Origin of the sequence: Neopararhizobium haloflavum (assembly GCF_002750855.1) — a bacterium.
Lineage (GTDB): Bacteria > Pseudomonadota > Alphaproteobacteria > Rhizobiales > Rhizobiaceae > Georhizobium > Georhizobium haloflavum.
Genome location: NZ_NWUC01000006.1, coordinates 1 through 56797 on the forward strand (window position 1 = coordinate 1; position 56797 = coordinate 56797).

The window sequence follows — 56797 nt, forward strand, 5'->3', positions numbered from 1 at the left end:
CATCGACAACCCGTTCGGCACGAGGTCGTCACCCATGTCTTAGGTACATTCTGTTACCCATGTCTCCGGGTCGTACCTGCATCTGAATGGCGGAGAGGGGGGGATTCGAACCCCCGATACGGTTGCCCGTATGCCGCATTTCGAGTGCGGTGCATTCAACCACTCTGCCACCTCTCCAGGCGCCATATGCACGGTGGTCACGTGCGGGCGCTGTCATAGCGAGCAGCGGCGCCGGGCACAAGGCCATCACGCTCGAATTTTCGTGATCGTGCTTGACTTCGGACCGGCCTTCCCGTATCCGCCACTGGTCTTCGGAATGGCCAAGTCCGTCCGGAGCACATGCGCATTGCCGACTGCCGGTTCAATTGCGCATTCTCGCCGGTCCGGCCTGTCGATGCAGCGCGATTTATGCCTCGCGGCGGTTCGGACCATGACCGACTGACAAAAAGACGGCTCCACGGCCAGCCTGGTCTGGAAGCCGGAACGAACATCGAAAGGCAAAAAATGTTCGCAGTCATCAAGACGGGCGGTAAGCAGTACCGCGTCGCAGCCGACGAGACGCTGACGGTCGAGAAGACCGCCGGTGAAGTCGGCGACATCATCGAATTCGCTGAAGTGCTGATGGTCGGCGAAGGCGCCGATGCCAAGATCGGCGCACCCTTCGTCGAGGGCGCGATGGTCACCGCAGAGGTCGTCGAGCACGGCCGCGCCCGCAAGGTCATCGCCTTCAAGAAGCGTCGTCGCCAGAACTCCAAGCGCATGCGCGGCCATCGCCAGCACCAGACGCTGGTCCGCATCTCGGAGATCCTGACGGACGGCAAGAAGCCTTCCAAGAAGGCTGCCGCCAAGACGGATGCCCCCGCAAAGCCGGCTAAGGCCGAAGCGCCGAAGGCGGAGGCCAAGACCGAACAGAGCGAGGCTCCTGCCACCCTGTTCAAGGCGCCGAAAGGCAAGGCCGACGACCTGACCGCGATCAAGGGCATCGGCCCGAAAGCCGCAGAGCAGCTGGGCGAACAGGGCATCACCACCTTCGCTCAGATCGCCAAGCTTACCGACAAGGACATCGCCAAGATCGACGAAGTCATGCCGTTCAGCGCTGCCCAGATCGAGGACTGGCGCGAACAGGCTAAGGCTCTCGCGAAGTAATCTCGGCGAAACAAGGATTTAAGGAGAACACCATGGCACACAAGAAAGCTGGCGGTTCCTCGCGCAACGGTCGTGATTCCGAATCCAAGCGCCTTGGCGTGAAGAAGTTCGGCGGACAGAGCGTCGTCTCGGGCAACATCCTCGTGCGCCAACGCGGCACGAAGTGGCATCCGGGCTCGGGCGTCGGGCTGGGCAAGGACCACACCATTTTTGCGATTACCGACGGCCATGTTTCGTTCCGCACGAAAGCCAATGGTCGTACCTACGTGTCCGTGATGCCAATCGCGGACGCAGCGGAGTAGCCGGCACCGCTCAAAAAATCAGCCGGCGTCTCATCGACCCGGCTGACTTTCAAGGTCCAGGCCACGTTCAAAGGGGAAGATGGGGCAATCCCATCTTCCCTTTTTCCTTTCGAACGGAGGACTGACCCATGTTGCTGGACTTGGAAGACGAATGTCGGAGCGATTCCTCGCCCGACGAAAGACGGCCGGACTGTCCGGTCTTGCTGACCGAGAGGCTGGTCTTGCGCCGGCCCCATCTCGACGACGCGGACGCCCTTGCCAATCTCGCCAACAATCTGCGCGTGGCCTCGATGGTTTCGCGTATGCCGCACCCTTATACGCACGCGGACGCCGAAGATTTCATTCGACGTGCCAAGACGGGCGGGATCGGCAAATGCGTCTACGCGGTGACCATCGCAGAAACCGGGGAATTCGTCGGTTGCGCCGGCATTGAACCACATGCGGACGAGGAAACGGTCGAGCTTGGCTACTGGATCGGGGAAGCGTTCTGGAACCGCGGCTATGCCACCGAAGCGGCCCACGCGGTGATCGACATGATCTTTCGTACGCGGGATGTCACCGCGATCGAGGCCCGATGCCGGGTCACCAACCCCGCCTCTCGGCGAGTGATCCAGAAGTCGGGTTTTCAGCATCAGGGCAACGGCATGGTTCCGTCCATGGCGCTGGGCGGTGCGCTGCCGGTGGAATGGTACCGCCTCGATCGCAAGACATGGCTGTCGCTGAGGAGCTGGGCTGCCATCAAGGAGCGGGGACGATGAAGGAGCACATGCAGAACGCCATGATCGTCACGCCCCGCCTCGTGCTGCGTGCGCCGGCCATGGACGACGCCGGCGCCATCGCCGCCGCATTGGGCGAGTTCGAGGTCGCACGCATGCTGGCGCGCGTGCCACAGCCTTACGATCTCACCGATGCACGCCAATGGCTGACATCGATCGCCGAGCAGCAGTCGGCTCCCTTCGAGCGCCATTTCGCGGTGACGCTCGAAGGAAGACTGGTCGGAATGATCGGACTGGAGAAGCGATCAGATCGACCTGAAATCGGTTACTGGCTGGAGAAGTCGTGCTGGGGCCGCGGCGTCATGAGCGAGGCGGTGGGCGCCGCTGTCACCTGGTTTTTCGACACAACGCCATTCGACACGCTGTTCGCTGGCGTCTTTGCCGACAATCCCGCATCTTTCAAGCTGCAGGAAAAACTCGGCTTTCAGGTGACCGGACGCTCCGACGTCTTCTCCGTCGGGCGCAACGCAATGGTTGCCCACATCGAGACCGCCCTGACGCGCGAAGCCTTCCGCCAGGCCGTGCCGCAGGCCGCGTGATCCGCAATCGTCGCCATCCAAGCCGCCCGGCACGGTACCAAAGGACCGTGCCGGGTTAGTGACGCCATGGGAACATCGCTCACGCGCCGCTGTTTCGTTGCTGTCAATCATCAAGGAGACGCAGCGATGAAAACGATTATGACGATCGCGGCCGCCGCCGCCTTCACCGTGCTATCCACCGGTTCGTCCTTGGCGCAATGTGCCGACGACCAATCCGCCGGCATCTCCAAGGACGGCACCACCGCGCCGCTGGAGGACGGTGTCGACAACTCCGCGACGACCGGCTCGACCAGCGGCGACGGCGTCACAAAGGACGGAAGCAGCGCGCCGCTCGAGACGGATGAGGACATTGCCATGTCCGACGACGACGTCCAGGCCCAGCAACAGGGTGAAGACACCGACATGGCTGAAGCTGATGCCATGGAAGAGGATTGCGTCGAGCCAAGCTGACGTCTGTTCGTTGTAATTCGCGCCAACGGCGCCATTCCGGTCGGCGGACTCCTTTGCCCGTCGACGATAATCTTTGACGCCGTAGGCTCCCGGCGATATCAGGGCGCACGGATGATTGCGATCGTCCGTGCGATGAACCGCGAGCGAACTGGCGCACCGATGAAATTTCTCGACCAGGCGAAAGTCTACATCCGCTCCGGCGAAGGCGGGGCCGGCAGCGTCTCCTTCCGGCGCGAAAAATATATCGAGTTCGGCGGGCCGGACGGCGGCGACGGCGGCCGCGGCGGCGACGTGTGGGTCGAAGCCGTCGAGGGCCTCAATACGCTGATCGACTACCGCTATCAGCAGCACTTCAAGGGCGAGACCGGCGGACACGGCATGGGCCGCAATCGCTCGGGCGCCAAAGGAAGCGACGCAACGCTCAAGGTACCCGTCGGAACGCAGATATTCGAAGAGGACAACGAGACGCTGATCTGCGACATGACTGTGGAAGGTCAGCGTTTTCGTCTTGCCGGCGGCGGCAACGGCGGTTTTGGCAACGCCCATTTCAAATCTTCCACGAACCAGGCTCCACGCCATGCCAATCCGGGTCTCGAAGGGGTGGAAAAGACGATCTGGCTACGCTTGAAGCTGATCGCCGACGCCGGTCTGCTGGGTCTGCCCAATGCGGGCAAGTCCACGTTCCTCGCCGCCGTCACGCGGGCCCGTCCGAAGATTGCCAACTATCCTTTCACCACTCTGCACCCCAATCTTGGCGTTGCGACCATCGATGGACGCGAATTCGTGATCGCCGACATCCCGGGATTGATCGAAGGCGCTCACGAAGGCACCGGCATTGGCGACCGCTTCCTCGGCCATGTCGAGCGCAACCGCGTGCTTCTCCACCTCGTCTCCGGCCAGGAGGAAGATGTCGCCAAAGCCTATCGCACCGTGATCGGTGAACTTGACGCCTATGGTCACGGCATCCGGGAGAAGCCGGAGATACTGGCGCTTTCGCAGATCGATACGCTTGACGACGAGGAGCGCGCCGAAAAATCCGCGGCTCTCGCAGCGGCGGCGGGACGCGAGCCCTATCTCATTTCGGCTGCGACCGGCGAAGGCATGACCCCGGTTCTGAGGGCGCTACGCGACGTCATCGTCGAAGCGACCGGCCAGCCGGCTGACAGCCGCGACTGAGGCCCCACCTCATGGAGTTGGAACGCAAACCTGTCGGCGCCTATCGACGGATTGTCGTCAAGATCGGCTCGGCGCTGCTCGTCGACCGGGCCAGCGGCCTCAGGCACGATTGGTTGACGGCGCTGTCCGAAGATATCGCCGCGCTCAGGGCAGCAGGCGCCGATGTTCTTGTCGTCTCCTCCGGCGCGATCGCGCTGGGGCGCTCGGTGCTCGATATGCCGAGCGGCCTTTTGAAGCTCGAAGGAAGCCAGGCGGCAGCGGCAGTGGGTCAGATCGCCCTTGCCCGTGCCTGGTCTTCTGCGCTGGCTGCCCACGACATCATTGCCGGCCAGGTCCTGCTGACGCTGGGCGACACCGAGGATCGGCGCCGCTATCTCAACGCCCGCGCCACCGTCTCCGAACTGCTCAAGCTCGGTGCCATTCCGATCGTCAACGAGAACGATACGGTGGCAACGACCGAGATCCGATACGGCGACAACGATCGACTTGCCGCGCGCGTCGCGACGATGATCGGCGCCGATCTTCTGATCCTGTTATCCGACATCGACGGTCTCTACTCCGCTTCGCCGAGTGTCGATCCCGAAGCGCGCCATATTCCCGTGGTCACAGCGATCACGCCGGAGATCGAAGCGATGGCCGGCGGCGCCGCCTCGGAACTTTCGCGCGGGGGCATGCGCACCAAGATCGATGCCGGCAGGATCGCAACCAACGCCGGATGCGCCATGATCATCGCTTCCGGCAAGGACGCCCACGCCCTTGCGCAAATCGACCGTGGCGCGCGGACAAGCTGGTTCGCACCCAACCCGACGCCGGTGACGGCACGCAAGACGTGGATTGCCGGACAACTGACACCGATGGGCACGCTGACCATCGACCGCGGAGCCGAACGCGCGCTGCGCATGGGCAAGAGCCTTCTGCCGGCCGGGGTTCGCGCCCTTACGGGAGATTTTGCCCGCGGCGATACGGTGGCCATTTGCACCGAGGAAGGCAACGAGATCGCCCGCGGGCTCGTTGCATATGACGCCGAGGAAGCAAACCGCATCGCCGGTTGCAAGACGGCCGAAATCGAAACGATCCTCGGCTATTCCGGTCGCGCCGCGATGGTTCATCGCGACGACCTGGTGTTGACAGCAGGGGCGCGACAGCCGATTGCATGAAGCGCAATTCGCGGAGCAAGACGATGCTGCACCAGGTTCAGACGAACGACAATGGCCTTGAGGGTCTGATGACTGCGCTCGGCACGCAGGCCCGGACGGCAAGCCGCCCGCTTGCGATCGCCTCCACTGACCAGAAGAACCGCGCGCTTGGCGCGATGGCCGATGCTCTCATCGCCGACATGGATGAAATCCTGGCCGCGAACACGGCCGATCTGGCCAAAGCCCGCGACAACGATCTTTCCCATTCCTTCATCGATCGGCTGGAGTTGGACGCCGACCGCGTTCACGCCATGGCCGAGGGCATCCGCGCCATCGCAGCGCTGGACGATCCTGTCGGCGCGGTCATCGCTGCATGGGAGCGGCCGAACGGTCTTGAGATCGAGCGGGTGCGCACTCCGCTCGGCGTTGTCGGCGTCATCTACGAAAGCCGGCCCAACGTGACTGCCGATGCTGGCGCTCTCTGCCTCAAGGCGGGCAACGCGGTGATCCTGCGCGGCGGCTCCGACAGCTTGAATTCTTCGCGCGCCATTCACGCCTGTCTCGTTCGCGGATTGAAGGCCGCGGGCCTTCCCGAACACGCGATTCAACTGGTGCCGACCGCAGATCGCGCCGCGGTGGGGTCCATGCTGGCGGGCCTTGCCGGCGCTATCGACGTGATCATCCCGCGCGGCGGCAAGAGCCTCGTTGCCCGCGTCCAGAACGAGGCACGGGTGCCGGTCTTCGCTCATCTCGAAGGGCTATGCCACCTTTACGTCGATGCGTCGGCCGATATCGAGATGGCAAAGACAATCGCGGTCAATGCCAAGATGCGTCGAACCGGAATCTGTGGCGCCGCCGAAACCCTTCTGGTCGATGGTGCGGCGGCAGCGACACATCTCATGCCGATCCTGACGGCACTGACGGAGGCCGGGTGCGAGATTCGGGCCTCGGCGGCGGTGCTGAAGGTTTTTCCAGGTTTCAAGCCCGCCAGCGACGAGGATTGGTCGACGGAATATCTCGACGCGGTCATTTCGGTTGCCCTGGTGGATGGCGTGGCCGGGGCGCTGGCTCATATCCAGCGTTACTCCTCGCATCACACGGAAGCTGTCATCGCCGAAGACCCCGCGGTGGTCGAACGGTTTTTCAACGAAGTTGATTCAGCAATCCTGTTGCACAACGCTTCGACCCAGTTCGCCGACGGCGGCGAGTTCGGCATGGGCGCCGAAATCGGCATCGCCACCGGCAAGATGCACGCCCGCGGTCCGATCGGCGTGGAACAGCTGACATCATTCAAGTATCGCGTGCGCGGTACCGGGCAGACCAGACCCTGACCGTGACGGTCGACAAGGCGATGCTTGCGCCTCGGCATGCGCACATGCCGCATGTCGAGGCCGGCATGCGTGTCGGGTTGTTCGGCGGGTCGTTCAATCCGCCGCATGCCGGTCATTCGCTCGTCGCTGAAATCGCCCTGCGCCGCCTGCATCTGCAGCAGATTTGGTGGATTGTCACACCGGGCAATCCGCTGAAATCACGGGGGGAACTGGCCAGTCTTCCTGAGCGCATCTCCGCAAGCGAAGCGCTCGTCACTGACCCGCGCATCAAGGTGACAGCCTTCGAGGCGACCCATGGCCTTCGCTACACGGCCGAGACGCTCGCGCTCGTCAAGGCGCGCAATCGCGACGTTCATTTCGTATGGGTCATGGGCGCCGACAATCTGGCGAACTTCCATCACTGGCAAAACTGGCAAATGATCGCACGCACGTTCCCCATTGCCGTCATAGATCGGCCCGGCGCAACGCTGTCCTACCTTTCTGCCAAGATGACCAAGACCTTCGCCCACGCGCGGATCGATGAAGAGGATGCATCCCGGCTGGCCCTGATGAAGCCTCCAGCATGGACCTTTATCCACGGTCCGCGCTCGTCCTTGTCGTCGACAGCCTTGCGCGCCGCGCCCGTCCCTATCCCGAAGAGGTAGCAACGGCCCAAAAAATACGCTGGTGACGGCAACTTCTTGTGTCTTGAAACCTTTAACGCGGCGAGACTATCATTACATCTGCTTCGACACCGATGTCGTCGAAAGCAACGACGCTGGTTCTTGATTGTTGGAAAGGGAAACGGTTCTGAGAACAGCACACGCGAAGGGAAATGCCGTCGGCACTTTTTCCTCAGCCACGGGAAGCGGCACTGATGCTGCCGACCGTGCGCTTCACCTGATCCTCGAATGCCTCGAGGACTCCAAGGCCGAAGATATCGTCACCATAGACATTGCCGGAAAGTCGGCGCTTGGCGACCACATGGTGGTGGTTTCCGGGCGATCGAACCGACATGTCTCGGCGATATGCGATCAGCTCATCCGTCAGATCAAAGATGCCGGTCTCGGCACGGCTCGTGTCGAAGGGCTGGCGACGGGCGATTGGGTGCTGATCGACACCGGCGATGTCATCGTGCACGTCTTCCGTCCCGAAATCCGCGAATTCTACAATCTGGAAAAGATGTGGATGACGCCGGAGCTCGGTGAAGAAACGCTGCACTGAGAAACGAGACGGCGGACGATCGGCCTGAAGGCCGGCTTGGCGCTTGCCCGCTGGTCGGCCGGATAGAGATGGTATGAGGATTACGCTGATCGCCGTCGGCAAGCTGAAGGCCGGCCCCGAGCGCGACCTTGCGGCGCGCTACATTGACCGGCTAGCGAAGTCGGGTCCCCCGCTCGGCTTTGAATTCCGGCGCGTCGTCGAATTGCCGGAGAGCCGCGCATCGTCATCACAGGCGCGAAAGGCGGACGAGGCAGACGCCATCCTGAAGGCGGTCCCGTCCGACGGAGCGCTCCTCGCCCTCGACGAGCGCGGTGAGACGCCTGACTCTGAACGCTTCGCCGACGATCTGGCAGCGATGCGTGATGGCGCGAAGCGCGATCTCGCCATCGTCATTGGCGGTGCCGACGGGCTGGATGACACGGTGCGGCAACGCGCCGACCGGGTCATTTCTTTCGGCCGCCTGACATGGCCGCACCAGATCGTGCGCATCCTTTTGGCCGAACAGCTTTATCGTGCGATCACGATCCTGTCCGGCCACCCCTATCACCGCAGTTGAACGACGACCCTCAGTGCGTGAAGTGAAGGGCCGCGACGTTGTCGGCGATCTTCGAGAACACCTTGGTCAGGTAGGACACATCGTTGACGACATAGTACTTGTCGGCATCGGTTGCGCAGCCGCTGTAAAGGTTGCGATTGTCGGCACTGTCGTCAGCCTTGAGCAGGATGGTGTAGATGTCCACCCGCCGATCCTTGAGGTAGGTGCAATTGGCCTTCATCCAAGCATTCACGTTGTTCCTCGCGCCGCCCGCATCCGTCTTCTGCATGCGGCCCGATGCGAGATATCCGTAGCTGCCATAGTCGGAACCGTTGGGCGTCTTCTTCGCACCGAAAATCTCGTTGACGCCGTCGGTGAGAAGGATGACCACCTTCTTGGTCGTCTGGCTGTCGAAGGCATCCCCGCCCTGATACGGTGATTCCGGCGAGAGCACGCGCGTGCCCCAGGCCAGGCCTTCGGCGGAATTAGTGCCGGAACCGTTCCAATGCCTCATGTCGGCCACGGCCTTGTGCAGCAGCGTGAAATCGTCGGTCAGCGGCACCACGGGGGTGGGGCAGGCCCGGTTCGGGCCGTTGGTCAACTGGCCGCTCTGGCCGATCCTGCTCGTATCGGCATTCTTGTATTTCGCCACGGACCGCTGCACGGGTCCATGCGCGTCCGGAAAATCGGCCTTTGTCTTTCCCGATTTGTCGTCGAGATAGTTGTTGTTCAACGAATTGCCGTCGTCGCCGCGCGTCAATGACTTGCGAGCGGGGTCGGAGGTTCGACTCTGGTCGAAATCCGGTTCGTCGGGGGCGAAATAGGGTACGAACAGCGTGTTTGGCTTCAGGTAGTCTGGTGCAGCGTCGACCGCAATGTCGCTTGGGCGCGCCTCGACACATCCCTTCCATTCCACCTTCAGCTGCTGATACAGCGCCAGATGATTGATCTTGCCGGACGCCGTCAGCAAGGCGCGGCTATCGCGCTTGCTATTGCTGTTGTCCGTGACAGGCACTCCCTCAGTTCCGAAATTCGCGCCATGAAAACGCGCCCGCGCCTCCTCGTCGATCCAAGACCAATCGAATTCGGCACCGCGAATGTTCACGGCCGTCACGTAGGGCACAAGGCCCATGCGGATGTTGCGCTGCGGGTTGTCCTCGGCGACCGTTTCGAGGATCCCGACCATCTCCTCGGCCGCCTCACGCAGAGCCTTGATCTTTTCTCCCGCCATCGAGCCCGTGTTGTCGAGCACCATGACCACTTCCAGCGCGTCGGTGGACTCGTATGCGCTTGCGCTGACCGATACGCGCCCCGACTGGCCGAAGGCATGCATGATCGTCAACGGAACGTCTGCCGACGCCTCGGCCTCGGTCGCAATGTAGTTCGCGCCAATATCGGCCTTGAAATCCGACTGGATATTCAGCAGGAAAGGGTCGCCGGAAGCCGACGCTGTCAGATAATCCGTGAAGAACAGCTCGCGCGACTCCGGAGCCTCCTGCAGCTTGGACGCCGCCATCAGCGAGGCATCGACGCTATTCTGCAGCGAGTTCTTCGCCGCCGACAGCCGCGATACGTCGAGCGCAACGCCCGCGCTCAACAGCACAACTGGAAGCGAAAGCGCGAAGAGAGCGGAAAAATTACCGTCTCTGGAATGGAAAAGCCCCCGCATATCTGCAACTCCCACAGGATAACATGCAGCAATGCTAGGCAAATCACCTTAAGACATGCTTTTCATAATGCGTAAAGTGGCGGACAGCCGGCATTCGGGCGCTGATTCATTGCATCTGGTTAACGGAGAGTGCGCGCATCGCCTCAAACTCGACATCGTTCACGGCTTAAGGTGCTTCGAGTGATCAAGGACATGGAAGACGTTTTGCGGCGGGCAGAGGCAACACGATCATATGCAGCGGCAGGGTGGCCCCCCGTGCGCTTGGCTTTGATGGCCCTCCTGCTGTTGTCAAGCGCCTCTGCCGTGCTGCATGCCCAGGAACCGTCCGCCGAAAAGGCCGCCAGGACCGATGCGTTGGCGGACCAGCGCGAACGCACAGCGTCGGAACTGGACGCGCTGACGGGCAAGATTGACGTGTCCAATGAGCGGTTGGCTGAACTTCAGGCGGAAGTGGATGGCCTGCGCAAGGATGAAGAGACGATCCGCGAAAATCTGATCGCCGCTGCCGAAGCGCAACAGACATTCACCCAGAGGATCGGCGAGATCGAGGATCGATACGCTGCCTTGCGCGCCGACGAAGCCGCCATCACTGCATCGCTGAGCGAGCGCCGCGGCGTTCTCTCCGAAGTTCTGGCGGCCCTGCAGCGCATGGGCCGCAATCCGCCGCCCGCCCTGCTTGTCAGTGCCAATGACGCGCTTGCCTCGGTGCGCAGTGCCATCCTGCTCGGCGCTGTCGTGCCGGAGATGCGGGCGGAAACCGAGATGCTCGTATCCGATCTTCAAAAGCTTGTCTCGATCCGCGACTCGATCGACGAGGAACGTGTCGCACTGCTCGATTTGCGCGAAGAGCAAGTGGAGGAAGAGCAACGCCTTGCCCTGCTCCTCGACGAAAAGCGCGCCCTGCAATCCAAGCGTGAAGAACAGCTGGAAGTGGAGCGCGAATCGGTCGCCAGGCTTGCCGAAAGGGCGATCGGTCTTCAGGATCTCATTGCTTCGCTGGAGACCGAGATCGAATCCGTGCGCGAGGCCGCCGAAGCGGCGGCGGAAGCAACACGTTTGCGTGAACGCCAGACTGAGGAGCAGATGGAGCGCGCGCGCGCCAGGGCGCGTGACGGCACGCTGGACATGGATCGGTTCGCTCCGGCCGTGCCGTTCGACGCGCTGCACGGGAGCCTAGAACTTCCAGTCACCGGCCAGATCGCGCGGCATTTCGGCGATGACGACGGCACGGGCCACCGCCTGCAGGGCGTCACGGTCGCCAGCCGGTCGGGTGCGGTGGTGCAGGCGCCGGCCGATGCCTGGGTGGTTTATTCCGGCCCGTTTCGAACCTATGGACAACTCTTGATCCTGAATGCCGGTGATGAATATCATATCGTGATGGCAGGTATGGACCGGATCGACGTGTCGCCGGGGCAATTCGTCGTCGCCGGTGAACCAGTCGCGGCGATGGGTGAAACGAGGTTGGCCGGCGCCGCCGCCTTGGCTCTGGCTTCGACGCAGCCGACGCTTTACATTGAGTTCAGAAAAGATAGCCAGCCGGTCGATCCGGCGCCCTGGTGGGCTCTTGAGACTTCGGGAAGGGTAAGCAATGATTCGTAAGATTTCACTCCTGTTCGCCGGAGCCCTCATGGGCGCCACAGCGCTCAGCACCGCCCAGCAATTCGGCACGTCCGCCGAAGCGGCAAACTCCGAGACCTATGAGCAACTGTCGATTTTCGGGGACGTATTCGAGCGCGTGCGCGCCCAGTATGTGACGCCGCCGGAAGAAAAGGAACTCATCGAGAGCGCCATCAATGGCATGCTCACCTCGCTCGATCCGCATTCCAGCTACCTGAACGCTGAAGACGCCAACGACATGCGCACCCAAACGCGGGGCGAATTCGGCGGCCTCGGCATCGAAGTCACGATGGAGGATGAACTCGTCAAGGTCATTACTCCGATCGAAGATACACCCGCCGCCCGCGCCGGCGTTCTTGCGGGCGACTTGATCTCCGAAATCGACGGGGAGTCGCTGCGTGGACTGACGCTTTCCGATGCCGTGGACCTGATGCGCGGTCCGGTGGACACGGAAGTGGAACTGACCGTGATCCGCGAAGGCGCCGACGCGCCGATGAAGATCAAGGTCACCCGAGACATCATCACCGTTCGGGCCGTGCGGCACAGCATAGAGGACGACGTTGGTTACCTGCGCGTGATTTCCTTCACCGAGAAGACCTACGACGACCTTGCCGCGGCAATCGAGGAGATCAAGGCTGAGGTGCCGGAGGATGAGCTCAAGGGCTATGTCCTCGACATGCGCCTCAATCCGGGCGGCCTGCTCGACCAGGCCATCAGCGTCACCGACGCTTTCCTGGATCGCGGCGAGATCGTGTCGACCCGCGGCCGCAACGAGGAGGAAAGCCGTCGCTTCAATTCGCGAGCAGGTGACCTGACAGGCAACAAGCCGCTGGTCGTCCTCGTCAATGGCGGCTCGGCTTCCGCATCTGAGATCGTCGCCGGCGCACTGCAGGACCACAAGCGCGCCACCGTGGTTGGCACGCGCTCCTTCGGCAAGGGCTCGGTCCAGACAATCATCCCGCTCGGCGAAAATGGCGCACTGCGGCTGACGACCGCGCTTTACTACACCCCTTCCGGCAAATCGATCCAGGGCACCGGCATTTCGCCGGACATCACCGTGGAGCAGCCGTTGCCGGAGGAGATGCGTGGGCGCGTCGAGGCGGCAGGCGAGTCTGAGTTGCGCGGCCACATCCAGGGTGAGAGCGAGACCGACGAAGGTTCGGGTTCGATCGCCTATGTGCCGCCGGAAAAGGAAGACGACATCCAGCTCAACTATGCGCTGGATCTGCTGCGCGGCGACAAGTCGGACCCGTCCTTCCCGCCCAATCCGGATCAGGCTGCCGTTAGCGACTGATCGGCAGACACCGGAAAGAGCATCAACCGCGCCGAGACATTGTCCGGCGCGGTTTTTCTTGCCGAATCACCCCGTGTCATGAGAGCGGTTCTATGTGGGCAGCGATCTCGACAGGCCATTGGGGCAAGACAGGAAAGCACCGCGCAGCCGGCCTCCCCGGCTCGGCGGGCGATCTGCTATAGGTTTGCTTGCCATCGTCGGTATCGTCGCCTTGGCCAGCCTTGCCGCGTTCCAGAGCGACGATCTCCGCCAGACAGCCGCCGTAACCGAACCTGACGTTCCAGCTGACCCGTTGCCCGCAGCCTATGAGCCTGCCGATGCCCATCAGGACGTGACGACTGGTGTCACGCCCCGCCCGTCAGGACGTTCGGGCGCCGATGTCACCACTGAAATGACGGGAGATGGCGAGTCCGTAACCATATTCCGGCCGGGCGCACGACAGGACGACGGCCCACAGATCCTCGACGGCGGAACCGTTGGCCAGGATCTGAGGTTCGCCCACCTGCCCGAACCCGTATTGTTGGAGGAAACCGCGCAAGGCGCACTGCCGCGGCGCAGCGACACAGATCGGCCGATCGACGCCTATGCCCGCAGCTGGTCGGGCGCGCGTGGCACGCGGATCGCGATCGTGGTCGGTGGCCTCGGCCTCAGTCAGACTGGCACACAATACGCGATCGAGACACTCCCGGAGGAGGTCACGCTCGGATTCGCCGCTGGGGGCAACAGTCTCCAGCGTTGGATGCAGGCCGCACGGCGCGGGGGGCACGAGATTGTGCTGCAGGTGCCCTTCGAACCGTTCAACGACCTGGCGGGAGCCGCGGCGGGAGAGACCCTGACGATCGCCGCCGGAGAAGAAGCCAACCTGGCCAGCCTGCACGCCGCCATGGCGCAACTGACCAACTACACCGGCATCATGAATCACCTCGGCGGCAAATTCCTTGCAGACGCCGGCGCGATCGAACCCATCATGCGCGATCTCGCTGACCGTGGGCTGCTGTTTCTCGACGATGGCACATCGGCCCAATCGAAGGCCGAACTGGTCGCGGGCGCTGTCGGCACGCCGTTCGCGGCGGCAGAACTGGTTATCGACATCAATCGCGATCGCGGCAGCATGCTGGAGCGCCTTGATGCCTTGGAGCGCGTTGCCGTGCGCAATGGGCAGGCGATCGGCGTTGCGTCCGCTTTCGATGAGAGCGTCGACACCATTGCTGCCTGGATCGAAGACGCCCGCAGCCGCAACATAGAAATCGTCGGCGTCGCCGCACTCGCCGACGATCCCGAACGTCAGCGATGAAGAGCGAGATCGAGCCTTGGCAGAATTGAAACCGGACGATCTTCCCTACCGGCGCTGCGTCGGTGTCATGGTGATCAATGCTGCCGGCCTGGTGTGGATGGGTCGACGGTTGCCCCTTGCCGATTCCGAGTATGATGGCTCGCCCAAACTATGGCAGATGCCGCAAGGCGGGATCGACGAAGGCGAAGAGCCATTGCCCGCAGCGCTGCGCGAACTATACGAAGAAACCGGCATGCGGTCGGTCTCGCTGATCGCCGAAGCACCGCGCTGGATCAAATACGATCTGCCGCGCGAACTCCTGGGCATTGGCCTCAAGGGTCGGTTTCGCGGGCAGACACAAAAGTGGTTTGCATTCCGCTTTGAGGGCCCGGATCAGGAAATCGCCATTGCCCCGCCGCCCGGCGGGCACGAGCAGGAATTCGATGCGTGGGCGTGGACACCGGTCGACCGATTGACGGATATGATCGTGCCGTTCAAACGCCAGGTCTATGAAGAGGTGGTCAGCGTCTTCCGCCCCTACGTCCATCCGGCGTAAAGGCGCATCAACGATGCTGTGATCGCGCGAACTCTGGTCGATCAGGCCGGAAGGATGGCACCCTGCAGCGTCGTCAGCTGGTTGAGATACTCGTCCAGCTTCATGACCTCTTCGTCGCCTGAAGCCTTCTCCCGATCGGCACGTGCCGCTTCGACGCGTCGCGCAAACTCGTCGCGGTCGAGGTCATTGACCGCGAAGGCAGCCTCGGCAAGCAGCGTGCAGCCCGTGGGCAGAATGTCGGCAAAACCGCCGAATACGACGAAGTCCTGCTTTTCGCCGGTCGACAGTTCGACTGATACGATGCCGGGACGAAGGGTCGTCATCACAGGCGCATGCTGCGGCAGGACCGTCATTTCGCCTTCAGAACCGGGAATGACGACGGAAACTGCCTCGGCGGAAACCAGCAGGCGCTCCGGCGATACGAGTTCAAAGTTGAAGGTGTCAGCCATGTCGGGTCACTCTGTCGGCGATACGGGGGAATGCCGGCGATCGGCCGGAACAGCCGATCGCCTTTGATTGCGAAGGATCAGGCGGCTTCCGCGGCCAGCTTCTCAGCCTTGGCGACTGCCATGTCGATCCCGCCTACCATGTAGAAGGCCGCTTCCGGCAGATGGTCGTATTCGCCTTCGACCAGCCCCTTGAAGCTCTTGATCGTATCTTCGAGATCGACGAGCTGCCCCGGCGCACCGGTGAAGACCTCGGCGACGAAGAACGGCTGCGACAGGAAGCGCTCGATCTTGCGGGCACGTGCCACCGTCGTCTTGTCTTCTTCCGAGAGCTCATCCATCCCGAGAATGGCGATGATGTCCTGAAGCGACTTGTAACGCTGCAACGTTTCCTGCACGCGACGGGCGACCTGATAGTGCTCTTCGCCGAGGATCATCGGATCGAGCATGCGCGACGTGGAGTCGAGCGGGTCGACGGCCGGATAAATGCCCTTCTCCGAAATCGAACGCGACAGAACGGTGGTCGCATCGAGGTGGGCGAAGGTCGAGGCAGGTGCAGGGTCGGTGAGGTCGTCGGCCGGGACGTAGACGGCCTGCACGGAGGTGACCGAACCCTTGGTCGTCGTGGTGATGCGCTCCTGCATGGCGCCCATGTCGGTGCCGAGCGTCGGCTGGTAACCCACGGCCGAAGGGATACGTCCAAGAAGCGCCGACACTTCCGAACCGGCCTGGGTGAACCGGAAGATGTTGTCGACGAAGAAGAGAACGTCCTGACCTTCGTCACGGAAATGTTCGGCAATCGTCAGACCGGTCAGTGCGACGCGAGCGCGCGCACCGGGCGGCTCGTTCATCTGGCCGAACACGAGCGCGCACTTGGAGCCCTCGGTGTTGCCGTCATTTTCCTTCGGGTCCTTGTTCACGCCCGACTCGATCATCTCGTGATAGAGATCGTTGCCCTCGCGGGTCCGCTCGCCCACGCCGGCGAAGACCGAGTAGCCGCCATGCGCCTTCGCGATGTTGTTGATCAGTTCCTGAATGAGAACCGTCTTGCCAACGCCCGCGCCGCCGAAGAGACCGATCTTGCCGCCACGCGCGTAAGGCGCGAGCAGGTCGATGACCTTGATGCCGGTGACGAGGATTTCGGCCTCGGTGGACTGTTCGGTGAAGTCTGGTGCGTCCTGGTGGATCGCGCGCCGCGTCGTCGTCGGCACCGGTCCGGCTTCATCGATCGGCTCGCCGATGACGTTGATGATGCGTCCGAGCGTGCCGTCGCCGACCGGAACAGCGATCGGTGCACCGGTGTCTGTCACGGTCTGGCCACGAACGAGACCTTCGGTTCCGTCCATGGCGATCGTGCGAACGCTGTTTTCGCCGAGGTGCTGCGCAACCTCGAGAACGAGACGATTGCCGAGATTGTCGGTTTCAAGCGCGTTCAGAATTTCCGGCAGATGATCCTCGAAGGTCACGTCGACGACGGCGCCGATGACCTGCGTGATCTTGCCCTTAGCGCCCGTCGGCTTGTTCGATGCAACGCTGGTGCCGGAAGCGGCAGGCGCGGCGCGCTTTGCCGGCGCCTTCGTCGCTGCGGCCGGAGCGGCATCCTTTGCCGCAGCCGATGCCTTGGTGGTCGCGGCGGCCTTTGCCGGGGTCTTCTTCGCGGCCGGCTTTTCAGCTGCCGGCGTCTTGGGGGTCGCTGCCTTAGCCATTGTTTTCGTAACCTCTGTTCAAGAGCCTCAGAGCGCTTCCGCGCCCGAAATGATTTCGATCAGTTCCTTGGTGATCTGCGCCTGACGCTGGCGGTTGTAGGAGAGCGTCAGCTTGTCGATCATCTCGCCGGCGTTCCGGGTCGCATTGTCCATGGCGGACATGCGCGCACCCTGTTCCGACGCAGCGTTCTCGAGCAAGGCGCGGAAAATCTGCACCGCGATGTTTCGCGGAATGAGATCGGACAGAATGCTTCCCGCGTCGGGCTCGTACTCGTAAATCGCACCGCCGAGCTTGTCGTCGCCGACGGCATCGTCCGTCTTGGCAGGCGCGCTGGCCGGAATGAGCTGCTGTGCGGTCGGGATCTGCGAGATCACCGACTTGAACTCCGAGTAAAACAGCGTGCAGACGTCGAATTCGCCCTTGTTGAAGAGCTCGATCACCTGACGGGCGATGGCATCTGCATCACCGAAGCCGACCGACTTCACCTCGCGCAGGTCGACACGGTCGATGATCCGGTCGCGATGGTCGCGGCGCAGGATATCGAAGCCCTTCTTGCCGACACACAGGATTTTAACCTGCTTGCCCTCGGCGAGCAGCTTGCGCGTATGTTCGCGTGCCAGCCGCACGATCTGCGAGTTGAAGCCACCGCACAGGCCGCGTTCCGCCGTGCACACGACGAGGAGATGAACATCGGACTTGCCGGTGCCCGTCATCAGACGCGGTGAATCGTCGCCCTCGCCGACGGCATCGGCGATGTTGGCGAGAACCTGACCCATGCGTTGCGAATAGGGCCGCGCTGCTTCCGCAGCCTCCTGCGCGCGACGCAGCTTCGCCGCGGCGACCATCTGCATCGCCTTGGTGATCTTCTGCGTCGCCTTGACGGAGGAGATCCGGTTTCTCAGATCCTTAAGTGAAGGCATCCGTTATCCGTCCGTTCTTGTGATGCGTGGCCTCAGGCGAAGCTCTTGGCGAACTTGTCGATCTCTTTCTTGAGATCGCCTTCGATCGTGTCGTTCAAAGCCTTTTCCTTGCGGATGGCATCGAGAACGCCCTTGCCGTCGTTGCGCATATGCGACAACAGCCCGCGCTCGAACTTGCCGACGTCGGAGACAGCCAGCTTGTCGAGATAGCCCTTCACGCCCGCATAGATCACCACGACCTGCTCTTCCGTCTTCAGCGGCGAGAACTGCGGCTGCTTCAAGAGCTCGGTCAGGCGCGCCCCACGGTTGAGGAGCCGCTGCGTTGAAGCGTCGAGGTCCGAACCGAACTGCGCGAAGGCGGCCATCTCACGATACTGGGCGAGTTCGCCCTTGATCGAGCCGGCAACCTGCTTCATCGCCTTGATCTGAGCCGACGAGCCGACGCGCGACACCGACAGACCGACGTTCACAGCCGGACGGATGCCCTGATAGAACAGATCCGTTTCCAGGAAGATCTGGCCGTCGGTGATCGAGATCACGTTGGTCGGGATGTAAGCCGACACGTCGTTGGCCTGCGTCTCGATGACGGGAAGAGCGGTCAGCGAGCCGGCGCCCTGGTCGTCATTGAGCTTGGCCGCGCGCTCGAGAAGGCGCGAGTGCAGGTAAAAGACGTCGCCGGGATAAGCTTCACGGCCCGGAGGACGACGCAGGAGCAGCGACATCTGACGATAGGCCACGGCCTGCTTGGAAAGATCGTCATATCCGATCACGGCATGCATGCCGTTGTCGCGGAAAAACTCACCCATCGTGCAGCCGGTGAACGGCGCAAGGTACTGCATCGGCGCCGGATCCGACGCCGTCGCAGCGACGACGATCGAATACTGAAGAGCGCCGCGCTCTTCCAGAACCTTGACGAACTGCGCAACGGTAGAGCGCTTCTGGCCGACGGCGACGTAGACGCAGTAGAGCTTCTGGCTTTCGTCGTCGCCTTCGTTGAGCGGCTTCTGGTTGAGGAAGGTATCCAGAAGGATGGCGGTCTTGCCGGTCTGACGGTCGCCGATGACGAGCTCGCGCTGTCCGCGGCCGACCGGAATGAGGGCATCGATGGCCTTGAGGCCGGTCGACATCGGCTCATGCACCGACTTGCGCGGAATGATGCCCGGCGCCTTGACGTCGACGCGCTTGCGCTCGTCGCCCTGAATTGGCCCCTTGCCGTCGATTGGATTGCCGAGCGCGTCGACGACGCGACCCAGCAGACCCTTGCCGACAGGCACATCGACGATCGCGCCAGTCCGCTTGACCGTGTCGCCTTCCTTGATGTCCCGGTCAGAGCCGAAGATCACGACGCCGACATTATCGGCCTCAAGGTTCAGCGCCATGCCGCGAATGCCGCCAGGAAACTCGACCATCTCACCGGCCTGAACGTTGTCGAGGCCGTAGACGCGAGCGATGCCGTCGCCAACAGACAGAACCTGTCCGACTTCGGAAACTTCGGCTTCCTTGCCGAAATTCTTGATTTGATCTTTCAGAATTGCGGAAATTTCCGCGGCGCGGATATCCATCAGCCGACCTCTTTCAGTGCAAGCTTAAGCGAGGAGAGTTTCGTTCTTAGAGACGTATCGATCTGGCGGGAGCCGACCTTGACGATCAGGCCGCCGAGAATTGAGGGATCAACCGTGACGTTGAGGGCAACGTCCTTGCCGGTAACATCCTTGAGCGCCGCCCTGAGATCGGTTTCCTGGGCAGCGGTGAGCGCATGCGCCGTCGTAACCTCGGCAGCAACCTCGCCCCGATGCGCGGCAGCGATTTCACGGTAGGAGCGGACAATTCCCGGTAGCGCAAACAGACGCCTGTTGCGCGCAACCACCTTGAGAAAATTGCCGGTGAGACCCTTGAGCCCCGCCTTGTCGACGATCGCCGTCATGGCACGCGACTGCTCGTCAGCGGAAAAAATCGGGCTGACGACGAGGCGCCTCAGGTCCGCGCTTTCATTGATAAGGGCTTCGAACTGATCCAACTCGGCACCGACAGCATCAATGGAGTTGGCATCCTTCGCCAGTTCGAACAGCGAGGAGGCATAACGTCGTGCAACACCGGAAATCATAGGGGATGTGTCTGCCACGGGCACCCAAATCTCTCAATCGAACCCAAGCCCGCCGACGGTTGAAACCGCACCAACCTCAACGCCTTGAATTTGTTGCTGTAATTATCAGGACTGCGCGCTGAAAAACACGCCTGCTCCAGAATTCGGGTGTCGTCTAACATAGGAACACCGCCACCGCAACATGCCAGAACCCCTGCTTTGGGCGCAATTCTGTCGCATCCGTGGCACCGCGGCCGCAAGGATCACCTGCAAAGGTGAACGACTCTAGAAAAGGCCAAGGGCATAGCCGGTCGGCAACACGGCGAGGACAAGCGCGAGGACAAGAGCAACGAGCGAGCCACCGCCGGCGCGGCCATGACGCGCCATTGCGACGATCTGAACCAGCACGCTAACGCCCCAGCCGGCACCGAGAGCGAGATAGATCAGCGGTTGCGCCATAAGGACGGCGATGACCCCGAAACCGATCTGCAAGCCGGCGGCCTGCGCCCTGGCGACCAGCGACGTCGGGAAATGCGTGAACAAGAGTGCAATAGCCTGCCACAGGCCGAAGAGGATCGTCGCCACCGCCGCCGCGAAGGCAAGCCATTCTGGCTGGGAACTCGGAAGATAGAACTCGATCATGAATGTCGGAACGCTCGCTGCTCGCAGATTCGCCGCAGCCCCATGGGTAGCCGACTGGGCGGCTCAGCAAAAGCCATGCAATCAAAGGAAGCTTTGTGGATTGATGTCCACCTGAACGCGCACAGAACCGCGCTCTTTTGGACCGTTGGCGATCAGGGCGCGCAGATATGCCTGGATATCCGCGCGGCGACCACCCTGGATCAATAGGCGAAAGCGGTGGCGCCCGCGAATGAGGGCAAGGGGCGCTTCAGCCGGGCCAAGGATCACGATCCCGCCGCCGGATGGTGCCGCCTGTCGCAAACCACGGGCATGGCCCTCGGCCTCTGCACGCGTATTGGCCGATACGATGATCGCGGCAAGTTGTCCGAAGGGCGGAAGGAGTGCCCGCTCTCGCTCTGCGATCTCACGCTCATAAAATGCTTCGGCATCGCCGGAGACGATCGCCTGCATCACCGGATGGGCCGGCTGATAGGTTTGAATGAGGCCATGGCTCTTGCGTCCGGTCCGCCCTGCACGTCCCGTCACCTGTGACAGAAGCTGAAACGTGCGCTCGGCCGCCCTCGGATCGCTGTTCGAAAGACCGATATCGGCGTCCACGATTCCCACAAGCGTCATCAAGGGGAAATTGTGCCCCTTAGCTACAAGCTGCGTACCGATGACGATATCGACGTCGCCCTTGGCGATCGCTTCCAGTTCCAGCCGCAGCCGTTTGACGCCGCCCAGCATGTCCGACGACAGAACGATCGTCCGTGCGTCTGGAAAATGGCCGACGACCTCCTCGGCAATTCGCTCGACCCCGGGGCCGCACGCCGCGAGATGGTCGAGCGTCCCACATTCCGGGCAGGCCTCGGGCGTGCGCTCGGCATGACCGCAATGGTGACATTGAATCTGGCCGCGAAACCGGTGTTCGACGAGCCAGCTCGAGCAGTCCGGACACTGGAAACGGTGGCCGCAGACGCGGCACAGGGTCAAAGGCGCATAGCCGCGACGATTGAGAAAGAGGAGCGACTGTTCTCCACGCTCCAGCGTCTTGCCCATCGCCTCGATCAGCGGTGGCGAAAGAAACCCACCCCGCGACGGCGGTGTTCGCCGCATGTCGATCAGCGAGAGGTCCGGCAGCGCAGCTTGCGCATATCGGCTGGTCAGCGCCAGTCGGCCGTATCGGCCCTGGTCGGCATTGACCCGACTTTCGACAGAAGGCGTCGCCGAGGCGAGCACGACAGGGAAATCGCCCAGCCGCGCGCGCACGATGGCCATGTCTCGCGCCTGGTAGAAGACACGATCCTCCTGCTTGTAGGCGGGATCGTGTTCCTCGTCGACGACAATGAGACCAAGAGATCGGAACGGCAGGAACAGCGCTGACCGCGCGCCGACGACGATGCGAACCTGACCGTCGACGACCCCGCGCCATACCTTCTCGCGCATGCGCGGCGCCAGATCGGAGTGCCATTGCGCGGGCTTGGCCCCGAACCGCTCTTCAAAACGATCGAGAAATGCCGGGGTCAGGGCGATCTCGGGAAGGAGCACCAGCACTTGGCGCCCCTTTGCAACGGCGGCTGCGATCGCCTCGAAATACACTTCGGTCTTGCCTGAGCCCGTGACGCCGTCGAGAAGACTGACCGTGAACGTGCTGGCGCGAACCCTGTCTGAAAGCGCGTCACCGGCATCTTGCTGATCCGCGCTGAGTTCGGTCTGTCCGAAGCTGGCGTCCGGCTCGGCCACGAGAGGCGCAGGCGGCAGGAGCACAGGCTCGAACGCGCCAGCCTTGACCAGTCCATCCACCACCGACACCGAAGCGCCGCTGGCATGCGCGAGCCCCGAGCGCGACCAGGCCTCGGCCTCGCCTGCGACAGCCAGAACCCGGCGACGCGCCTCCGTCATGCGTTCCGGCACAACACCCGTCGGCTTCAGCCCCGCGATCGGGGGTTCGGGTTCGAGCGCTGCGGGTGCGCGCAGCGCCATCCGCGCCACCTGCCCAGGCGGCGACAACGTGTAGCTGGCGACCCAATCGATGAAACGACGCATCTCAGGCTGAAGCGGCGGACAATCGAAGACTTGGTTGATCGGACGGAGCTTCTTGGCGTCAATGCCGTCCACCGGACCATCCCAGACGACCCCCAGCACCTGACGTGGCCCAAGCGGCACCTGCACGATCGAGCCGGGCTCGACATCGAGGCCTTCCGGCACCACATAGGAGTAGGGTCCGGGCGTCGGCAACGGCACGAGCACCGGCGCGACCCGGCGGGTTGCGGCCGGGAAAAGCGCGCCTTGCGAATCTGTCGGAAAGCGGTCCGTCATCGGGCGTGACCTTGCCCCCTGATTGGGCTAAAGGGAACCCGCAACCGCCGCCTGGAACGAGAAACGCCGCATACCAACGGAAGAGACCCTCTGATGAAATTCTTTGTCGATACGGCCGACGTCGCCGAAATCCGTGAACTCAACGACAATGGCCTCCTGGACGGCGTTACGACCAACCCGTCGCTGATCATGAAGTCGGGACGTGATTACCGCGAGGTCACCAAGGAAATCTGCGATATCGTCGATGGCCCTGTGTCCGCCGAAGTCACGGCCACGGACTTTGATGGCATGATGAAGGAAGCTGCGTCGCTGTCGGAAATTGCCGACAATATCTGCATCAAGGTACCGCTGACTTTGGATGGCCTCAAGGCCTGCAAGGCGCTGACCGACGACGGCCGCCTCGTCAACGTTACGCTCTGCTTCTCGGCAAATCAGGCATTGCTTGCTGCAAAGGCCGGCGCCACCTTCATTTCGCCTTTCATCGGCCGGCTCGACGACATCCATCTCGACGGCATGGACCTGATCCGCGAGATCCGCCAGATTTACGACAATTACGGATTCGAGACCGAGATTCTGGCCGCTTCGGTGCGCACGGCCAACCACGTCAAGGAAGCCGCCCTGATCGGCGCTGACGTCGTCACCGTGCCACCTGCGACCCTCAAGTCGCTCGTCAAGCATCCGCTGACCGACAAGGGGCTTGAGGCCTTTCTCGCCGATTGGGCGAAGACTGGTCAGCAGATCGGCTGAGTAGCGTCAAATCGGGAGCGATGGCGGCATCACTGGTCGCCATCGCCCTTCACGGCATCGCATCCTGATTTTCGCTGAGTGTCGACCATGGATTTCGCCTCGCGCATGGCGCCTTGCGGGGCATCGACACTGACGCTCACCTCGATCAGGCGCCAGGCGTTCTCGCCCAGTATGGCCTCTGCCTCCTCTTGCCCCATCGTGTCGCGATCCGCCGCCGTGACCGCCGCGCGCATATAGCGACCCGTCTCACGCACACGAACATCGATGCCTGGGTGGCCGCCGCCAAGCCCAGCAGCGATTCGCTCGGCATCCCTGGAGATATCGGTGCTGTCGACCGCTCGCGGGGCCCCATCGAGCAATTCCGCGATTGCGACCCTGCTGTTGCGCCAACCGTCCTTGACGATGGAGAGCGAGATCACGCCAGCTGCCAGCGAATCCGCCCACCAATAGCCGAACGCGATGCCTGCGATGCCGAGGATACCCGCAAGGCCCGTATGCCAGTCTGCGGCGTTCATGTCCGCGTCGGTGTGCAGGATCTTGTCGTTGATCCGGCGCGCCAGGGGGCGCTTCATCCGTCCAAGGATTACGGGTGCGATGACGGAATAGGCGAGCGTCGGGATCATCAACCAGCCGAGCCAGATGCGCTCGCCGAATATCGCAACTGTGCCGATCGTGGGATGCTCCTGCGTCACGAGCGCCGAGCACGCCTCGAAAAGCAGAAAGGCGCCCATGGCCAGCAGCGCGCAGGCCGCGCCGAAAAAGGCCAGCGATCCGACCCGATGGAATCCGTATGGAAAGTGCCGAGTTGGCGGACGCCGCTCGATCTTCGCGGCAAGGATGAACAGAAGCGGCGGAACGAGGCTGAGGCAATCCTCGATCCAGGCCGTCTTCATCGCCTGGCTGGAGCCTGTCACGAGATACATGGCCCCGATTATCGTAGCCAGCCAGAAAAGCGTCCAATACTCCAGTCGCGTCGCCCGCCTTATGTCCGCCTCGATGACCTCCGGCAATGAAGGGTGCTGGTTACTCATGCTCCGGAAGCACCTTTTCGATCCGGGTCAGAAATCCGTTCTCGCCCTTGCGCACAGCAAGCACGCGCATGCGCTCCTCATCACCGATGGCTACGGTACCGTAGGACCGGCTCAGGCCAACCTGCTCGCCAAACGGGGTGTCCGCCGGGATGCCGCCGATCGCGATGTCGATCTCTCCTTTTTCCAGCATGCTGATCAACTGGTGCACTGAGCCGTCGACAATGTCCGGCGAAGCGGAAAATGCCTCTGCTACGGCGTCGAGAGCAGCTTGATCGGTTGCGTCCATCCGCTGCGACAGCAAGCCGATGCGCAAGGTTCCACCCTGGACACGTTCGCTGGTGCTCTCCGGATCTTTCGGCAAGGAACAGCCCGAAAGGCTCAGGATCAGGGAAAGCAAAAGGCATAGAGGTGTACGCATGCTGAAACCGAAATGCCGGGCGGTGCTTAAGGAAATGCTTTTGGGCGGCGCAGGGTTCCGCCTAGACCCCGCCATCGGCATCGGCATCGTCGATCATCAGCCCGGTCCGAGAAAGGCCATCGATCCAGGTCGCGCCCTCATCGTTGCGCAGAACGCGTTTGGCGCGCACGCCGCAGCGCTCGGTGATGTGGCCGGCCAGATCAGGCGAATGAGTCACGACCCAGATCTGCGTCTGCCCGCTCGCCCGCGCGATCATGCTGGCAAGCGCCGGCAACATCGCAGGATGCAGGCTTGCCTCCGGTTCATTGAGCGCGATGAAGCGGGGAAGACGGTACGCCAGAAGCGCGCCGGCCAGAGCGAGAAAGCGCAATTGTCCATCCGACAACTCCGAGGCCTGGAAAGTGCGCTGGGGAAATTGCGGGAAGACCATGCCGAACGAGGCGTGTATATCGGGCAGCGGCACGGAAAGGCGTGCGCCTGCAAACGCCTCCTCGACGGCCCGGTCGAGATCGACCGTATCGCCGCGGATGTGGTGGAGCGTGGCGAAGACGGCCGCCAGATCGCCGCCGTCCATCGCCAGCATCGGCGCTGTCACCGCGAGGCAGGGCGCGCGCAGCGGTGAGTCCCGGTCGGTCCGAAATCCGTGATAAAAGCGCCATTGCGCGAGCGCATCGCGCACGGCGGCGACCTCGGGATTAAGCCCTCCGGCGCCAACCCGGGCCAGCCCCGTCTCCGAGGGAAGGAGACGCATCGTGTCCTCGTCCATCCTGCCGTGTTCGTCTCGCCAGGAAAGCGTCGGCCCGTCTCGCTTCAGAACGACAACCTTGCGCCGGCCCTGATCGAGAACGAGGGTCTCCGTCTTTATCTGCGGTTCGAACGGGAAACCAGCGGCAGCCGGCGGCTTCAAGCCTGCCTCGATCGTGTAGCGCCAGTCGAGGGCGCTCACGGGATCGCTCATCTCGACGGACAGTTTTACGCGCACCGGCTGACCACGCCGCCGTCGCCCTGTCCACAACACGGACGCCATGCCGCCTTCCGCGGCGATTTCATGGGCGAATGTGCCGAGCGCGGCCGCATGAACGAGGAAGAGAGCGCGGTAGAGATTGGATTTTCCCGCACCGTTGTCGCCAACGAAGAGGTTGATGTCGCCGACTTCCATACGGATGGATTGGAGCGACCGGTAGCTCTCCGCTTCAAGCGAGCGAAGCTTCATCGCGTTGTGCCAGAACCTGCGGCAAGAGAGGCGCGGCGCAGTGCCATCAGATGCGAAACGTTCTATCGGGATCGGCGGCAAGCCCATAGACGGAGTGGTGTTCGAGGGCCTTGGTCACCTGCATCGGGTCGCCGTCGAGCTCGTCCGGGGCGATCATCTCGCCGACGGTGAACTCGAAGGTCTGCTGCTTCTTGTTCAGCAACTCGTGGAAGACGGTCATGTCGCGCAATTCCGTCGACCACTTCGACAGCCAGTAGAACAAGCCCGAATTGCGCGCCGTCATGTGGACCGGAAGAATCGGCAGACCGTATTTGCGTGAAAGCGACACGGCGGATTGCTTCCAGGGCCGCTCGTTGAGACAGCCGTTTGCCCAATAGGCAATACGCCCCGAAGGGAAGAGAACGGTCACCTTCTCTTCCTTCACTGCACGCGTCGTCAGTTGCAGCGTCTCTCGCGCCTTTATCTTGCTTTTGTGCTCTTCGCGCCATTCAACGGGAATCACCATCTCAACAAATCGCGGATTGACGCGAATCGCATCGCGATTGGCGAAGAACATCATGTCCGGACGTCGATCCTTCAAGAGATCGAAAACCGCAATGCCGTCGGCGATCCCGGTGGGATGGTTCGACACCATGATAAAGCCGCCACGCTCCGGAATCCGCTCGCCGCGTTTCACGCGCACGTCGAGGTTCAGTTGAGCGCTCGCGAACTCGAATGCCTGGAAACCGGGCATGTTGGCGACGGTGTCGGCGAATTCAAGCGCCTTGCCGTAGTGCAGACCGAGATAAAGAAACGGCCGCATGACGGGCCAGAGTGGATGATTGACGAGGCGCCTGCCCCGCTCGGCGATCAATTCATCGACGACATGCCCCGGCTGGCCCTGCGAGACGAGCGAGATGGCATCCACGACACCGCCAAAATCGGGAAGCTGAAAGCGTTTCTGAGCCATAGCGAGTCCCCGCCACACGAAATCCCGACACACATCGCATCACAACATTAAACGGCAATGACAGCGTGTATTTAAGGCGGATTTCTAACATTGTAACCCTTGCATAACCATTATGCCCCAGCTTCAGGTGCGTAGCGTCGGCGATCAATTCAGATTGTGGAGTGTAATGCGTCGTGACCACAACCTTGCTGCCCGGCACGCCGGAGCTGATGGAAAAACGTCGCGAATGGCTGGCAGCTCTGGAAAGTGAGCGGCGCCTCTCACCAAAAACGGTGGAAGCCTACGAGCGCGACATGCGCCAGTTCCTGTGGTTCCTTCAGTCGCACATCGGCGCTGCGCCAAGCCTGGACGATATCCGCGCATTGCGACCAGCCGATTTGCGCGCATTTCTCGCCAGCAGACGCCGCGACGGCGCCGGACCGCGCACCCTCGGTCGCGGGCTTGCCGGCATCCGCTCGCTGCTGCGCCATCTTGAGCGCCAAGGGCTTGCCAATACGGCGGGCGCGAACGCCATCAGGGCGCCGCGCCAGCCGAAATCGCTCCCCAAGCCACTGACGGACCGGCAGGCGTTGAGTGTTGTCGATGCCCGCGAACAACTGGCCTCCGAACCGTGGATCGCGGCACGCAACATGGCGGTGCTGACATTGCTCTACGGGTGCGGCCTGCGGATTTCGGAGGCGCTGACGCTCACGGCCGCGCAGATTGGCCCCCAGACACCGTCGATTCGCATCACCGGCAAGGGAGGCAAGACGCGCGTCGTCCCACTCCTTGCCGCCGCGCGAGAAGCAGTCGAGGCCTATCGAAGGCTCTGCCCCTACCATCTTCCGGGCGATGCGCCGCTCTTTCTCGGTGCGAAAGGCGGCCCCTTGAAAGCCGGCATCGTTCAGCGTGAGATGCAGAAGATGCGCGGCGCGCTCGGCCTTCCCGAAAGCGCGACGCCCCATGCGCTGCGCCATTCGTTCGCGACGCATCTTCTGGCGGGCGGCGGCGACCTCAGGACAATCCAGGAATTGCTGGGGCATGCCAGCCTCTCGACCACCCAGATCTACACCGGTGTCGACACCGCGCGCCTCCTGGACTCCTACCGCAAGGCGCATCCGCGCGCTTAACCGATTCTTGGCACCTTCCGGAACAAGATTTCCCGATGAAGAAAGATCAAATGGCACCTCTGCACCGCACGCCCATCGGGCTATTGAAGGCGGAAGATCGATTCGCACGCATGACACTGGCGACGCTCGGTGCCGTTCATGCGATCGTGATGCTGAGCCTGATCCTTGTGCTGCTCGCCATCGGCAACCAGGCCTTTGCCCAGGAGATGGCCGATACCGAGGAGTGCGGCGGCGCGAACCTGGTGGAAGCCATGCGCCGGGACGACCCGCAGGGTCTGGAAACACTGCTTGCCGAAGCGGAAGCAACACCAAACGGCTCCGGCCTGCTCTGGCGGATCGAGGACGACGGCGCTGCTCCTTCCTGGCTTTTCGGAACGATGCATGTCTCCGACCCTCAAGTCACCGAGCTTGCGCCGGAAACGGAGAAGGCCTTCAACGCTGCGGCGACCATAGTCATCGAAACGGATGAGATCATCGACCCGGAACGGGCGCAGTCCGCGATCCTCGCGCGCCCTGAACTGACCATGTTCACAGATGGCGAAACGCTGGAATCCCTGATGAAGCCGGGCGACTACGCGCTGGTTTCTGAAAGGCTCGAGGAACTCGGGCTGCCGGTCGCCGCGGTGACCCGCATGAAACCCTGGATGGTCGCGGGCCTCATCGCCCTGCCTGCCTGCGAAATGGCACGAAAGGCCAAAGGCGAGGCATTTCTCGACAAGATGCTGGCGGAAGAGGCGATTGCCAAGGGCAAGGTCTTGAAAGGTCTTGAAACCGTCGAGGAACAGCTCACGGCAATGGCAGAACTCCCCATGGAATTCCACCTCGACGGGCTCGTCGAGACGGTATCACTCGGCCCCTTGCTGGACGACGTGATGACCACGATGACCGATCTCTATCTTGAAGGCAAAACCGGCATGATCCTGCCGATGATCCGTCAGGCAGCGCCTGCAGGCTCGCAGATCGATGGTGAGGGTTATGCCGCGTTCGAGGAAAGGATCATCCTGGCGCGCAACCGGCTCATGGCCGAAAGAGCGGTGCCGATCATCAGCGAAGGCAACGCCTTCATCGCCGTCGGAGCGTTGCACCTGCCCGGCGAGGAAGGCCTGATCGCGCTGCTGCGCGATGCAGGCTACCGTGTCACGCGGGTCGAATAGCACGGGCCGCCGGCTACGGACGGCCGATACACTCACGTCCTTCGTCTACATGTGAATGGGTTTGGCGAACGTCGCCAGGGCGGCCTCCTTGACAACTTCGGAAAGCGTCGGGTGCGCATGGCATGTACGCGCCAAGTCCTCCGATGAGCCGCCAAACTCCATGAGAACCGCAGCTTCGTGGATCAGGTCGCCGGCACCGGCGCCGACGATATGCACGCCCAGCACACGGTCGGTCTGCTTGTCGGCCAGGATCTTGACGAAGCCGTCGGTCGCCAGCATCGCGCGCGCCCGCCCATTGGCCGTGAAAGGAAACTTGCCCGCCTTGTAGGCGACGCCGGCTTCCTTCAGTTGCTCTTCGGTACGGCCGATCGAGGCCACTTCCGGCTCGGTGTAAACAACGCTCGGAATGACATCATAGTTCACATGGCCGGCTTGGCCAGCAAGGATCTCGGCAACCGCGACGCCTTCGTCCTCGGCCTTGTGCGCCAGCATCGGGCCGGCGACGACATCGCCGATGGCGTAGACGCCTTGCACGGAGGTCTGGAAATGGTCGTTGATTTCGACCCGCCCCTGCTTGTCCAGAACGACGCCGGCATTCTCGAGGCCGAGGCCGTCTGTATAGGGTTTGCGCCCGGTCGAAACGAGTACGATGTCGGCCTCGATCGTCTCCGCCTCGCCGCCCTTGGCAGGCTCGAAGGTCACGTTCGCGCCGGCACCGCCTTTTTGGACCGCCGTCACTTTCTGGCCCAGCTTGAATTCGATCCCTTGCTTGGCGAGCATCCGCTGGAATTGCTTGGACACCTCGCCATCCATGCCGCCGAGAATCGTGTCGAGATATTCCACGACCGTCACCTTGGCACCCAGCCGTGCCCAGACCGAGCCGAGTTCGAGGCCGATGACGCCCCCGCCGACAACGACGAGGCGTTCCGGCACCTTCTCAAGTTCCAGCGCTCCGGTCGACGAAACGATGACTTTCTCGTCGAATTCAAGCTCCACTCCGGGGATGCCTGCGACATCGGAACCGGTCGCGATAACGATGTTCTTCGTTTCGACCTCGGTTTCCTTGCCGCCCTCGTCGATGACGGACACCTTGCCCTCGCCCAGCACCTTGCCGGTGCCGGTGAGAACGTCGATCTTGTTCTTCTTCATCAGGAAGGCGACGCCATCGACATTTGCCTTAACTGTCGCATCCTTGTGCGCCATCATCGCTTTTAGATTGAGTTTCGGCCTGCCGACCTCCACGCCGAGCTCTGCATGGGTATGCCCCGCCTGGTGGAAGACTTCGGAGGCGTGGAGCATCGCCTTGGAGGGAATGCAGCCGATGTTGAGGCATGTTCCGCCGAGCGTCGCGCGCTTTTCGACAATCGCTGTCTTCAGCCCCAACTGGGCCGCCTTGACGGCGCAGACATAGCCGCCTGGACCGGAGCCGATCACGACGAGATCGTAAGCCATTGATATGTTCCTTTCGTTCCGTGAACCGGCCGTCGCTCAGCGTCCGCCGGTGATATCGAGCGTGGTGCCGGTCGTGTAGGAGGCCTCGTCGGACAATAGCCACAAGATGCCGCGGGCGACCTCTTCCGCAGTGCCCTCACGCTTCATTGGGAGGCTGTCGCGCACCGCTGCAACGCGGCCGGGCTCGCCGCCCGAGGCATGAATGTCCGTATCGATGATGCCAGGCCGCACACCGTTGACCCGAATGCCCTCGGCAGCCACCTCGAGCGCGAGGCCTTTCGTCATCGTGTCTATCGCACCCTTGGAAGCCGCATAATCGACATACCAGTTCGCCGATCCAAGCCGTGCTGCCGCCGAGGAAAGATTGACGATCGCACCGCCCCGTCCGCCATGTTTCGTCGACATGCGCTTGACGGCCTCACGCGCGCAGAGAAAGGCGCCCGTGATGTTGATGCGGAACATCCGCTCCAGACGATCGGCCGAAATTTCATCGAGTCGCGCCATCCGATCGACGACACCGGCATTGTTGACAAGCGCATCCAGCCGACCGAAGCGATCATCGACGGCCTGGAACATCGCCAGTACGTCACGCTCGACGCCGACGTCGCCAGCAATGGCGAACGCATCGCCGCCCGCCGTCTGGATATCCGCCACGACGGCCTCGGCGGCTGGCCGATTGGTAACGTAGTTGACCGCAACACGATATCCGCGTTGTCCCGCCAGCCGGGAAACCGCAGCCCCGATCCCGCGGCTGCCTCCGGTCACCAGCAATGTGCGCGCCGTCGCAATCATGCCTTCATTCCTGGCTTGCTGACGATCAGAGATCGAGGACGAGGCGCTCGGGGTCTTCAAGGCTCTCCTTGACACGCACGAGGAAGGTGACGGCCTCCTTGCCGTCGACGATCCGGTGATCGTAGGATAAGGCGAGATACATCATCGGCCGGATCACGACCTGCCCATTGAGCGCGATGGGCCGCTCCTGGATCTTGTGCATGCCGAGAATGCCGGACTGCGGCGCGTTCAGGATCGGCGATGACATCAGCGATCCGTAGACGCCGCCATTCGATATGGTGAAGGTGCCGCCCTGCATGTCGGCCATGCCGAGCTTGCCGTCGCGCGCTGCCACACCGAGCCTGCCGATCTCCTTTTCGACTTCGGCGATCGACATCTGATCGGCATCGCGCACGACGGGCACCACCAGTCCCTTGTCGGTACCGACGGCAACGCCGATATGGCAGAAGTTCTTGAAGATGATGTCGGTGCCGTCGATTTCGGCATTGACCGACGGAATCTCCTTCAGCGCATGCGTGACGGCCTTGGTGAAGAAGCCCATGAAGCCAAGCTTCACACCGTGCTTCTTCTCGAAGATGTCCTTGTATTTCTTGCGCATTTCCATAACGGCCGTCATGTCCACCTCGTTATAGGTGGTCAGCATGGCCGCGGTGTTCTGGGCGTCCTTCAGGCGCTTTGCGATGGTCTGGCGCAGACGGGTCATCTTCACCCGCTCCTCTCGCGCCTCATCGTCGGCAGGCGCTGCGGCCCGCGGTGCCCTGGGCGCGTCATCGGCCGATGCCGACGGACCCTTGGCAATGGCATCGAGCACGTCGCCCTTGAGGATCTGGCCACGCTTGCCCGAGCCCTCGACCCGGTCGGCCGAGACCTTGTTCTCGGCCATCAGCTTGCTGGCTGACGGAGCGGGCGGCATATCGCCTTCGGATTTTTCCTTCGCCGGCTTGTCGGCCGGTTGAGAAGCAGTCGGCTCGCTGGCTTTCGTCTCCGCGTCGTCGCCCTTCTTTGCGGGAGCGGGAGCCGCACCCTGGCCGGCTTCGATCTGACCGAGCAGAGCGTTCACCTCCACGGTCTCGCCTTCCTTGGCGAGAATCTCCGACAAGGTGCCGGCCGCCGGGGCGGGGACCTCGATGGTGACCTTGTCGGTCTCGAGCTCGACCAGCGGCTCGTCGGCGGAGATCGCATCGCCAACCTTCTTGAACCAGGTGCCGATGGTTGCTTCGGAAACGGATTCGCCCAGTGTCGGGACGCGGATTTCGGTGGCCATTGGTCTCAGCTTTTCGTTCGGGTGGCGTTAGGAGTGACGGGCGCCCGGCTAGCTGCCGAGCGCATCTTCGAGGAAGGAGTCGAGCTGCGCTTTGTGCTTGGACATCAGGCCGGTTGCCGGTGATGCCGATGCCGGGCGGCCCGTGTAGCGCACGCGCTGATACTTGGCGTCGATATGCGCCAGGACCCATTCGAGATAAGGGTCGATGAAGGACCAGGCGCCCATGTTCTTGGGCTCTTCCTGGCACCACACCATCTCCGCATTGCGGAAGCGCGACAGTTCATTGATCAGTGCCTTTGCGGGGAACGGATAGAGCTGCTCCAGACGCAGAAGGTACACATCGTCGATGCCGCGTGACTCGCGCTCCTCGTAAAGGTCGTAATAGACCTTGCCCGAGCACATCACGACGCGACGAATCTTGTTGTCCTTCTGGAGCTTGATCGGCTCGTTCTTGAGGACTTCCGCATCGTCCCACAACAGCCGATGGAAAGACGTCTCGCCCGCCAGTTCCGACAGCGTGGAAACGGCGCGCTTGTGACGCAGCAGCGATTTCGGCGTCATGATGATCAGCGGCTTGCGGAAATCGCGCTTCATCTGCCGCCGCAGGATGTGAAAGTAGTTGGCCGGTGTCGTGCAGTGAGCCACCTGCATGTTGTCTTCCGCGCACAGCTGCAGCCAGCGCTCGAGGCGCGCCGAGGAGTGCTCCGGCCCTTGGCCTTCATAGCCGTGCGGCAGCAGGCAGACGAGACCAGACATGCGCAGCCACTTGCGCTCGCCCGATGAGATGAACTGGTCGAAGACGACCTGGGCGCCATTGGCGAAGTCGCCGAACTGCGCTTCCCACAGCGTCAGCGCGTTCGGCTCCGACAGCGAATAGCCATACTCAAAGCCGAGGACGGCTTCCTCCGACAGCATGGAGTTGATCACCTCGTAGAGCTGCTGGCCCTTGGCGAGGTTGTTGAGAGGGATATAGCGGTCTTCGCTTTCCTGGTCGTAGAGCACCGAATGGCGCTGCGAGAACGTTCCGCGTTCCACGTCCTGGCCGGAAAGACGGACCGGGTGCCCTTCGAGCAGCAGGGAGCCGAATGCCATCGCTTCGGCGGTCGCCCAGTCGATGCCCTCGCCGCTCTCGATCATCTTGGCGCGGTTCTGCATGAAGCGCTGGATCGTCCGGTGCGCCTTGAACCCTTCCGGCACTTCCGAAAGCTTGCGCCCCATTTCCTTCAGAGACTTGGTCGTCAGCGCCGTCTTGCCGCGCCGCTGCTCGTCCTGATTGTCCGCCACCCGCATGCCCGACCATACACCGTCGAGCCAGTCGGCCTTGTTCGGCTTGTAGGATTGGCCGCTCTCGAATTCCTGTTCCAGATGCGCGCGCCAATCGGCCTTCATCTTCTCGAAGGTGCCGAGTTCGATGAGGCCCTCGTCGATCAGCTTCTTGGAGTAGACCTGCACCACCGTCTCGTGGCTGCGGATCTTCTTGTACATCTTCGGCTGGGTGAACGCCGGCTCGTCGCCCTCATTGTGGCCGAATCGGCGATAGCAGAACATGTCGATGACGACGGGCTTGTGGAACTTCATGCGAAATTCCATGGCGATCTTGGTCGCGTAGGTGACCGCTTCCGGGTCGTCCCCATTGACGTGGAAGATCGGCGCCTCGATCATTTTCGCCACATCGGACGGATAAGGCGACGAGCGCTGGAAACGCGGGTTCGTCGTGAAGCCGATCTGGTTGTTGATGATGAAATGCACCGTCCCCGCGACCCTGTGTCCGCGAAGACCCGACAGGCCGAAACATTCCGCAACAACGCCCTGACCTGCGAAGGCCGCGTCACCATGCAGAAGCAGAGGCAGGACCTGCGAGCGCGTCGAGAGCGGCACGATCTCCTCGCGCGGCTGGCCGGCGAGCTGGTCCTGCTTGGCGCGGGCCTTGCCCATCACGACCGGATTGACGATCTCCAGATGCGACGGGTTGGCAGTCAGCGACAGGTGGACCTTGTTGCCGTCGAATTCACGGTCCGAAGAGGCGCCGAGGTGATACTTCACATCGCCAGAACCTTCCACATCGTCGGGCGCGAACGAGCCGCCCTTGAACTCGTGGAAGATCGCCCGATGCGGCTTGTTCATCACCTGCGAGAGAACATTGAGCCGGCCACGGTGGGCCATGCCGAGCACGATCTCCTTGAGGCCCATCTGGCCACCGCGCTTGATGATCTGCTCCAGCGCCGGGATCAGCGACTCGCCGCCATCGAGGCCGAAGCGCTTGGTGCCCTTGTACTTGACGTCGATGAACTGCTCGAAGCCTTCCGACTCGATCAGCTTCTGCAGGATCGCCATCTTGCCTTTCGGCGTGAACTCGACACCCTTGTCCGGCCCTTCGATCCGCTCCTGAATCCACGACTTTTCTTCGGGATTTGAGATGTGCATGAACTCGACGCCGATGGTCGAGCAATAGGTCCGCTTGAGAATGTCGAGCATCTCGCGGATCGTCGCGTATTCCAGACCAAGGACGTTGTCGAGGAAGATGCGGCGGTCGAAATCGGTCTCCTCGAAGCCATAGGCTTCCGGCGACAGCTCGTTATAGTCCTCGCGCTCCTCCGCGATGCCGAGCGGGTCAAGCTTGGCATGCAGGTGTCCACGCATGCGATAGGCGCGGATCATCATGATGGCGCGCACGGAATCGCGCGTGGCGCGCAGCACTTCCTCGCTCGACATCTGTGCTTCGCCTGCCGCCGCGCCGTTGGCGGACTTGGCCGAGATCTTCTTTTCCAGGTGCTTCTCGACTGCGCCCCAATCACCGTCAAGCGCCGATACGAGTTCGCCATTGGCCGGGATCGGCCAGTTCTTGCGCTTCCAGGATGCTCCGCTTGCGGCCTTCCTGACATTGTCGGCGTCCTCGTCGAGGCCGCCGAAAAATGCCTGCCATTCCTCCGGCACCGAAGCCGGCGCGTCCTGATAGCGGGCGTAGAGCTCCTCGATATACTGGGCGTTTCCACCGTAGAGGAAGGAGGTCATTTGGAAGGTGTCGTTGGCGTCTTGCCTGGCCATTGTCCGCTGCGGAGGATTGCTCCGCCTCCTGAATTCATTTCGGTATCGCTACCGTTCCACTTTTGGCCGGTGAATGTGCCTACCGGAAGGCATGACGGCCGGCCCGAAGGCCGGCCGCTCGATCGTCTCAACCCTTGAGGACTTCCACGAGGGTCTTGCCGAGTTGGGCCGGCGATGGCGACACGCGAATTCCCGCTGCCTCCATCGCGGCGATCTTGTCGTCGGCCCCACCCTTGCCGCCGGAAATCACCGCGCCGGCGTGGCCCATTGTGCGTCCGGGAGGGGCGGTGCGTCCTGCGATGAAGCCGACCATGGGCTTCTTGCGGCCCTTCGCCGCCTCGTCCTTGAGGAATTGCGCCGCATCCTCTTCAGCCGAGCCACCGATTTCGCCGATCATGATGATCGACTGCGTCTCGTCGTCGGCGAGGAACATCTCCAGCATATCGATGAACTCGGTGCCCTTGACCGGGTCGCCGCCAATGCCGACCGCGGTCGATTGACCAAGGCCTTCATTCGTCGTCTGGAAAACCGCCTCGTAGGTCAGCGTCCCCGACCGCGACAGGATGCCCACCGAGCCCTTCTTGAAGATCGAACCCGGCATGATGCCGATCTTGCATTCGTCCGGCGTGAGCACACCGGGGCAGTTCGGGCCGATAAGGCGCGAACTGGACTTTTCCAGCCGCGACTTGACCCGGATCATGTCGGTGACCGGAATGCCTTCGGTGATGCAGACGATCAGCGGGATTTCGGCCTCGATGGCTTCGACGATCGCATCGGCAGCGCCAGCCGGCGGCACGTAGATGACCGAGGCGTTGGCACCGGTCTTCTCCTTGCCCTCGGCGACCGACGAGAAGATCGGCAGATCGCGACCGGCGCCATCGACCTGTCCGGTCCACGTCTCGCCACCCTTCTTCGGGTGGATTCCGCCGACCATCTTCGTGTCGTGATAGGCAAGCGCCTGTTCCGTATGAAAAGTCCCGGTCTTGCCGGTCAGGCCCTGAACGAGAACCTTGGTGTCCTTGTTGACGAGAATCGACATTCGGTTCAGGCCCCCTTCACAGCGTTTACGATCTTCTGCGCCGCATCGTCGAGATCGTCGGCCGAGATGACATTGAGACCGCTTTCGTCGATGATCTTCTTGCCGAGTTCGACATTCGTGCCTTCCAGGCGGACCACAAGCGGAACCTTCAGGCCCACCTCCTTGACTGCGGCAATCACACCTTCGGCGATGACATCGCAGCGCATGATGCCCCCGAAAATGTTCACGAGGATGCCCTGCACCGCAGGGTCCGCGGTGATGATCTTGAACGCCGCCGTAACCTTTTCCTTGGAAGCACCGCCTCCAACGTCGAGAAAGTTTGCCGGCTCAGCACCATAGAGCTTGATGATGTCCATCGTCGCCATGGCGAGCCCGGCACCATTGACCATGCAGCCGATGTTACCGTCGAGCGCGACATAGGCGAGATCGTGCTTGGACGCTTCGATTTCCTTGGCGTCTTCCTCGGTTTCGTCACGCAGTTCGCGGATGTCGTCGTGGCGGAAGAGCGCATTGCTGTCGAAAGACACCTTGGCGTCCAGAACGCGGAGCCGGCCGTCTTCCATCACGATCAGCGGGTTGACCTCAAGCAGGCTCATGTCCTTGTCCATGAAGGCCTTGTAGAGGATCGGGAAGAGCGCCATGCCGTCGGCGCGCGCCTCGTCCTTAAGTTCCAGCGCATCGCAAAGCGTCTTGCCGTCTTCTTCGGTTACGCCCGCTTCCGGATCGATCGGCAGGGTGAGGATCTTCTCCGGCGTTTCCTCTGCGACCGCCTCGATGTCCATTCCGCCTTCGGTGGAGACGACGAAAGCAGGCCGGCCGACCGTCCGATCGACCAGTATCGAAAGGTAAAGTTCACGCGCGATGTCGGCGCCGTCCTCGATGTAGAGGCGGTTCACGACCTTGCCCTCAGGGCCGGTCTGCTTGGTAACGAGCGTATTGCCGAGCATTTCTTTCGCGTGGGCAACAACCTCTTCCGGCGACCGCGCGAGGCGGACACCGCCCTTGGCGTCTTCGGGAAGTTCCTTGAACTTGCCCTTGCCGCGACCGCCGGCATGAATCTGGCTCTTGACCACATAAAGCGGTCCCGGAAGCTTTGCGGCCCATTCTTCCGCCTGCTCCGGCGAATAGACGGCCACACCTTCGGCAATCGGCGCACCGAAGCCGCCGAGTAGGCGCTTGGCCTGGTATTCGTGAATGTTCATCGCTTGGAAGTCCCCAGTTGAAAGGCAGGCGAATTATTTCAGGCTCGGCGCAATGTTGCGGCAGGCCTCGCAAAGCCCGGCGACGCTTTCGACAGACTTGTCGAAGGCCTTCTGCTCGGTCTTGTTGAGCTCGATCTCGATAATTCGTTCGATGCCTTCTGCGCCAATGACCGTCGGCACGCCGACATACATGTCGTTGACGCCGTACTGACCGGAAAGGTGCGCCGCGCAGGGCAGCACCCGCTTCTTGTCCTTCAGATAGGATTCAGCCATGACGATCGCAGCCGCCGCAGGCGCGTAATAGGCCGAACCACTCTTGAGCAGGCCGACGATCTCTGCGCCACCGTCGCGGGTGCGCTGGATGATCTCTTCGAGACGCTCCTTCGTGCACCAGCCCATCTTGACGAGATCGGGCAGCGGGATACCGCCAACGGTCGAATAGCGGGCCAGCGGCACCATGGTGTCGCCGTGGCCGCCGAGCACGAACGCGTTGACGTCCTCGACCGATACGTTGAATTCTTCGGCGAGGAAGTAGCGGAAACGCGCGGAATCCAACACGCCTGCCATGCCAACGACCTTCGTTTTGGGAAGGCCGGAGAATTTCTGCAGCGCCCAGACCATCGCGTCGAGCGGATTGGTGATGCAGATGACGAACGCGTCGGGAGCATACTTCTTGATGCCGGCGCCGACCTGCTCCATCACCTTGAGATTGATTTCCAGAAGATCGTCGCGGCTCATGCCCGGCTTGCGCGGCACACCGGCGGTGACGATGCAGACATTGGCACCTTCGATCGCGGAATAGTCGTTAGCGCCCTGGAATTTGGCGTCGAAGCCATCGACGGGAGACGATTCCGCGATGTCGAGGCCTTTGCCCTGCGGGATGCCTTCCGCGATGTCGAAGAGAACGACGTCGCCCAACTCTTTCAGCCCTGCCAGATGCGCGAGGGTGCCGCCAATCATGCCGGAACCGATGAGTGCGATTTTATTGCGCGCCATAGATGCGTTTCCTCTGTCGTCAAGCATATCGGGGCCCGATCGCCCCAAAAATTCTTGCCCGTCGGGATAGACGCATGCCTTGCATTTGGCAACTTAAACTTTGCCTGCCAGCAAATTCAAACGGTTAGATTATCCGTGAGTTACGTAAACGTCAAAGTTTCAAACAGAATTCGACGACGCTTCCGTCGATTTCTTCTCGCTTTCCTTGATGTAGTCGGCGCTCTGCATCTCCATCAGCCGTGAGGCCGTGCGTTCAAATTCGAAACCCTCCGTACCCGACTTTTCAGCGTAGAGCGCTTCAGGCGCCGCGGCGGCAAGCATGAAGGCGCGACGACGCGCATCGTAAAGCGTATCGACGAGCATGATGAACCGCTTGGCCTCATTGCGCCGGCTCCTGGAGAGCACAGGTATGTCCTCGATGAACACTGTATCGAATTGCGCCGCGATGCGCCCGTAATCGGAAGCTCCGAGCGGCTGGGCGCAGAGGTCATCGAAAGTGAAACGGGCCGATCCGTTCGCAGCTTTCGGCACCACGATCTCGCGCCCTCGATGGGCGATCGTCCGCCGCGCCACGGTTTCTCCGGCGATCTCCTCACGCCATGCCTTTTCGAACGTCGCCCGCGCCTTGGCATCGACCGGGTGGAGGTAGACAGGTTGCCGCTCCAGTTTCTCGAGGCGATAATCGGTACGCGCGTCCAGGCTGACGATCTTGGTATACGTCTTCAGAAGATCGATGAACGGCGTGAACAGCTGCCGGTTGAGTCCATCCTTGTAAAGATCATCCGGGGCCACGTTGGAGGTGGCGATCAAGACTGCGCCGCGCTCGAAGAGCTGCGTGAAGAGGCGCGACAGAATCATCGCATCGGTGATGTCGGTCACTGAGAATTCGTCGAAACACAGCACCCAAGCCTCGTCGTAAAGTGCAGCGGCGACAGGCGGGATCGGATCATCCTGCTTCGTTTCCCCCCGCTTCAGAGCTGCCCGATGCGCATGGATACGTTCATGCACATCGGCCATGAAGTCGTGGAAATGAACGCGCCGCTTCCGCTTTGCCGGCACGGCATGGAAGAAGAGATCCATCAGCATCGTCTTGCCACGGCCGACGGCGCCATGGACATAGAGCCCCTTGACCCGCGACTTCCCGTCCCCGCGCCGCTTCTTGGCGAAGAGCCAGCCGAGCGCACTGGATTTGGACGCCATCCGTCGATCGCGGATGTCGTGGATCACGCGGTCAAGTTCGCTCGCCAGCGCTTCCTGGGCCGGGTCGCGCTCGATGCGCTCGGAGCGGACCATGGCCTCGTAACGCTGAGCGACGCTGGCGAATTCCTTGGTGTCCATGTCTGGCCCTGGTCAGCCCGCAAACGGGGCATGGAAAAGCACCACGCCCAGCTGTTTTCTGGTGTTGACGAAAGCGGAGCCTGCCCGCGCGCAGCCCTTGGCTGTCAGGATCAACGGCTGAGCGTGATCGAGCCGCCGGCAGCGAGCGAGCCCTGATAGCGCTCGGGTGCAGCCTGGTAGAGCTGTGCCACCTGATTTCCGTCACGGTCGTTGAGAACGACCTGATTTCCCGAAACGTTCCAGGACGCGATGTTGGCGGCCGGGCCCGGGCAGCGCAGCGATGCGGCGCGATAGCCTCCGGTCCATTGCGTGAGCGACAGCGCCAACTGGCAGTTACCCCCCGCAACCGCCGTCTGCCACGTGCCGAGCAGCGCTTCGCGCGTGATGTCCGGCGCGCTGGCGGCTGCCATCTCGAAAGCCTGCTGATCGCCTGCATTGTCCTGCGCGGCCGGGGCATCGGGGAAATCACTGCCGCTGGCAGGCGGCAATTGACTGCCCTGCACGCCACCGACGGGCGCCGGCGTCAAGGGCTCGGGCGTGGTCGGCACCGCAGTCGGGCTCATGGGTCCAACCGAAGTCCGCTGGCAGCCTGTCACGGCAAGCGCAACGAGCGCGATCGTGACTGCGTGAGAAATGCGCATCAATAAACTCCTTGAAACCCTTTGCTTTTGCCGCAGGGACAAGTTCCAAAAGGCCATAAAATGGCGAGAAGTCGGAAATAGCAAGCGTGGACGTGATTTGCACGCCCTGCGGTGCAGATTTTCAACACCACGGCAGGTATCGTCGCCGAATGCACGGACTGGGACCGCTAAGCTACTTGGCGGCCACACCCATCATGGCCGCATCGCCCCAAAGACGCTCGATCTGCGCATCGCGGCCGCATGCCTGCCGGTAGAAGCGGTAGCGCACCGGATTCTTCTTGTAATAGTCCTGATGATACGTCTCGGCCGGCCAGAACGTCTCGCCGCTCACGATTTCGGTGACGATATCATCGCCGAGAGCCTTCTCGGCGGCCGCGCGGGACTGCTCGGCCGTCGCCGCCTGCTGCGCATCAACCGCATAGACAGCGGTGGTATAGCTGTGGCCGCGATCGCAGAACTGCCCGCCACCATCGGTGGGATCGACGGTACGCCAGAACGTCTCAAGCAGCGTCGCATAATCCGTCTGCGCCGGATCGAAGGTGATCTTCACCGCTTCGCGATGTCCTGCGGCGGTATGATCCTGATAGGTCGGGTTGTCGTTGTTGCCGCCGATATAACCCGACACGGTATCGGTGACGCCCTTCACCTTGTCGAAATCGGCCTCGACACACCAGAAGCACCCGCCAGCGAAGATCGCCGTGCTCTTTGCATCCTGGGCACCTGCTGGCTGGACGACAGTCAGGCTCGACAAAAGAAGAATGGCAAGGCCGGCGCTGCGCATTATCTGAAACCTCCATGATCCGTTTGGAACGTATCGCGACCGCTGCGAGTTTCAATTCAATGCTTTGCACGTCACCGTGATACCGCATCGAACCGTGCCCGGTGGGCCGGTTACGCTTCTGCGGCGTTCAGACGATCGAGAAACAACCAACGAAAGGATTCGACATGAAAAGACACGCTACAGCGAAATGGCAGGGAGCGCTTGGAGATGGCAAGGGCTCGATCGACAGTCAGAGCGGCGCGCTGTCCGCCACGCCGTATTCTTTCAAGGCGCGCTTTGAGGATGAGAGCGGAAAGGCCGGCACCAATCCGGAGGAGCTGATGGCAGCGGCGCACGCGGGCTGCTTCGCCATGCAGCTTTCGCACTTCCTCGCCGAGAACGGGACGCCTGCAGAAGAACTCGATGCAAAGGCTGTCGTCAACGTGCAGGAGGCCTCCGCTGGCGGTTTCGAAATCACCGAAAGCGCACTCACACTGACTGGCAAGGTGCCTGGAATCTCGGAAGAAGATTTCAAGAAACTCGCCAATCAGGCCAAGGAGAACTGTCCGGTGTCGAAAGCCTACGGCTCCATCAAGGTGACCTTGGACGCCAAGCTCTCCTAGATCGGGGATTCTATGGGGCGGCTCGGGTCAACCCGGCCGCCCCGTTCCATCCGCCATCGAAAGACGTTCACGGGTGATGACCCGCGCGATCGCCTCCGTGGACGTCCGTTCCTCTTCAGCCCGCCGGAAGATCGTCGCGAGCGTTTCCGGGATAGCCCTTACGGACGAGAAGACCCGGTCCCGATCGTACCCGCCGGAAGCCAACTCACCGGCGACATTGAGCAGCCCGCCGGCATTGATCACATAGTCGGGCGCATAGAGGATGCCAGCCTCGGCGAGGCGTTCGGCATCGGCGACGGTTGCAAGCTGATTGTTGGCGGCGCCGGCTACGATCTGCGCCCGCACCATTGGAATGGACTGTGCATTGAGCCCGCCGCCGAGCGCGCAAGGTGCAAGCACATCGGCCTCCATCGCCAAGATGTCATCCGGTTCGGCAAGCCTGGCACCCCACGCCTTGACTGCGCGGTCCACTCGCTCGGGATCGATGTCAGAAACGATGAGCCGCGCCCCCTCGTCAACCAACAGGCGTGCGACCTCTACGCCGACCGCGCCCAACCCTTGAACGGCGACCGTCAGGCCGTCGACGCTCTCCTTGCCGAGCCGATGGCGCACCGAAGACTTGATACCGAGGAACACGCCAAACGCGGTAACGGGGGACGGATTCTTGCTGCCGCCCCGCGTGGTGCCCAGAACATTGGGGGTGCGGGCCTTGAGGTAGTCGGCATCGGCCAGCGTCAGTCCGACATCCTCGGCGGTGAAATACCGCTCAGCCACCAGGCCAAGCATTTCGGCATAGGCATCGAACAGTTCTGTCGTCTTTTGCCGCTTGGGGTTGGCGATGATGACGGCCTTCCCGCCACCATGCGGAAGGCCGGCCACAGCTGCCTTATGCGTCATGCCTTCCGAAAGCCGCAAGACGTCGGCAAGCGCGTCATCGAAGTGCGGATGCGCCCAGATGCGCGTCCCGCCGATCGCCGGCCCAAGACGGGTCGAGTGGATCGCGATAATCGCCGTCAGACCGCGCTCGTCGTCCCGCCCCAGAAGCACGGTCTCGTGCCCGGCATAGGCGTGGTGGCGGGCCGCTGACGCGGTGATGTCCTCGACGATCAAGGTCGAGTCCGCGGCAACCCGGTTTCGTGCAACGCTGGAGATGGCACCTGCCATGACAATCCTCCCGAAAGTTCTCCTCGGGAGCAAGAATAGCCTCAACGCGCAGGAATGAGTTGTCCAATAGGCCGCTTGAAGAGACGGAAAGCTGCCGTCGACCGCCAATTGGCGGGCGAAAGTTTCGTGCACCCGTTCACGAGCGCGTAGATGAGAATTGAACCGCCTTCAGACCCGGCGCTCCACCATCATCTTCTTGATTTCGGCGATGGCCTTGGCGGGGTTAAGACCTTTCGGGCACGTCTGCGCGCAGTTCATGATGGTGTGGCAGCGATAGAGCCGGAAAGGATCTTCCAGATTGTCGAGACGTTCGCCGGTCGCCTCGTCACGCGAATCGATCAGCCAGCGATAGGCCTGAAGCAATACGGCCGGTCCCAGATAGCGCTCACCATTCCACCAGTAGCTGGGGCAAGAGGTCGAGCAGCAGGCACAGAGGATGCATTCGTAAAGGCCGTCGAGCTTGGCGCGATCCTCACGACTTTGCTTCCATTCCTTGGCCGGTGTCGGCGATACCGTCTGCAGCCAGGGCTCGATCGAGCGGTGCTGCGCGTAGAAATTGGTCAGATCCGGTATCAGATCCTTGACGACGGGCAGGTGAGGCAGCGGGTAGATCTTGACGGCGCCATCGATCTCGTCGGCGCCTTTGGTGCAGGCCAGCGTATTGGTCCCGTCGATGTTCATCGCGCATGAGCCGCAAATGCCCTCGCGGCAGGACCGCCGCAGCGTCAGCGTCGGGTCGATCTTGTTCTTGATCCACAAGAGTGCGTCCAGAACCATCGGCCCGCAATCGTCGACATCGACGTAATAGGTATCGATGCGCGGATTATCGTCGTCATCCGGCGACCAGCGATAAATCCGGTACTCGCGGATATTCTCCGCGCCCTCCGGCTTCGACCACGTCTTGCCTTCGGTCACCTGCGAGTTTTTGGGGAGTGCCAGTTCAACCATGTCGGTCTTTCTTCCAGATCAATAGACCCGCGCTTTCGGCGCGATCTTCTCCAGCGCGATGCCTTCGGCCAGAAGTTCGGTGTGGACCGGGCGATAGTCGAGCTTCACCGCCCCCTTCGCATCCACCCATGCCAGCGTGTGCTTGCGCCAGTTCTCGTCGTCACGGCCGGCGAATTCGCCGTCCTTGTAGTCCTCGCGGGCATGGGCGCCACGACTTTCCTTGCGCGCCTCTGCACCCACCACGGTCGTGATGGCGCTGGCCATGAGGTTTTCCAGCTCCAGCGTCTCGACAAGATCGGAGTTCCAGATCATCGACCGATCGGTGACCTTGAGGTTGGGCAGCTCGCCGTAAAGATCCGCCATGCGCTGGCAGCCCGATTCCAGAGATTCCTGGGTGCGGAAGACGGCAGCATCCTCCTGCATGATCTTCTGCATGCGATCGCGCACCTCGGCCGTCGGTGCGCTGCCATTGGCGTGCCGCAGGCGATCGAAGCGATCCATGATCCTGTCGCAAGCCGCTTCGTCCAGCGACGGGATCTCCGAGGCACGGTCGATGACTTCGCCTGCACGGATCGCCGCCGCGCGACCAAAGACCACGAGGTCGATCAGCGAATTCGAGCCGAGACGGTTCGCCCCATGCACCGAAGCGCATCCAGCTTCGCCGACAGCCATCAGCCCGGGTGCGATCCGCTCTGGGTTGGCGCCGTCGGCATTCAATACCTCTCCCCAGTAATTGGTGGGAATGCCGCCCATGTTGTAGTGGACCGTCGGCAGAACCGGGATCGGCTCCTTCGTCACGTCCACGCCGGCGAAAATCTTGGCACTCTCTGAAATGCCGGGCAAACGTTCGTGCAGCACAGCCGGATCCAGATGATCGAGGTGCAGATAGATGTGATCCTTGCTCTTGCCGACGCCGCGGCCCTCTCGGATTTCCATCGTCATGCAACGCGAGACGACGTCACGGGAGGCAAGGTCCTTGGCGGAGGGAGCATAGCGCTCCATGAAGCGCTCGCCCTCGGAATTGACCAGATACCCGCCCTCGCCGCGCGCGCCTTCGGTAATCAGGCAACCAGCACCATAGATGCCCGTCGGGTGAAACTGGACGAACTCCATGTCCTGCAGCGGCAACCCGGCCCGCGCGATCATGCCGTTTCCGTCGCCGGTACAGGTATGCGCGCTCGTCGCCGAGAAATACGCGCGGCCATAGCCGCCCGTGGCCAGCACGACCATCTTGGCGGAGAAGCGGTGAATCGTGCCGTCGTCGAGGTTCCACGCAACGACGCCGGTGCACACGCCATCGGCCGACATGATCAGGTCGATGGCGAAATACTCGATGAAGAATTCCGCATTGTTCTTCAGCGATTGACCGTAGAGGGTATGGAGTATCGCATGCCCCGTCCTGTCGGCCGCCGCGCATGTACGCTGGACCGGCGGGCCTTCGCCGTAATTCTGCATATGCCCGCCGAACGGGCGCTGATAAATCCGGCCATCCTCGGTGCGCGAGAACGGAACGCCATAGTGCTCCAGTTCGTAAACCGCCTTCGGCGCTTCCATGGCGAGGTACTGCATGGCGTCGACATCGCCGAGCCAGTCCGATCCCTTGACGGTATCGTACATGTGCCACTGCCAGGAATCGGGCGTCATGTTCTTGAGACTGGCGGCGATACCACCTTGCGCCGCCACGGTGTGAGAGCGGGTCGGGAACACCTTGGTGATGCACGCCGTCTTCAGTCCCTGCTCGGCCATGCCGAGCGTCGCACGCAAGCCCGCACCGCCCGCACCAACCACGACGACGTCGAAAGCGTGGTCGACATACTCGTAGGCGCGGCCATTGACGGCGGACGCGCCGTTATTGCTATCAGCCATTGCTGGTTCAGCCTCCAAAGCCGAGTTTCAAAACCGCGAAGATCGACAGGGCGCCGACCACGACGGTGAAAAAGGTATTCGCCATCAGGCACGCGATCTTGGCGGCCTCGCCATGGATGTAGTCCTCGATGATGACCTGCATGCCGAGCCGCATGTGGACGAGCCCGGAAAGAACCACCATGCCCATCAACACTGCCACGATGGGATTCGAGAGCGATGCGGTCACCTCGGCATAGGATGCACCGTTGTGCATGACGAGGAAGACGACGAAGAATGCGATCAGCGGGACATTGGAGACAGCCGTCAGGCGTTGACGCCAGAAGTGGCCGGTGCCGTCTCTCGCCGAGCCGAGCCCGCGAACGCGGGCGAGCGGGGTGCGCAAGCTCATTACCAACCTCCTAGCGCGCCATGAAGCCGACGACCCACACGAGGATCGTCAGGACAACCGATGCGATCACCGTCGCATAGGCAAACTTGTCGGCGGTCTCCTTGGCAAGACCGTTACCGGTATCCCAGATGAGATGGCGAATGCCGCCGACCATGTGATGCATGAGCGCCCAAGTGTAGCCGAGCAGCACGAGACGCCCGAGAAACGAGCCAAAGATGGCATTGACCCAGTCGTAATAGGCCTCGCCAGACGCAGCTGCAACAAGCCACCAGGCGACGAGAATCGTCCCGAAATAGAGAGCAGCACCGGTCATGCGGTGCACGATCGACATGACCATTGTCGGGTACGGCTTGTAGATGAAAAGATGCGGCGAAAGCGGCCGTGCTTTCCGTGTGTTTTTCGTGGCGCTTGCCATCTTTACCTCATGGCTGTTCGCGCCGAATGGGCCGGACGCGAAGCGGGTCTCGAAAGATTTGGAAGCGTTTTAATGTGTTATATGCACCGCGTCAAAGCGCCTGTGCCCCACTTTCGCCACGACAAAATCGTGCACCTCCTTGATCCTCCCAACTAATCGATTTGAAGCCGCATAGAGGCCGCGAGCGATCGAAAGATTTTGTGGCGACCGCCGCAGAGGCCGGACGCATCTTAACGATATTGCAATGTTTTCGGGCCTGCGACGTGACGGCAAGGCCTTCGTGCCCCATCTTTAAAGAACGGCCAAGATGGCAGGTATGAGATCGACGAGGAGGCGCAGCCATGAAGTCTCTCACACACGGTTCCTGGATTGCAGGCGCATTGCTCGTGGTTCTGACGGCGAGTTTCTGGAGTCCAGCCGCGTTGGCGGACGATGCCGTTCCCAATGGCGCGAGTGGACGCGTCCACTACGATCATTATCGGGACCGCGGCGGCGATCGCGACTGGCATCGCCGCGACAAGCACCGCGGCGGCTGGAGAAACGGCTGGCATGACCGTCGCGATCGGGACCGGACCAGCCGAAATCGCGTAATCATCGAAGATCGCGCGCCTGCATCCGGCGGCACCTATTCAGGTGGTATCACCAATTATCGCGACCGTGGTAACGGCGAGTACCTCTTCATCGAACGCGATCGCGACTACGGGGCCCCGCGAAGTGGCGCCACGGTGCCGCTCGGCGCCGGCCCGAAGGTGATCAATCCTGGCGGCGCCTCGGCCTGTGCCAGCGAAGGCGGAGTTTGCGTGATTCGGCCCGGAAGCTGATGCCGTCGACACGACGATTATCGCGCAGCGGTTGCATCAAGACAGGAACGGCCTTGAATTTGTCCGGTTTCGACTGACACAGTAGGCCCGGACGAACAGGGGCTGGATGATGGCAAACAGTGCGGTCAGCAGACTGAACGCGGGCATCGGCGCGCTCGAAACGATGACGCGGTTCGCTTTGGCGACATTGGCCCTGGCGTCGGGCGTCTATACTTATCTTGGCGTGCGCGGACTTCTGGACGGCGAAGCGACGATCGTGTTCTTTGCCGCCGTGATCTACTCCGCCGCCGTATCTGTCGGCATCTATGCGTTCTGGACCTATATGATGCGGCTGTTCCCGCATGTCGCGGCCGCTGGCGCTCGAGGCGCGCTGGTCGGCGTCATGGTCCTTGGAAGCCTGATGATCGTCGCCATGTCGTCTTGGCTCAACGCGGCGGCGCTCGCCGGATCGGCGGCGCTCGAACAGCATCTCGCAGAGACGCTCCAGGACTACACGTCGGACCTTGACCGCGCGCATGAGAACGCACTGGCCGCACAGAGCCTCCTCCCCGATATCCGCCTGGCATCCGAACGGTTTTCTCGCCTTGCTGCGGAGGAGCGTGAAAGCGGCGCACTGACCGGCACGTCGGGATCGGGAAGCGTCGTACAGTTGCTCTCCCAGATGTCCGCCCAACTTGGCGAACTCGAAACGAGCGTCACGCAATCGCGTGAACGCGTGCAGTCGCTCTTCGAAGAGGGCCAGGCGCACCTCGCCACCATGCGCGGTCTTGTCTCCGGTACGGGATCGGTGGACCCGCGGGCCGACGAATTCGCCGAACACGTGGTTTCGCTGACCGGCGTCATTGCCGCAATGGAACAGACGTCCGTGGCTCCGGCGGTCAAACGGGCGGCAGACGACCTTTCGCTTGGTTTCATTGCGCCAATCGCCGATGGCGGGGAAGCCGGCCTTGTGCTTCGCCAGGACCGCGTCATGGGTACGATCCGGCAATCCGTTGCCGCGCAGTCGACCGCGCTCTCCCAGGCGGCCGACGACATTCTCGCCAACGAGCCGGTGGCAGAGCGCCGCTTCGTTCCGCTTTCCAGTGCCGAGGCCGTGCTGCGCTACGCGCGCGACTTCGTACCGAGTTGGGCTGGTGCCATCTCGATCGACTTGCTGCCGGCGGTACTGATCATGGTTCTCGCCGTCGTTCATTCCGTGCTGCGTGACGCAGAAACGCGGGTGCCTTTTGCCGAACGCATCAGCGCAGCCGAACTGATGATGGCGATGGACGTCCAACGCGCGATCGACGCGCGCCGGCCGACGCATGACGTCGCGGTGGAGACCGCCCACGAAGAGGAAGACGCCGGGTCGCATGTCGACGCAGCCGTAGAACAGGAACCCCCGGCCGCCGACCGGGCATCCGCCCCGGAAGATCCCACGAAGATCACGGCGCTCGCATCGCCGCATCACCGCCAGCGCAAGGACGGGTGATGGCAGCCGGGCAGGAGAGTCCCGCGATGCAGCAGCAACGGGCGTCGCCGTGGCCGGTAAGACGCGGCTCCCCACCCGCAAACAGCAATGACGCCGGGCGCGAACGGCCAGCCTCCGTGCCGAGGCTCGGCTTTCTGAGGACGCTCGCACAGCTCGACGATGGAACGCTTTTCAAATGGTTGTTCCGGCTCATCCTTGTTGGTGGCGCCATCGTGCTGGCCCTCGACCTTCAGGCGATCCGCGAAGCTGCCACGGCATCCGACGGCAGCACGCCCAGCACAATTGAGGTCCTTCCACCTTCGTTGAGTGACGGCAAACCGGATCAGCCACCCTTTGAGATCACGAGCGATCCTGCAACGCTGCGCGGGGCGCTGCAGTTCGAACTCCTGCCCGAAGGCACAATGCTGCTGCAAGGCGCCATCGATCCGGGCGCAGCGGATCGCTTCGAACAGGAGATCGCCGAACGCGGAGAGTATGTCGCAACGATCGCGCTCGATTCGCCCGGCGGCGCCGTTGACGACGCACTCGCGATCGGAAGGCTGATCCGTGAACGCGGCTTCGGTACCCGAGTGGAAAGCGGCGCACTGTGCGCTTCGTCCTGTCCGATCGTGCTGGCCGGCGGCATTGAGCGAACGGTCAACGAGGAAGCGGTAATCGGCGTACACCAGGTCTACGGCGCCGCAAGTGACTTTCCGTCTGCCGCTCATGCCATGTCGCAAGCGCAGCATACCACTGCAAAGGTCTCGCGTTATCTCGAGGCGATGGGCATCGCGCCTGGCCTCTGGCTGCGCGCATTGGAAACGCCGCCGGATCGGCTGCACTATCTCACGGCGCAGGAATTGGAAGATTTCCAGGTGACGACGCCGCTTGCGGAATAGTCGGCTACCGTCGATCCCCGCGAATGAGCGAAAAGGGACGGACCATCTCTTCGCTTGCTGACGGCACGGCAGCGCCGTTGAGGCAGACGCGATTGCGCCCGCTTCGCTTGGCCTCGTAAAGAGCGGCATCGGCCTGGGCATAGGCGCTGTCGAAGGTATCGCCCGCCTTGATGACGTAGAGGCCGAAACTCGCTGTGAAGCCGCCTTTCACATGAGACAACCCGAAATCCAGGCTGCTGAAGCCGATGCGCAGATGCTCGGCGAAAAGCCTCGCTCCGGGTGCATCGCAGTGGCGCAGCAACACGCAGAACTCCTCGCCGCCCATTCGCCCGGAAATGTCGTCCGCCCGCTTGGAGCGATCGATGAGTCGGCCAAATGCGGCGATCACCGCATCACCCACCTGGTGACCGTAGGTGTCGTTGATCGATTTGAAGTGATCGAGATCGCAAAGAAGCAACGTCATTGGCAGACCATTGCGCCGACTCGTCGCCAGAATCGTCTCGATCTGATGCTGGCACGCATCCCGGTTGAGCATGCCGGACAGATGATCGATCTGCGAGCGGGTCTGGATGCCGGACAGCACGTCGGCCAGCATTCGGATGCCCAGCAGGAACGCCAGGATGATCGATGCGATCGCCATCAGCGTCTGGCTGGCCATGGCATAGTCCGTGCTCAGATACTGTTGCGGCGTCGACCCGTTGCCGCCGAAGAGCAGGACCATGGGCGGACGGGCAAGGTATTGCATCATGTTGAACAAGACGCCGCCGAACACCGCGCGATCGAGGATATCGGGCTTCATCCCCTTCCACACATAGTAGAGGCCGATGAGCTGCAGCCCCGCATAAGGGGCCTGGTATCCGATATTGCGCGCCATGGATTGGCGCGGCAATTCGGCGATGGAAGCGTAGCAGATGAGAGACAACGCAAACCCGATGCCGATCGGCACCCACGGAATACGGCCGACATAGCGCAGCGCCAGGCCGATGGAGAGGCACGAAACGGAGACCGCGAAGGCCGAGAAGATCAGGAAGCGCGCCGATCCGGTAAACGTAATCGGTGGCATCGCATATTCGATCGCGCCCGATATGACCGCAAAGATGCAGGCGGCGAACCACCAGAAGGCGGCGCGCTGCGTCCGGTCGAACAGACCGAACGCAAGAAAGGAGACCATGATCGCGATACCGAGCGCGATGTTGATCGCCAGAATGAAAGAAGCACCCAAAAAACCGACCCCCGGCTTCAATGGGTCGAAACTATCTCCAAGCCGCTAACCGTCAGTAAACGCTTCGGGAGAAAGGCCGGCTTTTCGGCCTTGTCCCGTGCGGTTTCCGATCACTTCCACGTGCGAATGTCGACAAAATGCCCCTCGATCGCCGCCGCAGCGGCCATCGTCGGCGAAACGAGATGGGTGCGGCCCTTGAAGCCCTGGCGGCCTTCGAAATTGCGGTTCGAGGTCGACGCACACCGCTCGCCCGGCTTCAGCCTGTCGTCGTTCATGGCAAGACACATCGAACAACCCGGCTCGCGCCATTCGAATCCGGCTTCGATGAAGATCTTGTCGAGACCTTCTTCTTCCGCCTGTCGCTTGACCAGGCCAGAGCCTGGCACGATCATCGCATCGACATTCTCATGAACCTTGCGGCCCTCGACGACCTTTGCCGCCGCACGGAGGTCCTCGATCCGGCCGTTGGTGCACGAGCCGATGAAGACGCGGTCGAGCGTGATGTCGGTGATCTTGGTGCCCGGCTTCAAGTCCATGTACTCAAGCGCGCGCCGCTTCGATGCACGCTTGTTTGCGTCCGGTATGTCATCCGGGTTGGGCACTTCACCGGTAACCGAGATGACGTCCTCCGGAGAAGAGCCCCACGAGACGATCGGCGGCAGGTTTGCTGCATCGAGCACGACAACCTTGTCGAAATGCGCGCCCTCGTCCGATTTCAACGTCTTCCAGTACTCGAGCGCCATGTCCCAAGCCATGCCCTTGGGAGCCCTCGGACGGTCCTTGATGTAGGCGAAGGTCTTTTCATCAGGGGCGATCAGCCCGGCGCGCGCGCCGCCCTCGATCGTCATGTTGCAGACGGTCATCCGCCCTTCCATGGAAAGTTCACGGATGGCCTCGCCGGCGAACTCGATCACATGGCCGGTGCCGCCGGCGGTTCCGATCTCGCCGATGATGGCGAGAATGATGTCCTTGGCGGTCACGCCTTCCGGCAGCTTGCCGTCGACGCGGACCAGCATGTTCTTGGCTTTCGCCTGGATCAGGGTCTGCGTGGCGAGCACGTGCTCAACCTCGGACGTGCCGATGCCGTGCGCGAGAGCACCGAAGGCGCCATGCGTGGATGTGTGGCTGTCGCCGCAAACGATGGTCGTGCCAGGCAGGGTAAACCCCTGCTCAGGCCCGACGATGTGGACGATGCCCTGACGAACGTCGGATTCGTTGTAGTATTCGACGCCGAAATCGGCAGCATTCTTGGCCAGCGCCTCGACCTGAATGCGGCTTTCCTCGTTCTTGATGCCCTCCGCGCGGTCGGCCGTTGTCGGAACATTGTGATCGACGACGGCGAGCGTCTTTTCGGGATGACGCACCTGGCGGTTGGTCATGCGCAGCCCCTCGAAAGCCTGCGGGCTCGTCACCTCATGCACCAGATGTCGATCGATATAGAGGAGGCAGGTGCCGTCATCTTGCTCGTCGACCAGGTGGTCGTTCCAGATTTTGTCGTAAAGGGTCGTGGGATTGGTCATCATCGTGATCCATGCGAAGCGGATAAATGGGATGCGGGGTCCGGCGGCACTCGCCAAAGAGCGGGGTCAGCCGATATCGCTGCCGTCGGCGCCTGTCAGACGGGCATGAAACCGGCCCGGAAGGCGCTTGTGGTCATGCAGCGGCGCATAGCTCAGCGTCGTGGGAAAACGCATCGTCCCACGCGGAAGCTGCAGTGCCACGCGCTCACCCGAAATCATGGCTTGCTCATATCAATCTTTGCCGGGTTGGGCAATGTTGGCCATCGGCCCAGGCCGGACATCGGCTGAAACGAAAAGAGCGCCGGGCGAAGCCGGCGCTCTGATACCATTGTAGAATGCGGATCGTGGCGGCCATGCTGCCTGCAACCTATTCCGCAGCCTGCTCGTTCGCCTTGGCTTCTTCAGCTTCCTGGGCAGCCTTTTCCTTGGCCAGCGCCTCTGCCGCTGCGACCTTCTCGGCTTCCAGGCGCGCCTTCTCGTCGGCCGCGGCCTGACGCTCGGCTTCGTTCAGCTTGCGGGCGCGCGTTCCGGTGTTCTCCACGATACGCGCCGACTTGCCGCGACGTTCGCGCAGGTAATACAGCTTGGCACGACGGACCTTGCCGCGACGCACGATCTCGACGCCTTCGACCAGCGGAGAGTAAAGCGGGAATACGCGCTCGACGCCTTCGCCATAGGAAATCTTGCGGACCGTGAAGTTTTCGTGGATGCCGCCGCCGGAACGGGCGATCACCACGCCTTCATAGGCCTGGACACGCGTGCGGTTGCCTTCCGTGACGCGCACGAGAACACGAACGGTGTCACCGGGGGAAAATTCTGGAATCTGGCGCTTGGCTTCAATTTTGGCGGCCTGTTCAGCCTCAAGTTCACGGATGATATCCATGGCTCGTCAACCTTTCGTTCTTTTTCAAACAGCCAGAGCGCTCATATGTCCTTGGTCGTTGACGCTGGACATGGACCCGGAGGCGGGAGCGTGTGCACCATTCATTGCTTGGTGGTCTTGCGGGCGGGTTAGGATGCCCTTGCGCGCCGCTCGATACATGAAACCGATGTCGATGTCATCAGGCATCGTCGTTTTTTTTCGCACCGATGATGAGGTCCGGGCGCCGCTCGCGCGTCAGTTTCAACGCTTCGCTTCGCCGCCATGCCTCTATGCGCCCATGGTGCCCCGATGTCAGCACGTCGGGTATCGCAATGCCTTCGAATTCCTGCGGCCGCGTATAGTGCGGATACTCCAGCAGTCCGTTCTCGAAGCTTTCGGATTCCGCGGACCGAGCGTTGCCCATGACGCCGGGAAGAAGACGGACCACCGCGTCGAGAAGCACAAGAGCCGCCGGCTCGCCGCCAGACAGGATGTAGTCTCCGATGGAGATTTCCTCGAGGCCGCGGCCATCGATGACGCGCTGGTCGACGCCCTCGAACCGGCCGCAGACGATGAGCGCGCCAGGACCTTCGGCAAGGGCATGCGCCCGGCTTTGCGTCAAAGGTCGTCCGCGCGGGCTCATGAGGAGGCGCGGCAGGTCGGATCCACTTGGGATACCGTCGATGGCACGCGCAAGAACATCGGCTTTCAGCACCATGCCGGCGCCGCCGCCCGCTGGCGTGTCATCGACCGTGTGATGCCGGTCTTCGGCGAAGTCCCGGATTTGCACCGGATCGAGCGTCCAGTCGCCACGCTCCAGTGCACGCCCGGCAAGCGACATGCCGAGATGGCCGGGAAACATCTCCGGATAGAGCGTGAGAACCGTGGCGCGGAACGGCATCAGGAAGGCTCCGCCCGAGGTGGCCGCCGGCGTCGGCTTCCTGGGCCTTTGGACGTCGCTCCATGCTCCGAATGAGGCGCATCGGCGTCGACAAGACCTGCCGCGAGTGGTTCCACACGCAATCGGCCGTTCGCCATGTCAATCTCCGGCACCGCAGCCTCGGAGAAGGGGATCATCACGGTGCGCCCCGCATCGGGCTGCAGTTCAAGGACCACACCCGCGCCAAAATCGTGGACGGCAACGACCTTGCCATGGCTCGAGCCATCGTGATCGAATGCAGTCAATCCGATCAGATCGTCCTGATAGAACTCGTCCTCATCGAGCGCGTCCTCAGGCAGCCGGCTGCGATCGATGAAGAGATCGACCCCGTTCAACGCTTCGGCGGCATCGCGGTCCGAAACCCCCTCGATCTTCAGGATGAAAACGGACTTGGCCGGTTTCGCGTGAAGAACCCGAAACGATCGTCCGTCACCGTCTACAAGCGGGCCATAATCGCTGACCGACAGTGGGTCGGCCGTGAAGACCTGGGCGCGCACCTCGCCGCGAATGCCGTGCGCGCCGCCGATACGGGCAACGAGAATCTGGGATTTGCCGGATTGGGTCATCGGAATGTCCTTGCAAGCACTGTCCGATCAGACAGAAACGGGCGGCCACCTGCGGCGCCGCCCGTCGCTCATCCTGACATGGACGTCAGAAGGATTATTCGGCAGACGCTTCTTCGGCGGGTGCCTCGTTCTTGGCGGCTTCGGCCTCTGCTGCAGCTGCCTTGGCTTCTTCTTCCTTCTGCTTCTGCTCGGCGAGACGCTCCTGCGCCTTCTTGCCCGGCTGGCCCTTCGTCGGGTTGCTGCGAGCATCACGCTTGGAGATGCCGGCCTCATCCAGGAAGCGCAGCACGCGGTCGGTCGGCAGCGCGCCGTTGTCGAGCCAATGCTTGATGCGTTCCTCGTTCAGCTCGACGCGCTGACCGTCGTCCTTCGGCAGCATCGGGTTCCAGCGGCCAAGCTTCTCGATGAAGCGGCCGTCGCGCGGTGCGCGGACGTCGGCGACAACGACGTGATAGTAGGGACGCTTCTTTGCGCCGCCACGGGCGAGACGAATTTTCAGTGCCATTTCAATTCACTCCTTGATGTTTCCGCCAGTGGGCGGGCTTTGCGTTTGCGCCGGTCTGCCGGCATTCGTCATTGGGCCGCTTCACTCACGAAGCGGAATGTCGGCCTTCCCCGGCAACGTCGGAAGCGGCGATCGCCTCGTGGTGCCGGATGACCTCCTGAATGATGAAGTTCAGGAATTTCTCTGCGAAATCAGGATCGAGGTTGGCGTCATCGGCCAGACGGCGCAGACGCTCGATCTGCACCTGCTCGCGACCCGGATCCGACGGCGGCAGTCCGTGTGTCGCCTTCAACACGCCGACGGCCTGCGTGCAGCGAAACCGCTCTGCCAGGATATGGACCAGCGCCGCATCGATATTG

At 62.2% G+C, this 56797-nt stretch carries 56 protein-coding genes, 1 tRNA gene and 1 pseudogene (1 of these 58 cut by a window edge); 22 read left to right on the forward strand and 36 right to left on the reverse strand.

What is annotated here, in order from left to right:
- Positions 1–87: 87 nt before the first annotated feature.
- Positions 88–177, reverse strand: a tRNA-Ser gene (locus CN673_RS13460).
- Between the two features lie 327 nt (positions 178–504).
- On the opposite strand from CN673_RS13460, the gene CN673_RS13465 reads away from it, so the two are divergent.
- From CN673_RS13465 to rlmH, 11 genes are all read left to right on the forward strand, one after another.
- The gene (locus CN673_RS13465) at positions 505–1146 is read left to right on the forward strand and encodes a 50S ribosomal protein L21 (RefSeq protein ID WP_099867163.1); all 642 of its coding nucleotides are present in this window, start codon (positions 505–507) and stop codon (positions 1144–1146) included.
- A 32-nt stretch (positions 1147–1178) separates the two neighbouring features.
- Positions 1179–1448 carry a 50S ribosomal protein L27 gene (gene rpmA, locus CN673_RS13470; protein WP_099866911.1) on the forward strand — a complete coding sequence of 90 codons (270 nt, stop codon included), beginning with the start codon at positions 1179–1181 and terminating at the stop codon, positions 1446–1448.
- Between the two features lie 128 nt (positions 1449–1576).
- Complete coding sequence (locus tag CN673_RS13475; RefSeq protein WP_099866912.1) at positions 1577–2206, forward strand: GNAT family N-acetyltransferase; 630 nt, start codon at positions 1577–1579, stop codon at positions 2204–2206.
- Positions 2203–2763, forward strand: a complete 561-nt coding sequence (locus tag CN673_RS13480) for a GNAT family N-acetyltransferase (protein ID WP_157928898.1) — start codon at positions 2203–2205, stop codon at positions 2761–2763. The genes CN673_RS13475 and CN673_RS13480 overlap by 4 nt, the downstream gene beginning before the upstream one ends.
- 126 nt (positions 2764–2889) lie before the next feature.
- Entirely contained in the window at positions 2890–3213 is a 324-nt protein-coding gene (locus CN673_RS13485) for a hypothetical protein (protein ID WP_099866914.1), read from the forward strand.
- Positions 3214–3372: 159 nt separating this feature from the next.
- Entirely contained in the window at positions 3373–4389 is a 1017-nt protein-coding gene (gene obgE, locus CN673_RS13490) for a GTPase ObgE (protein WP_099867164.1), read from the forward strand.
- Between the two features lie 11 nt (positions 4390–4400).
- Complete coding sequence (gene proB / locus CN673_RS13495) at positions 4401–5546, forward strand: glutamate 5-kinase (protein ID WP_099866915.1); 1146 nt, start codon at positions 4401–4403, stop codon at positions 5544–5546.
- A 23-nt stretch (positions 5547–5569) separates the two neighbouring features.
- Positions 5570–6856 carry a glutamate-5-semialdehyde dehydrogenase gene (locus CN673_RS13500; protein ID WP_099867165.1) on the forward strand — a complete coding sequence of 429 codons (1287 nt, stop codon included), beginning with the start codon at positions 5570–5572 and terminating at the stop codon, positions 6854–6856.
- A gap of 20 nt (positions 6857–6876) precedes the next feature.
- Complete coding sequence (locus tag CN673_RS13505; RefSeq protein WP_370853055.1) at positions 6877–7500, forward strand: nicotinate-nucleotide adenylyltransferase; 624 nt, start codon at positions 6877–6879, stop codon at positions 7498–7500.
- 127 nt (positions 7501–7627) lie between these two features.
- A complete protein-coding gene (rsfS, locus tag CN673_RS13510) occupies positions 7628–8059 on the forward strand; it encodes a ribosome silencing factor (RefSeq protein ID WP_370853044.1) in 432 nt (143 codons plus the stop codon).
- Positions 8060–8132: 73 nt separating this feature from the next.
- Entirely contained in the window at positions 8133–8615 is a 483-nt protein-coding gene (gene rlmH, locus CN673_RS13515; RefSeq protein ID WP_099866916.1) for a 23S rRNA (pseudouridine(1915)-N(3))-methyltransferase RlmH, read from the forward strand.
- Between the two features lie 10 nt (positions 8616–8625).
- Here the strand turns inward: rlmH and CN673_RS13520 are convergent, their stop codons facing one another.
- Entirely contained in the window at positions 8626–10263 is a 1638-nt protein-coding gene (locus CN673_RS13520) for a pilus assembly protein (protein WP_099866917.1), read from the reverse strand.
- Between the two features lie 255 nt (positions 10264–10518).
- Here CN673_RS13520 and CN673_RS13525 point away from each other — a divergent pair, with 255 nt between their 5' ends.
- The 4 genes from CN673_RS13525 to CN673_RS13540 all read left to right on the forward strand — a co-directional run bounded on the left by CN673_RS13525 (position 10519) and on the right by CN673_RS13540 (position 15003).
- Positions 10519–11862: a murein hydrolase activator EnvC family protein gene (locus tag CN673_RS13525; RefSeq protein WP_245409909.1), complete on the forward strand. Its 1344-nt coding sequence runs from the start codon at positions 10519–10521 to the stop codon at positions 11860–11862.
- Positions 11852–13174, forward strand: coding sequence for a S41 family peptidase (locus tag CN673_RS13530; RefSeq protein ID WP_099866918.1), 1323 nt, complete (start codon positions 11852–11854; stop codon positions 13172–13174). Before CN673_RS13525 ends, CN673_RS13530 begins: the two co-directional genes overlap by 11 nt.
- Before the next feature lie 94 nt (positions 13175–13268).
- Positions 13269–14468, forward strand: coding sequence for a divergent polysaccharide deacetylase family protein (locus CN673_RS13535; RefSeq protein WP_099866919.1), 1200 nt, complete (start codon positions 13269–13271; stop codon positions 14466–14468).
- A 16-nt stretch (positions 14469–14484) separates the two neighbouring features.
- Positions 14485–15003, forward strand: a complete 519-nt coding sequence (locus CN673_RS13540) for an RNA pyrophosphohydrolase (protein WP_280951184.1) — start codon at positions 14485–14487, stop codon at positions 15001–15003.
- A 41-nt stretch (positions 15004–15044) separates the two neighbouring features.
- Here the strand turns inward: CN673_RS13540 and CN673_RS13545 are convergent, their stop codons facing one another.
- The 7 genes from CN673_RS13545 to CN673_RS13575 all read right to left on the reverse strand — a co-directional run bounded on the left by CN673_RS13545 (position 15045) and on the right by CN673_RS13575 (position 23099).
- Positions 15045–15452, reverse strand: coding sequence for a F0F1 ATP synthase subunit epsilon (locus tag CN673_RS13545; RefSeq protein WP_099866920.1), 408 nt, complete (start codon positions 15450–15452; stop codon positions 15045–15047).
- Between the two features lie 77 nt (positions 15453–15529).
- The gene (atpD, locus tag CN673_RS13550; RefSeq protein ID WP_099866921.1) at positions 15530–17155 is read right to left on the reverse strand and encodes a F0F1 ATP synthase subunit beta; all 1626 of its coding nucleotides are present in this window, start codon (positions 17153–17155) and stop codon (positions 15530–15532) included.
- Between the two features lie 27 nt (positions 17156–17182).
- Complete coding sequence (locus CN673_RS13555) at positions 17183–18076, reverse strand: F0F1 ATP synthase subunit gamma (RefSeq protein ID WP_099866922.1); 894 nt, start codon at positions 18074–18076, stop codon at positions 17183–17185.
- Positions 18077–18108: 32 nt separating this feature from the next.
- Entirely contained in the window at positions 18109–19638 is a 1530-nt protein-coding gene (gene atpA, locus CN673_RS13560; RefSeq protein WP_099866923.1) for a F0F1 ATP synthase subunit alpha, read from the reverse strand.
- Positions 19638–20198, reverse strand: a complete 561-nt coding sequence (locus CN673_RS13565) for a F0F1 ATP synthase subunit delta (protein WP_280951185.1) — start codon at positions 20196–20198, stop codon at positions 19638–19640. Before CN673_RS13565 ends, atpA begins: the two co-directional genes overlap by 1 nt.
- 246 nt (positions 20199–20444) lie before the next feature.
- A complete protein-coding gene (locus CN673_RS13570) occupies positions 20445–20801 on the reverse strand; it encodes a DUF4345 domain-containing protein (RefSeq protein WP_099866925.1) in 357 nt (118 codons plus the stop codon).
- A gap of 81 nt (positions 20802–20882) precedes the next feature.
- The gene (locus CN673_RS13575; protein WP_099866926.1) at positions 20883–23099 is read right to left on the reverse strand and encodes a primosomal protein N'; all 2217 of its coding nucleotides are present in this window, start codon (positions 23097–23099) and stop codon (positions 20883–20885) included.
- A gap of 93 nt (positions 23100–23192) precedes the next feature.
- On the opposite strand from CN673_RS13575, the gene fsa reads away from it, so the two are divergent.
- Positions 23193–23846 (forward strand): fructose-6-phosphate aldolase, encoded by a 654-nt coding sequence (gene fsa / locus CN673_RS13580; protein WP_099866927.1) that lies wholly within the window; start codon positions 23193–23195, stop codon positions 23844–23846.
- A 29-nt stretch (positions 23847–23875) separates the two neighbouring features.
- On the opposite strand, the gene CN673_RS13585 is transcribed toward fsa, so the two are convergent.
- Genes CN673_RS13585 through CN673_RS13600 form a run of 4 tightly spaced genes read right to left on the reverse strand, consistent with a single transcriptional unit; the run spans position 23876 to position 27457 of the window.
- Positions 23876–24877 (reverse strand): cation diffusion facilitator family transporter, encoded by a 1002-nt coding sequence (locus tag CN673_RS13585; protein ID WP_099866928.1) that lies wholly within the window; start codon positions 24875–24877, stop codon positions 23876–23878.
- A complete protein-coding gene (locus tag CN673_RS13590; protein ID WP_157928899.1) occupies positions 24870–25382 on the reverse strand; it encodes a type 2 periplasmic-binding domain-containing protein in 513 nt (170 codons plus the stop codon). Before CN673_RS13590 ends, CN673_RS13585 begins: the two co-directional genes overlap by 8 nt.
- Entirely contained in the window at positions 25357–26508 is a 1152-nt protein-coding gene (locus CN673_RS13595) for an AAA family ATPase (protein WP_099866930.1), read from the reverse strand. The genes CN673_RS13590 and CN673_RS13595 overlap by 26 nt, the downstream gene beginning before the upstream one ends.
- A 46-nt stretch (positions 26509–26554) precedes the next feature.
- On the reverse strand, positions 26555–27457 hold the full coding sequence (locus CN673_RS13600) for a GNAT family N-acetyltransferase (protein WP_099866931.1): 903 nt from the start codon (positions 27455–27457) through the stop codon (positions 26555–26557).
- 209 nt (positions 27458–27666) lie between these two features.
- Between CN673_RS13600 and CN673_RS13605 the strand changes: the two genes are divergently transcribed.
- Both CN673_RS13605 and CN673_RS13610 read left to right on the forward strand, forming a co-directional pair.
- Positions 27667–28566 (forward strand): tyrosine recombinase XerC, encoded by a 900-nt coding sequence (locus CN673_RS13605; protein ID WP_099867169.1) that lies wholly within the window; start codon positions 27667–27669, stop codon positions 28564–28566.
- Between the two features lie 35 nt (positions 28567–28601).
- Complete coding sequence (locus CN673_RS13610; RefSeq protein ID WP_099866932.1) at positions 28602–29720, forward strand: TraB/GumN family protein; 1119 nt, start codon at positions 28602–28604, stop codon at positions 29718–29720.
- A gap of 45 nt (positions 29721–29765) precedes the next feature.
- Here the strand turns inward: CN673_RS13610 and lpdA are convergent, their stop codons facing one another.
- The 10 genes from lpdA to msrA form a co-directional block, all read right to left on the reverse strand.
- A complete protein-coding gene (gene lpdA / locus CN673_RS13615) occupies positions 29766–31172 on the reverse strand; it encodes a dihydrolipoyl dehydrogenase (protein ID WP_099866933.1) in 1407 nt (468 codons plus the stop codon).
- A gap of 36 nt (positions 31173–31208) precedes the next feature.
- Complete coding sequence (locus CN673_RS13620; RefSeq protein WP_099866934.1) at positions 31209–31964, reverse strand: SDR family oxidoreductase; 756 nt, start codon at positions 31962–31964, stop codon at positions 31209–31211.
- A 25-nt stretch (positions 31965–31989) separates the two neighbouring features.
- Positions 31990–33228, reverse strand: coding sequence for a 2-oxoglutarate dehydrogenase complex dihydrolipoyllysine-residue succinyltransferase (gene odhB, locus CN673_RS13625; RefSeq protein WP_099866935.1), 1239 nt, complete (start codon positions 33226–33228; stop codon positions 31990–31992).
- Between the two features lie 48 nt (positions 33229–33276).
- Positions 33277–36273 (reverse strand): 2-oxoglutarate dehydrogenase E1 component, encoded by a 2997-nt coding sequence (locus CN673_RS13630; protein WP_099866936.1) that lies wholly within the window; start codon positions 36271–36273, stop codon positions 33277–33279.
- Between the two features lie 127 nt (positions 36274–36400).
- Positions 36401–37312, reverse strand: coding sequence for a succinate--CoA ligase subunit alpha (gene sucD / locus CN673_RS13635; RefSeq protein WP_099866937.1), 912 nt, complete (start codon positions 37310–37312; stop codon positions 36401–36403).
- Between the two features lie 5 nt (positions 37313–37317).
- The gene (gene sucC, locus CN673_RS13640) at positions 37318–38514 is read right to left on the reverse strand and encodes an ADP-forming succinate--CoA ligase subunit beta (RefSeq protein WP_099866938.1); all 1197 of its coding nucleotides are present in this window, start codon (positions 38512–38514) and stop codon (positions 37318–37320) included.
- A gap of 33 nt (positions 38515–38547) precedes the next feature.
- Positions 38548–39510, reverse strand: coding sequence for a malate dehydrogenase (mdh, locus tag CN673_RS13645; RefSeq protein WP_099866939.1), 963 nt, complete (start codon positions 39508–39510; stop codon positions 38548–38550).
- A gap of 159 nt (positions 39511–39669) precedes the next feature.
- Complete coding sequence (gene zapE / locus CN673_RS13650) at positions 39670–40848, reverse strand: cell division protein ZapE (protein ID WP_099866940.1); 1179 nt, start codon at positions 40846–40848, stop codon at positions 39670–39672.
- Between the two features lie 110 nt (positions 40849–40958).
- Positions 40959–41489 carry a protease inhibitor Inh/omp19 family protein gene (locus tag CN673_RS13655; protein ID WP_157928900.1) on the reverse strand — a complete coding sequence of 177 codons (531 nt, stop codon included), beginning with the start codon at positions 41487–41489 and terminating at the stop codon, positions 40959–40961.
- A 172-nt stretch (positions 41490–41661) separates the two neighbouring features.
- Complete coding sequence (msrA, locus tag CN673_RS13660; protein ID WP_099866942.1) at positions 41662–42270, reverse strand: peptide-methionine (S)-S-oxide reductase MsrA; 609 nt, start codon at positions 42268–42270, stop codon at positions 41662–41664.
- A 164-nt stretch (positions 42271–42434) separates the two neighbouring features.
- On the opposite strand from msrA, the gene CN673_RS13665 reads away from it, so the two are divergent.
- On the forward strand, positions 42435–42872 hold the full coding sequence (locus CN673_RS13665) for an OsmC family protein (protein WP_099866943.1): 438 nt from the start codon (positions 42435–42437) through the stop codon (positions 42870–42872).
- 27 nt (positions 42873–42899) lie between these two features.
- On the opposite strand, the gene CN673_RS13670 is transcribed toward CN673_RS13665, so the two are convergent.
- The 5 genes from CN673_RS13670 to sdhC form a co-directional block, all read right to left on the reverse strand.
- Positions 42900–44036, reverse strand: a complete 1137-nt coding sequence (locus CN673_RS13670; protein WP_099866944.1) for a Leu/Phe/Val dehydrogenase — start codon at positions 44034–44036, stop codon at positions 42900–42902.
- A 168-nt stretch (positions 44037–44204) separates the two neighbouring features.
- Complete coding sequence (locus CN673_RS13675) at positions 44205–44984, reverse strand: succinate dehydrogenase iron-sulfur subunit (protein ID WP_099866945.1); 780 nt, start codon at positions 44982–44984, stop codon at positions 44205–44207.
- An 18-nt stretch (positions 44985–45002) separates the two neighbouring features.
- Positions 45003–46850 (reverse strand): succinate dehydrogenase flavoprotein subunit, encoded by a 1848-nt coding sequence (sdhA, locus tag CN673_RS13680; RefSeq protein WP_099866946.1) that lies wholly within the window; start codon positions 46848–46850, stop codon positions 45003–45005.
- Between the two features lie 7 nt (positions 46851–46857).
- On the reverse strand, positions 46858–47238 hold the full coding sequence (gene sdhD, locus CN673_RS13685) for a succinate dehydrogenase, hydrophobic membrane anchor protein (RefSeq protein WP_099866947.1): 381 nt from the start codon (positions 47236–47238) through the stop codon (positions 46858–46860).
- A 10-nt stretch (positions 47239–47248) separates the two neighbouring features.
- Complete coding sequence (gene sdhC / locus CN673_RS13690; protein ID WP_099866948.1) at positions 47249–47653, reverse strand: succinate dehydrogenase, cytochrome b556 subunit; 405 nt, start codon at positions 47651–47653, stop codon at positions 47249–47251.
- Positions 47654–47994: 341 nt separating this feature from the next.
- Here sdhC and CN673_RS13695 point away from each other — a divergent pair, with 341 nt between their 5' ends.
- The 3 genes from CN673_RS13695 to CN673_RS13705 all read left to right on the forward strand — a co-directional run bounded on the left by CN673_RS13695 (position 47995) and on the right by CN673_RS13705 (position 50823).
- Positions 47995–48474, forward strand: coding sequence for a hypothetical protein (locus tag CN673_RS13695; protein ID WP_099866949.1), 480 nt, complete (start codon positions 47995–47997; stop codon positions 48472–48474).
- A gap of 109 nt (positions 48475–48583) precedes the next feature.
- A complete protein-coding gene (locus CN673_RS13700) occupies positions 48584–49945 on the forward strand; it encodes a hypothetical protein (RefSeq protein WP_099867170.1) in 1362 nt (453 codons plus the stop codon).
- Entirely contained in the window at positions 49945–50823 is an 879-nt protein-coding gene (locus tag CN673_RS13705) for a COG3904 family protein (RefSeq protein WP_245409910.1), read from the forward strand. The genes CN673_RS13700 and CN673_RS13705 overlap by 1 nt, the downstream gene beginning before the upstream one ends.
- Before the next feature lie 4 nt (positions 50824–50827).
- Here the strand turns inward: CN673_RS13705 and CN673_RS13710 are convergent, their stop codons facing one another.
- From CN673_RS13710 to CN673_RS13740, 8 genes and pseudogenes are all read right to left on the reverse strand, one after another.
- Positions 50828–52045 (reverse strand): GGDEF domain-containing protein, encoded by a 1218-nt coding sequence (locus CN673_RS13710; RefSeq protein WP_099866950.1) that lies wholly within the window; start codon positions 52043–52045, stop codon positions 50828–50830.
- A gap of 110 nt (positions 52046–52155) precedes the next feature.
- Positions 52156–53565: a 3-isopropylmalate dehydratase large subunit gene (leuC, locus tag CN673_RS13715; protein ID WP_099867172.1), complete on the reverse strand. Its 1410-nt coding sequence runs from the start codon at positions 53563–53565 to the stop codon at positions 52156–52158.
- A 66-nt stretch (positions 53566–53631) separates the two neighbouring features.
- Positions 53632–53784 carry a hypothetical protein gene (locus CN673_RS20925; RefSeq protein ID WP_157928901.1) on the reverse strand — a complete coding sequence of 51 codons (153 nt, stop codon included), beginning with the start codon at positions 53782–53784 and terminating at the stop codon, positions 53632–53634.
- A gap of 148 nt (positions 53785–53932) precedes the next feature.
- Positions 53933–54448 carry a 50S ribosomal protein L19 gene (rplS, locus tag CN673_RS13720; protein WP_099866951.1) on the reverse strand — a complete coding sequence of 172 codons (516 nt, stop codon included), beginning with the start codon at positions 54446–54448 and terminating at the stop codon, positions 53933–53935.
- A 178-nt stretch (positions 54449–54626) separates the two neighbouring features.
- Positions 54627–55328 (reverse strand): tRNA (guanosine(37)-N1)-methyltransferase TrmD, encoded by a 702-nt coding sequence (gene trmD, locus CN673_RS13725; protein WP_099866952.1) that lies wholly within the window; start codon positions 55326–55328, stop codon positions 54627–54629.
- A pseudogene (gene rimM, locus CN673_RS13730) lies at positions 55328–55929 on the reverse strand (ribosome maturation factor RimM); the annotation flags it as partial. The pseudogene rimM and the gene trmD, both read right to left, overlap by 1 nt.
- A 98-nt stretch (positions 55930–56027) precedes the next feature.
- Positions 56028–56438 carry a 30S ribosomal protein S16 gene (rpsP, locus tag CN673_RS13735; RefSeq protein ID WP_099866954.1) on the reverse strand — a complete coding sequence of 137 codons (411 nt, stop codon included), beginning with the start codon at positions 56436–56438 and terminating at the stop codon, positions 56028–56030.
- Positions 56439–56523: 85 nt separating this feature from the next.
- A protein-coding gene (locus tag CN673_RS13740; RefSeq protein WP_099866955.1) for a chorismate mutase crosses the window boundary here: on the reverse strand, positions 56524–56797 show its 3' portion. It continues 59 nt past the right edge of the window; 274 of the gene's 333 nt are visible here — the last part of the coding sequence; its start codon lies off the right edge, out of view — the gene reads right to left on this strand; its stop codon occupies positions 56524–56526.

Coding starts and splice junctions, on each gene's coding strand:
- CN673_RS13465 (WP_099867163.1), top strand. CDS start 505: ATGTTCGCAGTCATCAAGACGGGCGGTAAGCAGTACCGCGTCGCAGCC.
- rpmA (WP_099866911.1), top strand. CDS start 1,179: ATGGCACACAAGAAAGCTGGCGGTTCCTCGCGCAACGGTCGTGATTCC.
- CN673_RS13475 (WP_099866912.1), top strand. CDS start 1,577: ATGTTGCTGGACTTGGAAGACGAATGTCGGAGCGATTCCTCGCCCGAC.
- CN673_RS13480 (WP_157928898.1), top strand. CDS start 2,203: ATGAAGGAGCACATGCAGAACGCCATGATCGTCACGCCCCGCCTCGTG.
- CN673_RS13485 (WP_099866914.1), top strand. CDS start 2,890: ATGAAAACGATTATGACGATCGCGGCCGCCGCCGCCTTCACCGTGCTA.
- obgE (WP_099867164.1), top strand. CDS start 3,373: ATGAAATTTCTCGACCAGGCGAAAGTCTACATCCGCTCCGGCGAAGGC.
- proB (WP_099866915.1), top strand. CDS start 4,401: ATGGAGTTGGAACGCAAACCTGTCGGCGCCTATCGACGGATTGTCGTC.
- CN673_RS13500 (WP_099867165.1), top strand. CDS start 5,570: ATGCTGCACCAGGTTCAGACGAACGACAATGGCCTTGAGGGTCTGATG.
- CN673_RS13505 (WP_370853055.1), top strand. CDS start 6,877: ATGCTTGCGCCTCGGCATGCGCACATGCCGCATGTCGAGGCCGGCATG.
- rlmH (WP_099866916.1), top strand. CDS start 8,133: ATGAGGATTACGCTGATCGCCGTCGGCAAGCTGAAGGCCGGCCCCGAG.
- CN673_RS13520 (WP_099866917.1), bottom strand. CDS start 10,263: ATGCGGGGGCTTTTCCATTCCAGAGACGGTAATTTTTCCGCTCTCTTC.
- CN673_RS13530 (WP_099866918.1), top strand. CDS start 11,852: ATGATTCGTAAGATTTCACTCCTGTTCGCCGGAGCCCTCATGGGCGCC.
- CN673_RS13545 (WP_099866920.1), bottom strand. CDS start 15,452: ATGGCTGACACCTTCAACTTTGAACTCGTATCGCCGGAGCGCCTGCTG.
- atpD (WP_099866921.1), bottom strand. CDS start 17,155: ATGGCTAAGGCAGCGACCCCCAAGACGCCGGCAGCTGAAAAGCCGGCC.
- CN673_RS13555 (WP_099866922.1), bottom strand. CDS start 18,076: ATGCCTTCACTTAAGGATCTGAGAAACCGGATCTCCTCCGTCAAGGCG.
- atpA (WP_099866923.1), bottom strand. CDS start 19,638: ATGGATATCCGCGCCGCGGAAATTTCCGCAATTCTGAAAGATCAAATC.
- CN673_RS13570 (WP_099866925.1), bottom strand. CDS start 20,801: ATGATCGAGTTCTATCTTCCGAGTTCCCAGCCAGAATGGCTTGCCTTC.
- CN673_RS13575 (WP_099866926.1), bottom strand. CDS start 23,099: ATGACGGACCGCTTTCCGACAGATTCGCAAGGCGCGCTTTTCCCGGCC.
- fsa (WP_099866927.1), top strand. CDS start 23,193: ATGAAATTCTTTGTCGATACGGCCGACGTCGCCGAAATCCGTGAACTC.
- CN673_RS13585 (WP_099866928.1), bottom strand. CDS start 24,877: ATGAGTAACCAGCACCCTTCATTGCCGGAGGTCATCGAGGCGGACATA.
- CN673_RS13590 (WP_157928899.1), bottom strand. CDS start 25,382: ATGCCGATGCCGATGGCGGGGTCTAGGCGGAACCCTGCGCCGCCCAAA.
- CN673_RS13595 (WP_099866930.1), bottom strand. CDS start 26,508: ATGAAGCTTCGCTCGCTTGAAGCGGAGAGCTACCGGTCGCTCCAATCC.
- CN673_RS13600 (WP_099866931.1), bottom strand. CDS start 27,457: ATGGCTCAGAAACGCTTTCAGCTTCCCGATTTTGGCGGTGTCGTGGAT.
- CN673_RS13605 (WP_099867169.1), top strand. CDS start 27,667: ATGGAAAAACGTCGCGAATGGCTGGCAGCTCTGGAAAGTGAGCGGCGC.
- CN673_RS13610 (WP_099866932.1), top strand. CDS start 28,602: ATGAAGAAAGATCAAATGGCACCTCTGCACCGCACGCCCATCGGGCTA.
- lpdA (WP_099866933.1), bottom strand. CDS start 31,172: ATGGCTTACGATCTCGTCGTGATCGGCTCCGGTCCAGGCGGCTATGTC.
- CN673_RS13620 (WP_099866934.1), bottom strand. CDS start 31,964: ATGATTGCGACGGCGCGCACATTGCTGGTGACCGGAGGCAGCCGCGGG.
- odhB (WP_099866935.1), bottom strand. CDS start 33,228: ATGGCCACCGAAATCCGCGTCCCGACACTGGGCGAATCCGTTTCCGAA.
- CN673_RS13630 (WP_099866936.1), bottom strand. CDS start 36,273: ATGGCCAGGCAAGACGCCAACGACACCTTCCAAATGACCTCCTTCCTC.
- sucD (WP_099866937.1), bottom strand. CDS start 37,312: ATGTCGATTCTCGTCAACAAGGACACCAAGGTTCTCGTTCAGGGCCTG.
- sucC (WP_099866938.1), bottom strand. CDS start 38,514: ATGAACATTCACGAATACCAGGCCAAGCGCCTACTCGGCGGCTTCGGT.
- mdh (WP_099866939.1), bottom strand. CDS start 39,510: ATGGCGCGCAATAAAATCGCACTCATCGGTTCCGGCATGATTGGCGGC.
- zapE (WP_099866940.1), bottom strand. CDS start 40,848: ATGGACACCAAGGAATTCGCCAGCGTCGCTCAGCGTTACGAGGCCATG.
- CN673_RS13655 (WP_157928900.1), bottom strand. CDS start 41,489: ATGCGCATTTCTCACGCAGTCACGATCGCGCTCGTTGCGCTTGCCGTG.
- msrA (WP_099866942.1), bottom strand. CDS start 42,270: ATGCGCAGCGCCGGCCTTGCCATTCTTCTTTTGTCGAGCCTGACTGTC.
- CN673_RS13665 (WP_099866943.1), top strand. CDS start 42,435: ATGAAAAGACACGCTACAGCGAAATGGCAGGGAGCGCTTGGAGATGGC.
- CN673_RS13670 (WP_099866944.1), bottom strand. CDS start 44,036: ATGGCAGGTGCCATCTCCAGCGTTGCACGAAACCGGGTTGCCGCGGAC.
- CN673_RS13675 (WP_099866945.1), bottom strand. CDS start 44,984: ATGGTTGAACTGGCACTCCCCAAAAACTCGCAGGTGACCGAAGGCAAG.
- sdhA (WP_099866946.1), bottom strand. CDS start 46,850: ATGGCTGATAGCAATAACGGCGCGTCCGCCGTCAATGGCCGCGCCTAC.
- sdhD (WP_099866947.1), bottom strand. CDS start 47,238: ATGAGCTTGCGCACCCCGCTCGCCCGCGTTCGCGGGCTCGGCTCGGCG.
- sdhC (WP_099866948.1), bottom strand. CDS start 47,653: ATGGCAAGCGCCACGAAAAACACACGGAAAGCACGGCCGCTTTCGCCG.
- CN673_RS13695 (WP_099866949.1), top strand. CDS start 47,995: ATGAAGTCTCTCACACACGGTTCCTGGATTGCAGGCGCATTGCTCGTG.
- CN673_RS13700 (WP_099867170.1), top strand. CDS start 48,584: ATGGCAAACAGTGCGGTCAGCAGACTGAACGCGGGCATCGGCGCGCTC.
- CN673_RS13705 (WP_245409910.1), top strand. CDS start 49,945: ATGGCAGCCGGGCAGGAGAGTCCCGCGATGCAGCAGCAACGGGCGTCG.
- leuC (WP_099867172.1), bottom strand. CDS start 53,565: ATGACCAATCCCACGACCCTTTACGACAAAATCTGGAACGACCACCTG.
- CN673_RS20925 (WP_157928901.1), bottom strand. CDS start 53,784: ATGATTTCGGGTGAGCGCGTGGCACTGCAGCTTCCGCGTGGGACGATG.
- rplS (WP_099866951.1), bottom strand. CDS start 54,448: ATGGATATCATCCGTGAACTTGAGGCTGAACAGGCCGCCAAAATTGAA.
- trmD (WP_099866952.1), bottom strand. CDS start 55,328: ATGCCGTTCCGCGCCACGGTTCTCACGCTCTATCCGGAGATGTTTCCC.
- rpsP (WP_099866954.1), bottom strand. CDS start 56,438: ATGGCACTGAAAATTCGTCTCGCCCGTGGCGGCGCAAAGAAGCGTCCC.